The sequence below is a fragment of the Pseudomonas sp. EA_65y_Pfl2_P74 genome (genome assembly GCF_963970575.1).
In the GTDB taxonomy this organism is placed as follows: Bacteria; Pseudomonadota; Gammaproteobacteria; order Pseudomonadales; family Pseudomonadaceae; genus Aquipseudomonas; species Aquipseudomonas baetica_A.
In genome coordinates this window covers 56,793-111,764 of record NZ_CAXAOQ010000017.1, presented here as the reverse complement: position 1 = coordinate 111,764, position 54,972 = coordinate 56,793, and the positions used below count along the sequence as shown (strand labels likewise).

The 54,972-nt window shown below is 59.3% G+C and carries 59 protein-coding genes, 1 pseudogene and 1 riboswitch (2 of these 61 running past the window's edge); of the genes and pseudogenes, 33 read left to right on the top strand and 27 right to left on the bottom strand.

Annotated elements, in window-relative coordinates; genetic code table 11:
• The 4 genes from prmC to AACY18_RS15695 all read left to right on the top strand — a co-directional run.
• Positions 1-172 carry the end of a peptide chain release factor N(5)-glutamine methyltransferase gene (gene prmC / locus AACY18_RS15710; RefSeq protein ID WP_339465323.1) on the top strand. Its footprint begins 659 nt before the window's first position, so only the last 172 of its 831 coding nucleotides appear in the window; the start codon falls outside the window, past its left edge; its stop codon occupies positions 170-172.
• The gene (locus AACY18_RS15705; protein ID WP_339432202.1) at positions 166-921 is read left to right on the top strand and encodes a molybdopterin-synthase adenylyltransferase MoeB; all 756 of its coding nucleotides are present in this window, start codon (positions 166-168) and stop codon (positions 919-921) included. The genes prmC and AACY18_RS15705 overlap by 7 nt, the downstream gene beginning before the upstream one ends.
• Entirely contained in the window at positions 914-1,705 is a 792-nt protein-coding gene (gene murI, locus AACY18_RS15700) for a glutamate racemase (RefSeq protein WP_339432201.1), read from the top strand. Before AACY18_RS15705 ends, murI begins: the two co-directional genes overlap by 8 nt.
• A gap of 111 nt (positions 1,706-1,816) precedes the next feature.
• Positions 1,817-2,335 (top strand): acyloxyacyl hydrolase, encoded by a 519-nt coding sequence (locus AACY18_RS15695; protein WP_339432200.1) that lies wholly within the window; start codon positions 1,817-1,819, stop codon positions 2,333-2,335.
• A gap of 143 nt (positions 2,336-2,478) precedes the next feature.
• Here AACY18_RS15695 and AACY18_RS15690 read toward each other — a convergent pair whose 3' ends face one another.
• From AACY18_RS15690 to AACY18_RS15635, 12 genes are all read right to left on the bottom strand, one after another.
• A complete protein-coding gene (locus AACY18_RS15690; protein WP_221731562.1) occupies positions 2,479-2,784 on the bottom strand; it encodes a YkgJ family cysteine cluster protein in 306 nt (101 codons plus the stop codon).
• A 53-nt stretch (positions 2,785-2,837) separates the two neighbouring features.
• Complete coding sequence (locus tag AACY18_RS15685) at positions 2,838-3,329, bottom strand: DUF2878 domain-containing protein (protein ID WP_339465322.1); 492 nt, start codon at positions 3,327-3,329, stop codon at positions 2,838-2,840.
• Positions 3,322-4,587: a cyclopropane-fatty-acyl-phospholipid synthase family protein gene (locus tag AACY18_RS15680; RefSeq protein WP_339432198.1), complete on the bottom strand. Its 1,266-nt coding sequence runs from the start codon at positions 4,585-4,587 to the stop codon at positions 3,322-3,324. The genes AACY18_RS15685 and AACY18_RS15680 overlap by 8 nt, the downstream gene beginning before the upstream one ends.
• Positions 4,574-5,389 (bottom strand): DUF1365 domain-containing protein, encoded by an 816-nt coding sequence (locus AACY18_RS15675; protein ID WP_221731559.1) that lies wholly within the window; start codon positions 5,387-5,389, stop codon positions 4,574-4,576. The genes AACY18_RS15680 and AACY18_RS15675 overlap by 14 nt, the downstream gene beginning before the upstream one ends.
• Positions 5,386-6,633: an NAD(P)/FAD-dependent oxidoreductase gene (locus AACY18_RS15670; RefSeq protein ID WP_339465321.1), complete on the bottom strand. Its 1,248-nt coding sequence runs from the start codon at positions 6,631-6,633 to the stop codon at positions 5,386-5,388. The genes AACY18_RS15675 and AACY18_RS15670 overlap by 4 nt, the downstream gene beginning before the upstream one ends.
• A complete protein-coding gene (locus tag AACY18_RS15665; RefSeq protein WP_339465320.1) occupies positions 6,630-7,412 on the bottom strand; it encodes an SDR family NAD(P)-dependent oxidoreductase in 783 nt (260 codons plus the stop codon). Before AACY18_RS15665 ends, AACY18_RS15670 begins: the two co-directional genes overlap by 4 nt.
• Positions 7,409-7,831, bottom strand: a complete 423-nt coding sequence (locus tag AACY18_RS15660) for a nuclear transport factor 2 family protein (RefSeq protein ID WP_339465319.1) — start codon at positions 7,829-7,831, stop codon at positions 7,409-7,411. Before AACY18_RS15660 ends, AACY18_RS15665 begins: the two co-directional genes overlap by 4 nt.
• A complete protein-coding gene (phrB, locus tag AACY18_RS15655) occupies positions 7,824-9,269 on the bottom strand; it encodes a deoxyribodipyrimidine photo-lyase (RefSeq protein ID WP_339432218.1) in 1,446 nt (481 codons plus the stop codon). The genes AACY18_RS15660 and phrB overlap by 8 nt, the downstream gene beginning before the upstream one ends.
• Positions 9,270-9,289: 20 nt before the next feature.
• Complete coding sequence (locus AACY18_RS15650) at positions 9,290-10,231, bottom strand: MerR family transcriptional regulator (RefSeq protein ID WP_339465317.1); 942 nt, start codon at positions 10,229-10,231, stop codon at positions 9,290-9,292.
• Positions 10,231-11,193, bottom strand: a complete 963-nt coding sequence (locus AACY18_RS15645; protein WP_339432193.1) for a YbgA family protein — start codon at positions 11,191-11,193, stop codon at positions 10,231-10,233. The genes AACY18_RS15650 and AACY18_RS15645 overlap by 1 nt, the downstream gene beginning before the upstream one ends.
• A 113-nt stretch (positions 11,194-11,306) precedes the next feature.
• A complete protein-coding gene (locus AACY18_RS15640; protein WP_339432192.1) occupies positions 11,307-11,522 on the bottom strand; it encodes a TIGR02450 family Trp-rich protein in 216 nt (71 codons plus the stop codon).
• Complete coding sequence (locus AACY18_RS15635; RefSeq protein WP_339432191.1) at positions 11,519-12,505, bottom strand: NAD(P)/FAD-dependent oxidoreductase; 987 nt, start codon at positions 12,503-12,505, stop codon at positions 11,519-11,521. Before AACY18_RS15635 ends, AACY18_RS15640 begins: the two co-directional genes overlap by 4 nt.
• Positions 12,506-12,707: 202 nt before the next feature.
• Between AACY18_RS15635 and AACY18_RS15630 the strand changes: the two genes are divergently transcribed.
• Both AACY18_RS15630 and hemH read left to right on the top strand, forming a co-directional pair.
• Positions 12,708-13,610, top strand: a complete 903-nt coding sequence (locus tag AACY18_RS15630) for a TIGR01777 family oxidoreductase (protein WP_339432190.1) — start codon at positions 12,708-12,710, stop codon at positions 13,608-13,610.
• 13 nt (positions 13,611-13,623) lie between these two features.
• Positions 13,624-14,649, top strand: a complete 1,026-nt coding sequence (gene hemH, locus AACY18_RS15625; protein ID WP_339432189.1) for a ferrochelatase — start codon at positions 13,624-13,626, stop codon at positions 14,647-14,649.
• A gap of 121 nt (positions 14,650-14,770) precedes the next feature.
• Here hemH and AACY18_RS15620 read toward each other — a convergent pair whose 3' ends face one another.
• Positions 14,771-16,045 carry a uracil-xanthine permease family protein gene (locus tag AACY18_RS15620; protein ID WP_339432188.1) on the bottom strand — a complete coding sequence of 425 codons (1,275 nt, stop codon included), beginning with the start codon at positions 16,043-16,045 and terminating at the stop codon, positions 14,771-14,773.
• Between the two features lie 2 nt (positions 16,046-16,047).
• Positions 16,048-16,686 (bottom strand): uracil phosphoribosyltransferase, encoded by a 639-nt coding sequence (gene upp, locus AACY18_RS15615; protein ID WP_007912842.1) that lies wholly within the window; start codon positions 16,684-16,686, stop codon positions 16,048-16,050.
• A 165-nt stretch (positions 16,687-16,851) separates the two neighbouring features.
• Between upp and AACY18_RS15610 the strand changes: the two genes are divergently transcribed.
• The 3 genes from AACY18_RS15610 to AACY18_RS15600 all read left to right on the top strand — a co-directional run bounded on the left by AACY18_RS15610 (position 16,852) and on the right by AACY18_RS15600 (position 18,421).
• Entirely contained in the window at positions 16,852-17,409 is a 558-nt protein-coding gene (locus tag AACY18_RS15610; protein WP_339432187.1) for a hypoxanthine-guanine phosphoribosyltransferase, read from the top strand.
• Positions 17,410-17,590: 181 nt separating this feature from the next.
• Complete coding sequence (locus AACY18_RS15605; RefSeq protein WP_339465316.1) at positions 17,591-18,070, top strand: hypothetical protein; 480 nt, start codon at positions 17,591-17,593, stop codon at positions 18,068-18,070.
• A 63-nt stretch (positions 18,071-18,133) separates the two neighbouring features.
• A complete protein-coding gene (locus AACY18_RS15600) occupies positions 18,134-18,421 on the top strand; it encodes a PA4642 family protein (RefSeq protein WP_339432185.1) in 288 nt (95 codons plus the stop codon).
• Between the two features lie 64 nt (positions 18,422-18,485).
• Here the strand turns inward: AACY18_RS15600 and mqo are convergent, their stop codons facing one another.
• Together mqo and AACY18_RS15590 are read right to left on the bottom strand one after the other, a co-directional pair.
• Positions 18,486-19,994, bottom strand: coding sequence for a malate dehydrogenase (quinone) (gene mqo / locus AACY18_RS15595; RefSeq protein ID WP_339432184.1), 1,509 nt, complete (start codon positions 19,992-19,994; stop codon positions 18,486-18,488).
• A 705-nt stretch (positions 19,995-20,699) separates the two neighbouring features.
• Positions 20,700-20,933 (bottom strand): hypothetical protein, encoded by a 234-nt coding sequence (locus tag AACY18_RS15590; RefSeq protein WP_339465315.1) that lies wholly within the window; start codon positions 20,931-20,933, stop codon positions 20,700-20,702.
• Positions 20,934-21,137: 204 nt separating this feature from the next.
• Here AACY18_RS15590 and AACY18_RS15585 point away from each other — a divergent pair, with 204 nt between their 5' ends.
• Positions 21,138-21,722 carry a YajG family lipoprotein gene (locus tag AACY18_RS15585; protein ID WP_221731543.1) on the top strand — a complete coding sequence of 195 codons (585 nt, stop codon included), beginning with the start codon at positions 21,138-21,140 and terminating at the stop codon, positions 21,720-21,722.
• Between the two features lie 105 nt (positions 21,723-21,827).
• On the opposite strand, the gene AACY18_RS15580 is transcribed toward AACY18_RS15585, so the two are convergent.
• The gene (locus AACY18_RS15580; RefSeq protein WP_016770662.1) at positions 21,828-22,034 is read right to left on the bottom strand and encodes a hypothetical protein; all 207 of its coding nucleotides are present in this window, start codon (positions 22,032-22,034) and stop codon (positions 21,828-21,830) included.
• A 194-nt stretch (positions 22,035-22,228) separates the two neighbouring features.
• On the opposite strand from AACY18_RS15580, the gene AACY18_RS15575 reads away from it, so the two are divergent.
• A complete protein-coding gene (locus AACY18_RS15575; protein WP_221731542.1) occupies positions 22,229-22,507 on the top strand; it encodes a hypothetical protein in 279 nt (92 codons plus the stop codon).
• A 60-nt stretch (positions 22,508-22,567) separates the two neighbouring features.
• Here the strand turns inward: AACY18_RS15575 and AACY18_RS15570 are convergent, their stop codons facing one another.
• Positions 22,568-23,731 carry a 1-acyl-sn-glycerol-3-phosphate acyltransferase gene (locus AACY18_RS15570; RefSeq protein ID WP_339465314.1) on the bottom strand — a complete coding sequence of 388 codons (1,164 nt, stop codon included), beginning with the start codon at positions 23,729-23,731 and terminating at the stop codon, positions 22,568-22,570.
• 142 nt (positions 23,732-23,873) lie between these two features.
• On the opposite strand from AACY18_RS15570, the gene AACY18_RS15565 reads away from it, so the two are divergent.
• The 3 genes from AACY18_RS15565 to AACY18_RS15555 are packed head-to-tail and all read left to right on the top strand — an operon-like array spanning position 23,874 to position 24,986.
• Complete coding sequence (locus tag AACY18_RS15565) at positions 23,874-24,056, top strand: CPXCG motif-containing cysteine-rich protein (RefSeq protein ID WP_339432181.1); 183 nt, start codon at positions 23,874-23,876, stop codon at positions 24,054-24,056.
• Between the two features lie 9 nt (positions 24,057-24,065).
• Positions 24,066-24,326: a putative signal transducing protein gene (locus tag AACY18_RS15560; protein WP_215502366.1), complete on the top strand. Its 261-nt coding sequence runs from the start codon at positions 24,066-24,068 to the stop codon at positions 24,324-24,326.
• A 36-nt stretch (positions 24,327-24,362) separates the two neighbouring features.
• Positions 24,363-24,986 carry an SOS response-associated peptidase gene (locus AACY18_RS15555; RefSeq protein WP_339432179.1) on the top strand — a complete coding sequence of 208 codons (624 nt, stop codon included), beginning with the start codon at positions 24,363-24,365 and terminating at the stop codon, positions 24,984-24,986.
• Between the two features lie 98 nt (positions 24,987-25,084).
• On the opposite strand, the gene AACY18_RS28090 is transcribed toward AACY18_RS15555, so the two are convergent.
• Entirely contained in the window at positions 25,085-25,828 is a 744-nt protein-coding gene (locus AACY18_RS28090; RefSeq protein ID WP_401138739.1) for a methyl-accepting chemotaxis protein, read from the bottom strand.
• A 111-nt stretch (positions 25,829-25,939) separates the two neighbouring features.
• Positions 25,940-26,137: pseudogene (locus AACY18_RS28085) on the bottom strand (HAMP domain-containing protein); the annotation flags it as partial.
• Between the two features lie 1,350 nt (positions 26,138-27,487).
• Here AACY18_RS28085 and AACY18_RS15545 point away from each other — a divergent pair.
• Positions 27,488-28,306 (top strand): M48 family metallopeptidase, encoded by an 819-nt coding sequence (locus AACY18_RS15545; protein ID WP_339432177.1) that lies wholly within the window; start codon positions 27,488-27,490, stop codon positions 28,304-28,306.
• Positions 28,307-28,428: 122 nt separating this feature from the next.
• Here the strand turns inward: AACY18_RS15545 and AACY18_RS15540 are convergent, their stop codons facing one another.
• From AACY18_RS15540 to AACY18_RS15530, 3 genes are all read right to left on the bottom strand, one after another.
• A complete protein-coding gene (locus tag AACY18_RS15540) occupies positions 28,429-29,013 on the bottom strand; it encodes a TMEM165/GDT1 family protein (protein ID WP_221731535.1) in 585 nt (194 codons plus the stop codon).
• 87 nt (positions 29,014-29,100) lie between these two features.
• A riboswitch (yybP-ykoY riboswitch) is annotated at positions 29,101-29,225 on the bottom strand.
• Positions 29,226-29,264: 39 nt separating this feature from the next.
• Positions 29,265-30,263 carry a class I SAM-dependent methyltransferase gene (locus tag AACY18_RS15535; RefSeq protein WP_339432176.1) on the bottom strand — a complete coding sequence of 333 codons (999 nt, stop codon included), beginning with the start codon at positions 30,261-30,263 and terminating at the stop codon, positions 29,265-29,267.
• Positions 30,264-30,294: 31 nt separating this feature from the next.
• Positions 30,295-31,260 (bottom strand): 2-hydroxyacid dehydrogenase, encoded by a 966-nt coding sequence (locus tag AACY18_RS15530; RefSeq protein WP_339465310.1) that lies wholly within the window; start codon positions 31,258-31,260, stop codon positions 30,295-30,297.
• A 91-nt stretch (positions 31,261-31,351) separates the two neighbouring features.
• On the opposite strand from AACY18_RS15530, the gene AACY18_RS15525 reads away from it, so the two are divergent.
• From AACY18_RS15525 to AACY18_RS15495, 7 genes are all read left to right on the top strand, one after another.
• Complete coding sequence (locus tag AACY18_RS15525) at positions 31,352-31,981, top strand: LysE family translocator (protein WP_339432174.1); 630 nt, start codon at positions 31,352-31,354, stop codon at positions 31,979-31,981.
• 144 nt (positions 31,982-32,125) lie between these two features.
• The gene (locus AACY18_RS15520; RefSeq protein ID WP_339465309.1) at positions 32,126-33,808 is read left to right on the top strand and encodes a fatty acid--CoA ligase; all 1,683 of its coding nucleotides are present in this window, start codon (positions 32,126-32,128) and stop codon (positions 33,806-33,808) included.
• A 337-nt stretch (positions 33,809-34,145) separates the two neighbouring features.
• On the top strand, positions 34,146-36,035 hold the full coding sequence (locus AACY18_RS15515; RefSeq protein ID WP_339432172.1) for a DUF1302 domain-containing protein: 1,890 nt from the start codon (positions 34,146-34,148) through the stop codon (positions 36,033-36,035).
• A gap of 27 nt (positions 36,036-36,062) precedes the next feature.
• Positions 36,063-37,427: a DUF1329 domain-containing protein gene (locus tag AACY18_RS15510; RefSeq protein ID WP_339432171.1), complete on the top strand. Its 1,365-nt coding sequence runs from the start codon at positions 36,063-36,065 to the stop codon at positions 37,425-37,427.
• Between the two features lie 175 nt (positions 37,428-37,602).
• Entirely contained in the window at positions 37,603-40,335 is a 2,733-nt protein-coding gene (locus AACY18_RS15505; RefSeq protein ID WP_339432170.1) for a LuxR C-terminal-related transcriptional regulator, read from the top strand.
• Between the two features lie 63 nt (positions 40,336-40,398).
• The gene (locus tag AACY18_RS15500; protein WP_339465308.1) at positions 40,399-41,043 is read left to right on the top strand and encodes an MBL fold metallo-hydrolase; all 645 of its coding nucleotides are present in this window, start codon (positions 40,399-40,401) and stop codon (positions 41,041-41,043) included.
• Between the two features lie 116 nt (positions 41,044-41,159).
• Positions 41,160-41,888 carry an OmpA family protein gene (locus tag AACY18_RS15495; protein ID WP_339432168.1) on the top strand — a complete coding sequence of 243 codons (729 nt, stop codon included), beginning with the start codon at positions 41,160-41,162 and terminating at the stop codon, positions 41,886-41,888.
• A 183-nt stretch (positions 41,889-42,071) separates the two neighbouring features.
• On the opposite strand, the gene AACY18_RS15490 is transcribed toward AACY18_RS15495, so the two are convergent.
• Complete coding sequence (locus tag AACY18_RS15490; RefSeq protein ID WP_339432167.1) at positions 42,072-42,506, bottom strand: YhcB family protein; 435 nt, start codon at positions 42,504-42,506, stop codon at positions 42,072-42,074.
• 144 nt (positions 42,507-42,650) lie between these two features.
• On the opposite strand from AACY18_RS15490, the gene AACY18_RS15485 reads away from it, so the two are divergent.
• The 3 genes from AACY18_RS15485 (at position 42,651) to zapE (ending at position 45,845) form a co-directional block, all read left to right on the top strand.
• A complete protein-coding gene (locus AACY18_RS15485; protein ID WP_339432217.1) occupies positions 42,651-43,280 on the top strand; it encodes an alpha/beta hydrolase in 630 nt (209 codons plus the stop codon).
• Positions 43,281-43,304: 24 nt separating this feature from the next.
• Positions 43,305-44,660 carry a tryptophan--tRNA ligase gene (locus tag AACY18_RS15480; protein WP_339465307.1) on the top strand — a complete coding sequence of 452 codons (1,356 nt, stop codon included), beginning with the start codon at positions 43,305-43,307 and terminating at the stop codon, positions 44,658-44,660.
• A 90-nt stretch (positions 44,661-44,750) separates the two neighbouring features.
• Complete coding sequence (gene zapE / locus AACY18_RS15475; RefSeq protein ID WP_339432165.1) at positions 44,751-45,845, top strand: cell division protein ZapE; 1,095 nt, start codon at positions 44,751-44,753, stop codon at positions 45,843-45,845.
• Between the two features lie 198 nt (positions 45,846-46,043).
• Here the strand turns inward: zapE and AACY18_RS15470 are convergent, their stop codons facing one another.
• Entirely contained in the window at positions 46,044-46,940 is an 897-nt protein-coding gene (locus tag AACY18_RS15470) for a GlxA family transcriptional regulator (protein WP_221731600.1), read from the bottom strand.
• 250 nt (positions 46,941-47,190) lie between these two features.
• Between AACY18_RS15470 and AACY18_RS15465 the strand changes: the two genes are divergently transcribed.
• Positions 47,191-48,327, top strand: a complete 1,137-nt coding sequence (locus tag AACY18_RS15465) for an acyl-CoA dehydrogenase family protein (protein ID WP_339432164.1) — start codon at positions 47,191-47,193, stop codon at positions 48,325-48,327.
• Between the two features lie 98 nt (positions 48,328-48,425).
• Here the strand turns inward: AACY18_RS15465 and AACY18_RS15460 are convergent, their stop codons facing one another.
• Positions 48,426-49,466, bottom strand: coding sequence for an NADP(H)-dependent aldo-keto reductase (locus AACY18_RS15460; RefSeq protein WP_339465306.1), 1,041 nt, complete (start codon positions 49,464-49,466; stop codon positions 48,426-48,428).
• 245 nt (positions 49,467-49,711) lie between these two features.
• On the opposite strand from AACY18_RS15460, the gene rplM reads away from it, so the two are divergent.
• From rplM to AACY18_RS15425, 7 genes are all read left to right on the top strand, one after another.
• Positions 49,712-50,140: a 50S ribosomal protein L13 gene (gene rplM, locus AACY18_RS15455; RefSeq protein ID WP_007917032.1), complete on the top strand. Its 429-nt coding sequence runs from the start codon at positions 49,712-49,714 to the stop codon at positions 50,138-50,140.
• A 14-nt stretch (positions 50,141-50,154) separates the two neighbouring features.
• Complete coding sequence (gene rpsI / locus AACY18_RS15450; protein ID WP_100845125.1) at positions 50,155-50,547, top strand: 30S ribosomal protein S9; 393 nt, start codon at positions 50,155-50,157, stop codon at positions 50,545-50,547.
• Between the two features lie 269 nt (positions 50,548-50,816).
• On the top strand, positions 50,817-51,410 hold the full coding sequence (petA, locus tag AACY18_RS15445; RefSeq protein ID WP_221731519.1) for a ubiquinol-cytochrome c reductase iron-sulfur subunit: 594 nt from the start codon (positions 50,817-50,819) through the stop codon (positions 51,408-51,410).
• Positions 51,410-52,621 carry a cytochrome b gene (locus AACY18_RS15440; protein WP_339432162.1) on the top strand — a complete coding sequence of 404 codons (1,212 nt, stop codon included), beginning with the start codon at positions 51,410-51,412 and terminating at the stop codon, positions 52,619-52,621. Before petA ends, AACY18_RS15440 begins: the two co-directional genes overlap by 1 nt.
• Positions 52,621-53,400, top strand: a complete 780-nt coding sequence (locus tag AACY18_RS15435; protein WP_339432161.1) for a cytochrome c1 — start codon at positions 52,621-52,623, stop codon at positions 53,398-53,400. The genes AACY18_RS15440 and AACY18_RS15435 overlap by 1 nt, the downstream gene beginning before the upstream one ends.
• Before the next feature lie 147 nt (positions 53,401-53,547).
• A complete protein-coding gene (locus AACY18_RS15430) occupies positions 53,548-54,165 on the top strand; it encodes a glutathione S-transferase N-terminal domain-containing protein (protein WP_090286143.1) in 618 nt (205 codons plus the stop codon).
• A gap of 16 nt (positions 54,166-54,181) precedes the next feature.
• Positions 54,182-54,595 (top strand): ClpXP protease specificity-enhancing factor, encoded by a 414-nt coding sequence (locus AACY18_RS15425; RefSeq protein WP_108590189.1) that lies wholly within the window; start codon positions 54,182-54,184, stop codon positions 54,593-54,595.
• Positions 54,596-54,645: 50 nt separating this feature from the next.
• Here AACY18_RS15425 and AACY18_RS15420 read toward each other — a convergent pair whose 3' ends face one another.
• Positions 54,646-54,972 carry the 3' portion of a BON domain-containing protein gene (locus AACY18_RS15420; RefSeq protein ID WP_166221262.1) on the bottom strand. Its footprint extends 252 nt past the window's final position, so the window shows 327 of its 579 coding nt (coding positions 253-579); its start codon lies off the right edge, out of view; it ends in the stop codon at positions 54,646-54,648.

Below are 54,972 nucleotides of genomic sequence, written 5' to 3'. Positions count from 1 at the left end.
CGCCCAAGCGCCGGATCACCTGCAGGCCGGCGGCTGGCTGATGCTCGAACACGGCTATGATCAAGCCGAGGCTGTTCGCGATCTGTTGAGCACTCGCGGTTTCGAAGACGTCCACAGCCGCACCGATCTGGGCGGTCATCAACGCATCAGCCTGGGGCGCCTGCCGTGCTGAATGATCAGGAATTGCTGCGCTACAGCCGACAGATTCTGCTGCAACACATCGACATCGATGGCCAGTTGAAGCTCAAGGACAGTCGCGTACTGATCGTCGGCCTCGGCGGTCTCGGTGCGCCGGTTGCCTTGTATCTGGCGGCAGCAGGTGTGGGCGAATTGCATTTGGCGGATTTCGACACGGTCGATCTGACCAACCTGCAGCGCCAGATCATCCACGACACCGACAGCGTCGGCATGAGCAAGGTCGACTCGGCGCTCAAGCGTCTGGGCGCGATCAACCCCGAGATTCTACTGGTGCCTCATCGTCAGGCACTGGACGAGGACTCTCTTGCCGCTGCCGTTTCGGCGGTGGACCTGGTCCTCGACTGTTCCGATAATTTTTCCACGCGCGAAGCGGTCAACGCCGCGTGTGTGGCCGCTGGCAAACCCTTGGTCAGCGGCGCAGCGATTCGTCTTGAAGGGCAGTTGTCGGTGTTCGATCCGCGTCGCGCCGAAAGTCCTTGCTACCACTGTCTGTACGGCCACGGTAGCGAAGCCGAGCTGACGTGTAGCGAGGCTGGCGTAGTGGGGCCGCTGGTGGGGTTGGTCGGCAGCCTTCAGGCACTCGAAGCGTTGAAGGTGCTGGTCGGGTTCGGCGAACCGCTGGTGGGGCGCTTGCTGTTGATCGACGCCTTGGGCTCGCGCTTTCGCGAGTTGCGGGTCAAGCGTGATCCGGGTTGCAGCGTCTGTGGTTCGCGCCATGCGTGAAGCGCCGATCGGCGTGTTTGATTCCGGTGTCGGCGGCTTGTCGGTATTGGCCGAAATCCAGCGATTGTTGCCCCGAGAGTCGCTGCTGTACTTTGCCGATTGCGGGCACATTCCTTACGGCGAGAAAACCCCTGCGTTCATCCGCCAGCGCTGTAGCGTGATGGCCGGGTTTTTCCGCGAGCAGGGCGCCAAGGCGTTGGTGGTCGCCTGCAATACCGCGACGGTGGCCGCTGTGGCCGATCTGCGCCGGGATTTTCCCGACTGGCCGATTGTCGGCATGGAGCCAGCGGTCAAGCCTGCCGCTGCTGCCACCCGCAGCGGTGTGGTCGGCGTACTCGCCACCACCGGCACCTTGCAGAGTGCCAAGTTTGCAGCGCTGCTGGATCGCTTCGCCACCGATGTGCGGGTGATCACCCAGCCGTGCCCGGGGCTGGTCGAGTTGATCGAGAGCGGCGATCTGCACAGCGCCGCGTTGCGCCAGTTGCTGCAAAGCTACGTCGATCCGCTGCTGGCCAATGGTTGCGACACCATTATTCTCGGCTGCACGCACTATCCCTTTCTTAAAACGATGCTCAAGTCGATGCTCCCCGAAAACATCAGCCTGATCGACACGGGTGCAGCCGTGGCTCGGCAACTTCAGCGTCTTCTGGCCGAACGCGATTTGCTCGCCGAAGGGCCGAACCGGTCGGTCAGATTCTGGACCAGTGCCGACCCGCAGTACTTCAAAAACATCCTGCCGCTGCTGGGGCAAACCGCAAGTGAAGTGCATCACTTCGGATTGTAAAAAAAGTGTGAAATAACTAAAAAATCGGCTGAACTTCTGATCAACCGCCGCCTTCTATAGCGTGAGTTATCTAGAAAACCAAACGATCGTTCCGGAAAAGGAAGTTTCAAAGTGAAGCGACTATTCTGTTTGGCCGCGATTGCGGCCGCACTGATGGGGCACAGTTTTACCGCACAAGCAGCAGGTGTTGAGTTCGGGGTCGGGGCAACCAGCGACTCAACCATGACGTATCGCCTGGGGATGAATTTCGATTGGGACAAGAGCTGGCTGCAGAGTGACGTCGGTCGCCTGACCGGTTACTGGAGCGGTGCCTACACCTATTGGGAAGGCGACAAGACCTCCAGCAACAACAGCCTGTCCTTCTCGCCGGTGTTCGTTTACGAGTTTGCCGGGCAATCGGTCAAACCGTATGTCGAGGCCGGGATTGGCGTGGCGGTGTTCTCCAATACCCGGTACGAATCGAACAATCTGGGCGGCGCCTTCCAGTTCGAAGATCGCCTGGGTTTTGGTCTGCGTTTCAACGGTGGGCATGAAGTCGGGATTCGTGCGATGCACTATTCCAACGCCGGTCTTGCCAGTGACAACGACGGTGTAGAAAGCTACGCGCTGCATTACACGATGCCACTGTAAGCACAGATTTAACTGTTTGCAGAAAACCTTGTGGGAGCGGGCTTGCTCGCGAATATGGTGTATCAGTCGACATGCGAGTTGATTGACCCACCGCTTTCGCGATCAAGCCCGCTCCCACATTTGGTTTTGGGGTGTTTTCGGGATCAGCGGTATACCGTGGCGATACCCTGGCGCTCTTCGATGCACTCGGGTGAGCCCATCTCGAACTCGCGACAAATCAGCGGACGCTTCTCATAGATCGTGCACATCATCGTGTCGCGATCCAGTGCCGCACACCAGCCGTCGTCCAGACGCAGCATCACTTCGCCGCCCCACTCATCGGTATCGATAAAGCGATCAGGCACGCCGGTGTCGGTGATCAGCATCACTTCGAGCTGGCAGCAGCACGCTGCGCAAGTCGAACAGGTGACCGCCGGTTCGGTGATTTGCTGGTGGGGAATGTTTTTCATGGCCGGCAGTGTAAGGCAGAGCTCGTCGAGTGTGTGAAAGCTCTGACGGACGCTCAGTGGTTCAGGCGTCGCGCCATGGTGTGCAACAACGGAAACAGCAGTGCCCAAAGCAGGCCGATGCCGATCAGGGTCGGTAATTCGCCGTAGGGAAATTGCACCCCGGCCAGTCGTCCGCCGCCGCAGTACGACAATGCGCCGCCGACGGCGCCCAGTGCGCTGGCCAGCCACCATGGCCGGGCAGTCCACGCAAGGCAGTGACGCAGGGTCGTGGCGAGCAAGGCCCAGAGCAGCATCAGCCACAGCGGAATCAATGGTGACTGATCCTGGAACTCAAACACGCCTAGGCCACGCAAAACGCTGTCCACCGCCGTACCGACCAGCACCACACTGAGTACCAAACGGCCCTCAGCCGCCCAACTGCTGATCCAGCACAGATGAATCACCAGCACCGCCAGCGCCAGCAGCAGCCACAAACTGTTGCCGCCGAGCACACAGACCAGCCAGCCGATCTGGAACAACACGGCATTGGCGATCCGCTCAAGCATCGAAACGGCCAAGCAGTGGCGCGGGCATGGCAGCGGGTTTGGCCAGCAGCAATTGCGCGGTGCCGATGGTGCGCTCCAGGAATCCGCCCTCGCAGTAGCACAGATAGAATTCCCACAACCGCAGGAAGTAATCGTCGTAGCCCAATTCGCTCAAGCGGCCGTGTGCACGGCGAAAGTTTTCGTGCCACAGACGCAGGGTGCGTGCGTAGTGCAGGCCGAAATCTTCCATGTGCAGCAAGTTCATGTCGGTTTCGCGACTGACCACTTCAAGCATCTTCTGCACAGAGGGCAGGGCGCCGCCGGGGAAGATGTAGCGCTGGATGAAGTCGACGCCGCGCCTGGCTTGCTCGTAGCGCTGTTCGCGGATGGTGATGGCTTGAATCAGCATCAGACCATTGCGCTTGAGCAGGTGTGCACATTGCTTGAAGTAGGTCGGCAGGAAGCGATGACCGACGGCTTCGATCATCTCGATCGACACCAGTTTGTCGTACTCGCCGGTGAGGTCGCGGTAGTCCTTGAGCAGCAGCGTGACCTGATCCTGCAAGCCCAGTTGTTCGATGCGCTGTGCGGTAAACGCGTACTGCTCTTTGGACAGGGTTGTGGTGGTCACGCGGCAGCCATAGTTTTGTGCCGCGTAGAGCGCCATGCTGCCCCAACCGGTGCCAATTTCCAGCAGGTGATCGCTGGGCGTGAGCGCGAGTTTCTGGCAGATCCGCTCGAGCTTGTTCAGTTGCGCCTGTTCCAGACTGTCTTCGGGGGTGAGGAACTGTGCCGCCGAATACATCATGGTCGGGTCGAGAAACTGCTCGAACAGATCGTTGCCCAGGTCATAGTGCGCGGCGATGTTTTTCTGCGAGCCCTTGCGGGTGTTGCGGTTGAGCCAGTGCAGGCCTTGCACCAGCGGGCGGCCGAGACGGGCCAGACCGCCCTCCATCGCGTCGAGCACCTCAAGGTTGCTGACGAACACCCGCACCACGGCGGTCAGGTCAGGCGAATGCCAGTAACCATGGATGAACGCCTCGCCGGCACCGATCGAGCCGTTGCCGGCCACCATGCCCCAGACTGCCGGGTCCTGAATGTGGATTTCCCCGAGCAAGGCACTGCCCGGCGCGCCGAACATCAAGCGTTCGCCATCCTCGATCACCAGCAGTTGCCCGTGTTTGAGTTGAGCCAGTTGGCGTAATACACCACGGCGCAACAGCGATCCGGTCAAACCATGGGTGCTGAGCCGACTGAGCGACGGGCTAGAGGATTTCATGGCGTTGCTCCTTGGGAGGCACAGTGGCGGTTTGAAAGCTGCCGTCGGCAGCCTGATGAGCAAAGATGGGCGCGCGTTTGAACAGCAGTCGCAACGCTTGCCAGTAAATCGCCAACGCGGTTTTTGCAGTCATCCACGGGAAGCGCCGCAGGTAGCGATGCAGGCTTTGCCGGTTGAGGGTTTCGCGTTGCAGATTGAGCGTGGCGTCGAACAGCTTGTGTTCGCCCTGCCAGTCGGCCATGTGCACGCCAAGGGTTTTGGCGGCGGGGCTGAAGCTCATGCGGTATTCAAGATCGCGCGGCAGAAACGGTGAGACATGGAACGCCTTGGCCACCGCGAAATGCTGGTGAAAATCCTGCAGATTGGCCGGCGTGCGCGCAGGCAGCACGTAGTGATAACGCTCGCGCCATGGGGTGTTGGTCACTTCGCAGACAATCGCGGCCAGTTGCCCGTCGGCTTCGTGGCAGTAAAAGAAACTCACGGGGTTGAACGACAAGCCCCAACTGCGCGCCTGGGTCAGCAGGCAGATCGAGCCTTGCGGTTCATGGCCGATGGCGGCAGCGACCTGCTGGCGCACGGCATCGATCAGGCGAATGCCGCGCCCGGTGAAGGTCTTCAGATAGTCGGTTTCGCGAAAGGAGAATGGCGCGAAGCGGCTACGCCCCGCCAGTGGCGACAGCGCCAGCACAGCGTCCTGTTCGCTCAGATCGAGATAGAGCAAGCCGATCTTGTAACGGAACGCGTGCTTGCGCGGCGAAAAGCGCCGATGACCGATCCAGCCGCTGTACAGGGCGCTGTTCATAAGGTTTCCCCGAACGAAGCAGCCACGCGCAATGCGCTGACCACACCGTCTTCATGGAAACCGTTGGCCCAGTAGGCGCCGCAATAATGTGTGTGTTGTGCGCCGTCCAGTTCTGCCCAGCGATTCTGCGCCGCCACTGCCGCGAGGCTGAATTGCGGGTGGGCGTAGGTGTATTTGGCGAGCACTTTGAATGGGCTGATGCCCGCGCTCTGGTTGAGGCTGACGCAAAACGTGGTGTCGCTCTGGATGCCTTGCAGGATGTTCATGTCATAAGTGACCGCCGCCTGAGTGTGGCCGGATCCGCCAAGTCGATAGTTCCAGCTCGCCCACGCCAGTTTGCGAGCGGGCAGCAGACGCGTGTCGGTGTGCAACACCACTTCATTGTCGGCGTAGGGCAGGGCGCCGAGGATTGCACGTTCGGCATCGCTGGGGCTGGCGAGCAGTTGCAAGGCCTGATCGCTGTGACAGGCAAACACCACTTGGTCGAAATGTTCGCTGCCTACCGGGCTGTGGATAACCACGCCATGTTCGTTGCGATCAACACGGGTCACCGGGCAGTTGAGGCGGATGTTCTCTTTGAACGAAGCGGTCAGTGGCGCGACATAGGCGCTGGAGCCGCCCTCGATGACCCGCCATTGCGGACGATTACTGATCGATAACAGCCCATGGTTCTTGAAGAAACGGACAAAAAACTGCAGCGGAAAATTGAGCATCTGCGCCATCGGCATCGACCAGATCGCGGCCCCCATCGGCACGATGTAATGCAGGATGAAACGCTCGCCGTAGCCGCCAGCCTTGAGGTAGTCGTCCAGCGTGGTGTCGGCAGCGATCCGCTGTTCTGCGAGGTCGCGTTGCGCTTCTTTGTTGAAGCGCAGAATGTCGCGCAGCATGCCCCAGAATCCCGGCGACAGCAGATTGCGGCGCTGGGCGAACAGGCTGTTGAGGTTGTTGCCGTTGTATTCCAGCCCCGTGTCCGGATCGGTCACGGAGAAGCTCATTTCGGTCGCTTTGAAGCTCACGCCGAGCTCGCCCAGCAAGCGAATGAAGTGGGGGTACGTCCAGTCGTTGAATACGATGAAGCCGGTGTCCACCGCGTAGGAGCGACCGTCGACGGTCACCTCTACGGTGTGCGTGTGGCCACCGACCCAGTCGCTGGCTTCGAACACCGTGATGTCGTGTCGGCGATTGAGCAGGTAGGCGCAGGTAAGCCCGGAGATCCCGCTGCCGATGATGGCAATTTTCACGTTGGTTCCTGCAGCGGTGGATTGCGTCGCACCATGCGTTTGCCAATGGCGAGTTGCGCTCGGGCGGGCAATTTCGACAACGGCCACAGGGCGGCCATGAACAGCGCGGGAAAGGCGATTTCCAGTGGCCGGTCCTTGAGTTTGGCGTAGATGTGTCGTGCGGCTTTATCCACAGGCCAGCTCAGAGGCATCGGAAAATCATTCTTGGCGGTCAGCGGTGTCTCGACAAAACCGGGGCTGACCACCGTGACTTCAATGCCTTCATCCGCCAAGTCAATGCGCAACGATTCGAACAGGTAACGCAGCCCGGCCTTCGATGCACCATAGGCTTCGGCCCGAGGCAGCGGCAGATAGGTCACGGAGCTGGCGACCCCGACCAGATGCGGTGCCGTGCCTTTACGCAGCAAGGGCAGGGCGGCTTCGATGCAATAGCTGCTGGCGAGCAGATTGGTGCGCACCACATGCTCGACGATCGAAGCGTCGAACTGGCGGGCATCGACGTACTCGCACGTCCCGGCATTGAGAATCACGCTATCGAGCGATCCCCAGTCCTGAGTGATGTGCTCACCGATTTCGCGCACGGTCTGGCTGTTGGTCAAATCGCCCGGCACCACGAGCACTTGTCCCGGATAACGTTGCGACAAAGCCTTGAGCGGGGCGACCTGGCGTGAACTGACCGCCAGGTGCGCACCGGATTTCAGAATTTCCTCAGCCAGTGCCGCGCCGATACCACTGCTGGCACCGGTCAACCAATAGCGCCGTGGAGGTGTACGACTCATCCCATTCTCCTTTTCAACCAAGCAATTACTCGGCCCAATACGGGCAAATGTTCGTACAGCAGCGCCCCTGCATCGAAATAATCCCGGTGGCGATAAACCTTGTCGCGCCAAAGCAAATGCGAGCAGCCGCTGACGCGTATTTCCCGGCCGCTGGCCAGCCGTGGGTGGCGATAACTCATGACCCAGCGCAGGTAGCCTTCACCGTCACTGATCTGGTCGAAACCGTAGAAGTCGAAGCGCAGTTCGCTGACGTTGGCGTACATCTGGGCAAAGTAGCTGCGCAGTTGCGTCAACCCCTGCACGTCGTGCAACGGGTCGGTGAAGTGAATGTCATCGCTGTACAGCTCGCCCAAGCGTTGCAAGTTGTCTTTATCCAACTCGCAAAATTGCCGGGCGAAGCTGCGCAGCAATTCACTCATGATCGCCTCCGGCCGCTTGGCGGGCAGGCAGGTTCTTGAAGGCGGCCAACGCGCGCTCCCGTGACGCGCTGAGATTAACGATTGGCGCGCGATAGTCGGCGACACCGAACAGCCCACCGGCGCTGGCCGGGTTGTGCACTTGTTTTTTATTGAGCCCGGCCAGTTCAGGCAGCCAGTGCTTGATGAACAGCCCTTCGCTGTCGAATTTCTCCGACTGGCTCAGCGGATTGAAAATGCGGAAGTACGGCGCCGAATCGGTCCCGGTCGATGAGCTCCACTGCCAGCCACCGTTGTTGGCCGCCAGATCGCCGTCGATCAGGTGGCGCATGAAAAAGCGTTCGCCTTCACGCCAGTCGATCAGCAGGTTTTTGGTCAGGAACATTGCCACCACCATGCGCAGACGGTTGTGCATCCAGCCGGTTTCGAGCAATTGGCGCATGGCCGCATCGATGATCGGCAGCCCGGTGCGCGCTTCTTGCCACGCCGCCAGATCATCCGGTGCATGGCGCCAGGCCAAGGCCTCGGTTTCCGGGCGGAAGGCGCGGTGGCGCGATACCCGTGGATAGCCGACCAGGATGTGTTTGTAAAACTCACGCCACAGCAGTTCGTTGATCCAGGTGACCGCGCCCACCTTGCCGCTTTCGAATTCGCCCTGATTGCTCTGCAGGGCCGCGTGCAGGCATTGGCGGGGCGATATCACCCCGGCGGCAAGATAAGCAGAAAGCTGACTGGTGCCCGGTTTGGCCGGGAAGTCTCTTTCGCTTTTGTAGTAGTCGATTTGCGCATCGGCGAAGGTATCGAGGCGGCGTTGAGCTTCCTCTTCCCCTGCCGGCCACAGGGCGCGCAGGGACTCGCCGGGGGCGGCGAAACCGTCGACGCAGTCAGGCACCGGATCGCTCTCGAGCGCCAGTGCGGTTTGCTTGCCTGGGGTTTTCACCAGGGCCGGCATCGAGCGATGCAGGCGTTCATAGCAGACCTTGCGGAACTGGCTGAACACCTGAAAATAAGTGCCGGTTTTGGTCAGTACCGTGCCGGGCTTGAACAGCAGTTGATCAAGATAGCGGTGAAATTCGACGCCTTCGCCTTTCAGCGTGTCGGCCACCGCCGCATCGCGACGGCTCTCATGAACACCGTATTCTTCGTTGACGTGAACGGCGGCGATCTTCAGTTGCTGGCAGAGTTTGAGCAACTGCGCTGGGGCCTGATCCCAGTGCGCAGCGGTGCGGATCAGCAAGGGAATGTTCAGCTCGCCCAGGCTTTTGCTCAGTTCGCGCAGATTGCGTAGCCAGAAATCGACCTTGCACGGCGCGTCGTCATGTTCTTGCCATTGCCGGGGGCTCAACAGGTACACGGCGACCGTCGGGCCGCGTGCTGCAGCGGCCGCAAGGGCGGTGTTGTCATGTTGGCGCAAGTCAGTGCGCAGCCAGATCAATTGCATGTCGGTCTTCACTGGGTTCATCAAATCAGCCCGCGCTGAATGAGCACCTGGTGCGCTGAAAGCGCATCTTCAGCCAGGTACAAATCAGCTATCTCGCAAGTTCTTACGGACAACTCGGCGTGGTGGATGCATACCGTTGGTCCGACAATTATTTTTGGGCCACTGACCCCCGCCAGAAGTTTCGGCAACTGTGCGATTTGCATGGCTTTGCTGGAATACAGCAGTACGCCACGCGATTGCAGATGTTCGACCGCCAATGCCAGTTCCCCGGCTGGCAACGGCCAGTCAAAGACTTGCACCGGACAATCGTTGCTGCTGATCAGCCACGCGCATAGCCACAGATGAGGTTCCAGTGGCAGGTCGGAGTGATTGATCAGCAGCAGCGGCGCTGAATGCAACTGACGGTTGTTATGGTAGATGCGCGCGCCGAATTTGCTGCGTAACCATGAATAAAAGAACACGCGCTCCATCTGCGCACCGAACTGGCCCTGCCAGCGTTGCTCAAGATCGGCCAGCAGCGGCATCAGCAATTGTTCGCACAGGGTGCGCGGCGGATACAGCGCCATGGCTTGATTGACGCTGTCGTCGAGGTTGCGTTCATTGAGTTGCGTGACGGCCATCAACAGTGTCTGACGCAATCGTTGCCAGTCGTTTTCCACCGTTTCGCTGAACGCTTGCGGGGTCTCGAGCAACGGCTTGACCTGACTGACCGCAACGCCGCGGTTGAGCCAGGTGAGGATGGTCAGGATCCGTTGCACATGCTCGGCCGAATACAGCCGATGCCCCTTGGGTGTGCGCTGCGGCACGATCAGCCCATAACGGCGTTCCCATGCGCGCAGAGTGATCGCGTTGACGCCGGTTTGCCGCGCCACTTCGCGGATCGGCAGCCAGCCTTCGTCGAGGGCTTTTTTAAAGTCCGCGCCCAAGTCTTCCTGGGCGCTGCTATCGGTTTTTTCAGTCATTAGATGGCGTTTCGCAAGCTGAGATTTTCCGGATGCGGTTGCAGATAAACCTGCTGCGCAATGTACGGGTCCGGATGGAGGCGAAAGTGATGCTTGAGCAGGGTCAACGGCACGACCAGCGGCACGATGCCGAGGCGGTACTGGCCGATGACATGTTGCATCTCTTGTTTGTCTTCGGCGCTGATCGCCTGTTTCAGATACCCGCTGATGTGTAACAGGACGTTGCTGTGCGTGCCACGGGTGGCGCATTTTTTAAGCGCCGCCATCAGTTCGCTGAAGTAGCGTGGGCCCAGTTGCGCAGGGTCGCTCTGCGCCATGTTGCCTAACAACTGCCCCAGTGCCTTGTATTGCAGAGGGTTGTGGGCCATCAGCTGATATTTGTAGCGCGAATGGAATTCCGTGAGGGCACGGCGGCTCAGGCCTTGGGCAAGCAACTGCTGCCAGTCGCGGTAGGCGAGCACGCGGGTAATGAAGTTCTCGCGCAGCACCGGATCGTTCAGGCGGCCGGCTTCTTCCACCGGCAAGTCCGGGTGCCGTGCACAGAAGGCTTGAGCATAGATGCCGCGTCCGCCGCCGTTCACCGGGGCGCCGTTGGCGTGATAGACCTTGACCCGTTCCAGTCCGCAGGACGGTGACTGCTGCATGAAGATGTAGCCGCAGATGTCATTCAGTTCGGCGGCCATCTTCTGGCCGTACTCGGCCAGTGGCTGGGTGACGTTGATTGCGGGGTTGACGGTGCCGATGGCTTCGGGATGCTCCGGGTCGCCGACCAGGCGAATCGGCTCGCGAGGAATGCCCAGGCCAATCGCGACTTCCGGGCACAGCGGGACGAACTCGAAATATTCCGAGAGCGTGCGGCTGCACAGTCGCGACTCCTTGTGACCACCGTTGTAGCGCACCTCGGCACCCAGCAGGCAGGCGCTGATGGCGATTTTGGGTTTAAGCGCAGAAGGTTCGGACATGAGCACCTCGAATCTATACCTGTACAGAGGTTTGCCTCTGTACAACTTTTCCTCAGCATAGATTGTGGGGTGTACAAGTCAAATGATTTGTATAGGTTTTTGCGGGAGGGAGCTCACTTCCAGCCCAAATGCCATTCAGCCGGGTCTTTCAGGATTTGCCAATCGAGTCGCTCGGCGCGCTGGGTCAGCACGGCCTGCAACTCAATCTCAAGCACCGTGCCTTCCTCATCGCAGAACAGTTCGGTCACCAGAAAATGCTTCTCGCGGTTTTTCGGCTGGGCTGCTGTCCATTTCGACAGCAGCAATTTGCGCGGATTGATGCGGTTCATTGCAGGTGCTCGTGCAAGCGTCGCGCGGCCTCCTGACCGCTGAGCCATGCACCTTCGACACGTCCCGACAGGCACCAGTCGCCGCAGGCATACAAGCCCAGATCGGCATCGGCCAGCGTGCCCCATTCGTGGCCGGTCGCCGGGCGGGCATAGAGCCAGCGATGGGCGAGGCTGAAGGTCGGGGCGGGCATCGCGCCGTGCAGCAATTCGGCGAAAGCACCGTGCAGTTGCTCAATGACCGCCTCTTTGGACAGGTCGATGTGCTGCCGGCTCCACGCACTTGTGGCATGTAACACCCAAGTGTCGAGGGTGTTGTCGCGCCCCGGCTTGCTGCGGTTGCGCGCCAGCCAATCGAGTGGGCTGTCCTGCACGAAGCAGCCTTCGATGGGGGTCTCCAGCGGCGTATCGAAGGCGAGGGCAACGGCCCAGGTGGGGTCCATTTTCACCCCGGCGGCGGCCCCGGCGAGTTTCGGCGCGGCGGCCAGCAGTGCGGTGGCCTGCGGCGCGGGCGTGGCAATCACCACATGACTGAAAGGCCCGTGGGTGAAACCTTCGGCGTCTTGCAGATGCCAGTGTTCTTCGCCACGGAAGACCTCGGTGATCCGGCAAGCGAAATGCACTTCCATGCCATCGAGCAAGCCGCGTGTGATTGCGCTCATGCGTGGCGCGCCAACCCAACGGGTCTGTTCGTCCGGGGAGAGGTTGAGTTGCCCGCCCTGATAGGTGTAGAGCTGCGGCGTCCACTCGGCGACCCAGCCCTGGCTTTGCCAGCGCTGCACCTCGGTGACGAAGCGCCGGTCGCGGGCGGTGAAGTATTGCGCGCCCATGTCCAGCGAACCGGCGTCGCTGCGTTTGCTCGACATGCGTCCGCCGCTGCCGCGACTTTTATCGAACAACTGGACGGTGTACCCGGTCTCTGTCAGAGCCTGGGCCGCCGAGAGCCCGGCGATGCCGGTGCCGATGATTGCGATAGGTACAGTCATAGGGGCCTCGTTTACCTTTCTGTACAGAACAGACTACGCTGCTGATGAAACCTGTACAATTTTGTTTTTTGGTATAACTTCTAGCATTCTCGTTCGGACAGCTTGGCCTATGGTTAAACAATAGAGCCTGCCCGATAGAAAAGATCCCTGCTTCTAAAAATAGACTAGTGATCCGGGTAAAACGCCACGCGAGGAAGATGTCATGCATATATTGCTGACCGGCGGTACTGGTTTGATAGGGCGTCAGCTCTGCCGACATTGGTCTGGGCAGGGCCATCGTCTGACGGTGTGGAGTCGACGTCCGGAAACGGTCGCGAAAACCTGTGGTGCCCAAGTGCGTGGAGTTGCGCGCCTGGAGGACCTCGGCGAAGAAACTGTCGACGCCATCATCAATCTTGCTGGCGCACCGATTGCCGACCGACTCTGGACGCATCGACGCAAAGCGTTGCTGTGGAGCAGCCGTATCACGCTGACGGAAACGTTGTTGGCATGGCTCGAAACGCGGGCGCAGAAACCGTCGCTGCTGATCTCCGGGTCCGCCATCGGTTGGTATGGCGACGGTGGTGAACGTGAGCTGACGGAAGAGTCGCCGCCGGTCATCGACGATTTCGCCAGTCAGTTGTGCATCGCCTGGGAAGAAACGGCCCTGCGTGCCGAGTCTCAGGGCATTCGCGTGGTGCTGGTGCGAACCGGTCTGGTGCTGTCGGCTGAGGGCGGTTTTTTGTCGCGGCTGTTACTGCCGTTCAAGCTCGGGCTGGGCGGGCCGCTGGGCAATGGCCGGCAGTGGATGCCGTGGATTCATATCGACGATCAAATCGCCTTGATTGATTTTCTTCTGCTCCGCGATCAGGCGAGTGGTCCTTATAATGCGTGCGCGCCGAACCCTGTGCGCAATCGCGAATTTGCCAAGACGTTGGGCAGCGTACTGCACCGCCCGGCGTTCATGCCGATGCCGACGCTGGCGCTCAAAGTCGGCCTCGGCGAGATGTCTTTGTTGTTGCTGGGCGGCCAACGGGCCACGCCGGCACGCTTGCTGGAAGCGGGCTTCACTTTCCAGTTCACGGATTTACGCGCGGCCCTGGATGATCTCTCCAGCCGCCTCTGAAATAGGACGTTGCATGACCGATCACGCCTTGCTTCTGGTCAACCTGGGCTCCCCGGCCTCCACCTCGGTGGCCGATGTGCGCAGCTACCTCAATCAGTTTTTGATGGACCCGTACGTGATTGACCTGCCGTGGCCGGTAAGGCGTTTGCTGGTGTCGTTGATCCTGATCAAACGCCCCGAGCAATCGGCCCACGCCTATGCTTCGATCTGGTGGGAGGAGGGTTCGCCGTTGGTGGTGCTCAGTCGTCGTTTGCAGCAGCAGATGACCCAACAGTGGAACCGTGGCCCGGTTGATTTGGCGATGCGTTACGGCGAGCCGTCGATTGAAACCTGCCTGTTGCGATTGGTCGCGGCGGGGCACAAACGCATCACACTGGCGCCGCTTTATCCCCAGTTCGCTGACAGCACCACTACCACGGTGATCGAAGAGGCGAAGCGTGTCATTGGCAGCAAAAATCTCAATGTGCAGCTCTCGTTGCTGCAACCGTTCTACGATCAGCCGGAATACATTGAAGCGCTGGTCGAAAGCGCCAGGCCGCACTTGCAGCAGGACTACGATCACCTGCTGCTGAGCTTCCATGGCTTGCCCGAGCGGCACCTGACCAAACTCGATCCGACCGGCAACCATTGCTTCAAGAATGAAGATTGCTGCAAGAACGCATCGCCTGAGGTCTTGGCCACCTGTTATCGCGCGCAATGCCTGCGCACGGCGGCGTTGTTCGCTGAGCGCATGGGGCTGACGGATGGCAAATGGTCGGTGTCGTTTCAGTCGCGTCTGGGCCGAGCGAAGTGGATCGAGCCCTACACCGAGGCGCGGCTCGATGAGCTGGCGAAAAGCGGCGTGAAGAAGATTCTGGTGATGTGCCCGGCGTTTGTCGCTGACTGCATCGAGACGCTGGAAGAGATTGGTGATCGCGGCAAGGAGCAGTTCTGCGAAGCCGGGGGAGAGGATCTGGTGCTGGTGCCGTGCCTCAATGACGACCCGCAATGGGCGAAGGCGCTGGCCACTCTGTGTGAACGAGCGCCGTTGGCGCTTTAAAAGCTTCGCGAGCAAGCTCGCTCCCACAGGGTCTGTGTTGCCACAAATGTTGTGTGCTCAGCAGATTCACTGTGGGAGCGCTCGCGAAAGCGGTCCTTCAGGCAATAAAGATTTTCAGCCGTCAGACCAGCGGCTCATCCGCCTTCTTGTGCTTCCAGCTGTCATTGCCCGGCAGGATCAGGTTCAGCGCAATCGCCACCACCGCGCACAGCGCAATGCCTTTGAGGCCGAAGTCGTCAGGCCCGGTGCCCGTGCCGACCAGCACGCCGCCAATCCCGAACACCAGCGTCACCGAAACGATCACCAGATTGCGCGCCTCGGCCAAGTCGATCTTGTGACGGATCAGGGTGTTCATCCCCACCGCCGCGATCGAACCGAACAACAGGCACAGAATCCCGCCCATCACCGGTACAGGAATGCTCTGCAGCAGCGCGCCGAACTTGCCGACAAACGCCAGGCTGATGGCGAAAATCGCCGCCCAGGTCATGATTTTCGGGTTGTAGTTCTTGGTCAGCATCACCGCGCCAGTCACTTCGGCGTAGGTGGTATTCGGCGGGCCGCCGAACAGTCCCGCAGCGGTAGTGGCGATGCCATCACCGAGCAGGGTGCGGTGCAGGCCCGGCTTCTTCAGATAGTCGCGACCGGTCACGCTGCCGACCGCAATCACGCCGCCGATGTGTTCAATCGCAGGCGCCAACGCGACCGGAACGATGAACAGAATTGCCTGCCAGTTGAACTCCGGCGCCGTGAAGTGCGGGATGGCAAACCAAGGGGCAGCGGCAATCTTCGCGGTATCGACCACGCCGAAATAGAACGCCATGGCAAAACCGACCAGTACGCCGGAAATGATCGGCACCAGGCGGAAGATGCCTTTGCCGAACACCGCCACGATCAACGTGGTCAGCAGCGCTGGCATCGAGATCATCATCGCGGTCTGGTAGTGGATCAGTTCGGAACCGTCGCCGGCCTTGCCCATTGCCATGTTCGCGGCAATCGGCGCCATGGCCAGGCCGATCGAAATGATCACCGGGCCAATCACCACCGGCGGCAGCAGACGGTCGATGAACCCGGTGCCTTTGATCTTCACGGCCAGGCCCAGGAAGGTGTAGACGAAACCGGCCGCCATCACGCCGCCCATGGTCGCGGCGAGGCCGAACTGGCCCTTGGCGAGAATGATCGGCGTGATGAACGCAAAGCTCGACGCCAGGAACACCGGCACCTGACGCCCGGTGACGATCTGGAACAGAATCGTCCCAAGACCTGCGGTGAACAGTGCCACGTTCGGGTCAAGGCCCGTGATCAGCGGCATCAGCACCAGGGCGCCGAAAGCCACGAACAGCATCTGCGCGCCGGACAACACCGTGCGCCAGAGCGGATCGTTGAACTCTTGCTGCATGGTCACGCGTCCTTCTGCTTGGTGCCGAAGATCTTGTCACCGGCATCGCCCAGCCCTGGGATGATGTAACCGTGTTCGTTCAAGCGTTCATCGATGGACGCGGTGTAAATGGTCACGTCCGGGTGAGCCTTTTCTACGGCGGCGATGCCTTCCGGCGCGGCCACCAGCACCATGGCGCGGATGTCCTTGCAACCGGCCTTCTTCAGCAGGTCGATGGTCGCGACCATGGAACTGCCGGTGGCGAGCATCGGGTCGATGATCATGGCCAAACGTTCGTCGATTTCCGGAACCAGTTTTTCCAGATAGGTGTGTGCTTGCAGGGTTTCTTCGTTGCGGGCAACGCCCACAGCGCTGACCTTGGCGCCCGGGATCAGGCTCAGCACGCCTTCAAGCATGCCGATGCCGGCGCGCAGGATCGGCACCACGGTGATCTTCTTGCCAGCGATTTTCTCCACCGACACCGTGCCGCACCAACCGGCAATGTCGTAGGATTCCAGCGGCAAATCTTTTGTAGCTTCGTAGGTCAACAGTGCGCCGACTTCCTGAGCAAGCTCGCGGAAATTCTTGGTGCTGATGTCGGCGCGGCGCATAAGACCGAGTTTATGACGGATCAGCGGATGGCGGATCTCAAGGATGGGCATGGGAAAGGCTCCGGCGGCGGGCAAAAAAACCGGCCTAGATTAATCTATCCGAGGGTGATGTCCTATAGGACATCGAGTACGTTAGTCCATAAAGGCTTGATCTGGCCTCGCTTGATGCGTACCTTTGCCCGCTTTTCCTGATTCCGCCACCCCTTGGAGAGCACCATGTCCGCTGATCTCGAGCATATCCGTCAAATCATGCGAGAGGCTGACTGCCTGTACACCGAGTCTGAAGTCGAGGCGGCCATCGCCCGCGTCGGTGCACAAATCAACGAACAACTGGCTGATAGCAATCCAGTGGTGTTCTGCGTGATGAACGGTGGCCTGATCTTCTCCGGCAAACTGCTGACTCATCTGAGTTTCCCGCTGGAAGCGTCCTACCTGCACGCCACCCGCTATCGCAACGAAACCAGCGGCGGCGACCTGTTCTGGAAAGCCAAGCCGGAAGTCTCGTTCATCGACCGCGACGTGCTGATCATCGACGACATCCTCGACGAGGGTCACACCCTGGGCGCGATCATCGACTTCTGCAAACACGCTGGGGCGCGCAAAGTGCACACCGCCGTGCTGATCGACAAGGATCACGACCGCAAAGCGCGTCCTGACCTGAAAGCCGATTTCGTCGGCCTGCCGTGCATCGACCGTTACATCTTCGGTTACGGCATGGACTACAAAGGCTACTGGCGCAACGCCAACGGGATCTTTGCCGTCAAAGGCATGTAACCCACGCCTTGATCTAACGGCGGGAACGGGCTTGCTCGCGAAGGCGTCGTGTCAGTCAATATCATTGACAAGGGACACACCGCTTTCGCGAGCAAGCCCGCTCCCACAGTTGTTTGGTGTGCGCTGATCGATTTTCATACACCCCATGCTAGAGTGCTCGGCCCCGCCCCCGGAGCCTGTCATGAGCCTCTTGATCCGCAGCTTTGCCGCCCTGTTGCTGACCCTAAGCCTGCCTCTGGCCGCCGCGCCGATGCACAGTCAATTCCTGCCGCCGGACGACCTGACCCTGCGCGCTGCCGCGCCCGAACAGCAGCAACTGCTGCAAGTGACCGACTATTCGGTGGTCGTGGGGGCGCAACGCCCATCCAATCAGCAGCCGATTCCGGTCACCTCGTCCCTGATGATTCGCCTCAAGGGCAAACCCCTGAACAAGGGCGCGACGATCGCTCAGGTGCTGGTGAGTTTTGATGGCGAAAGCAAAAGCCTGAAAAAACCGGTTTACGACGATAAGGGCAAGACGCTCACCCTGTTTTACCCGTTGTCGCAATACCGCGTGGTGATCGACTTGCTGCGCAACGATACCGTGTATGTGCAGTTCCTCAGCTACGCCAACGGCCATGTCTGGGCCGATTTGCACACCGGGGCCGTTCGATCGCGTTGAGCCCGGCGGCGGGGCAGGGGTAAACTGCCGACCCCGTGTCATGTCTGCGAGCTGGAGTCGGCAATGCGTAAAGATAAGAAACAAGTGATTGGTGACGAGATTGGCGATGAGCAGATCAAGCTGTTCCTCGATTTTGAACCGATCGATGCCACTTCGCCGTCGCTGCACAAATTGATCAAGGCGTACCGAGGCCTGCGCATCGATGACTTCGAGCGCTTTCTGACGTTCTTTGTCGCGGCGGGTTACGACGTGGATGGCAAGGATGAGCAGGGCCAGACATTCGTTGACCACATCAAGGATCAGCGCAACGCTGCTGACTACATCGAATTGATCGAAAAAGCCCGGGGCTAAAAACCTGAGGCACAAAAAAACGCCCCGCACTCACTGAGTGCGGGGCGTTTTTTATGCGGCAAGATCAAGCGTAGCTTGGGGTCTCGCTGCTTTCTTCAACCAGTTCCAGGGCGATGTTGTTCTGCGTGTTGATCTTGCGATACAGCGCCGCATCGGTTTCCAGGACTTTTTCACGGGCCGGGAAGATTTCGGCCAGTTTGGCCGCCCACTCACCCTTGGCCTTGCCCGGGAAGCACTTCTCGATCAGCTCGAGCATGATCGAAACGGTCACTGATGCACCCGGCGAAGCACCGAGCAGGGCGGCGAGGGAGCCGTCCTTGGCCGAAACCAGCTCGGTACCGAATTGCAGGATGCCGCCCTTTTTCGGGTCTTTCTTGATGATCTGTACCCGCTGACCGGCCACTTCCAGGCGCCAGTCTTCGGCTTTCGCCTCAGGGTAGAAGCGGCGCAGGGATTCCAGGCGCTGCTCCATCGACTGCATCACTTCGCTGACCAGGTATTTGGTCAGGTCCATGTTGTTCTTCGCCACCGCCAGCATCGGCCCGATGTTGCCGGCGCGAACCGACATCGGCAGGTCCATGAAGGAGCCGTGCTTGAGGAACTTGGTGGTGAAACCGGCGTATGGCCCGAACAGCAGGGATTTCTTGCCATCGACCACGCGGGTGTCCAGGTGCGGCACCGACATCGGTGGCGAACCCACCGCTGCCTGGCTGTAGACCTTGGCCTGGTGGTGTTTGACCACTTGCGGATTATCGCAACGCAGCCACTGGCCGCTGATCGGGAAACCGCCGAAACCTTTGCTTTCTTCGATACCCGAAGCCTGCAGCAACGGCAGTGCCGCGCCACCCGCGCCGAGGAAAACGAATTTGGCGTCGACTTCACGGCTGCTGCCGCTGTTGACGTCCTTGATGCTGACGGTCCAGCCGGCGCCGTTACGCTTGAGGCCGGTGACGCGTTTGCAGTATTTGACTTGAGCGTCGGGGGCGCTGGTCAGGTGCTTGAGCAACTGATTGGTCAGAGCGCCGAAATTGACGTCGGTACCGTTCATCACCCGGGTCGCGGCGAGCACTTCGTCCGGCGCGCGCCCCGGCATCATCAACGGCATCCACTCGGCCATTGTGGCCTTGTCTTCGGTGTATTCCATGTCGGAAAACGCGTGGTGCTTGTGCAGCACATCAAAGCGTTCCTTGAGGAAGGAAACGCCTTTGTCGCCCTGCACGAAGCTCAGATGCGGGACCGGGCTGATGAAGGATTTGCACGAGCCGAACGTGCCTTTCTTGGTCAGGTACGACCAGAACTGCTTCGACACCTCGAACTGGGTGTTGATGTGCACGGCTTTCTTGATGTCGACGGTGCCATCAGCCGCCTGCGGCGTGTAGTTCAGCTCACACAGGCCAGCGTGGCCGGTACCGGCGTTGTTCCATGGGTTGGAACTCTCGGCAGCACCGGAATCCATCAGCTCGACAACTTCCAGCTTGATCGCCGGATCGAGCTCTTTGAGCAGTACGGCAAGGGTGGCACTCATGATGCCGGCCCCAACCAGAACTACGTCGACTGCTTCGTTATGCGCCATTTAACGCGTCTCCAAAATCTGCAGCACCAAATTGTCGGCATGGCTGCCAGGCATTCAAGGGCAGGTCAGTAAACCCAGGATGCCCATGGTCAGGTTCGCCATGTCCGAATCTTCGCAATTTTTCGCAACTTCGACGGACGCATGCGGCCTGGCTTTACGAGCTCCATGAACTCATTTCAGCGCGCGGCTGGCAATTCGACTTATGGTCGAGACATCCGTTTTGTGCAACCAAATCCGTAGCGGACAGGCTTCAGGCTCTGGTATTCGAGGTATACCCGGTCCTGTGTCGTTGGGCTGTTTCAGACGCTAATGGTGCATGTTCAGACGCAAAACTATTCATTTGCTCGCCACACTCTTGTGAAGTTGTGAAAACCCGTTTTTTTCACGCTCTTTTGAAGACGTGAACCTCAAAAAAGGGCTGTCCAAGCCTGGCAACCTGCCCGAAGGGGCAAAACATCTCGGTGGCCGAGCGTAATGACAGCTCTGCAGATTCGCGAAAAGCGGGTTTTTGCCGCAGGAACAGGCAAGCACGCCAACTTCACTCGATCTGTGTGGGCGGCTCTCTGTGGGCGATTTGGATGTCGATGCATGCGCATTGACGCTGTTGCGGGGCCCGATCAGGAGACGTCCTTATAATCGGGGGGAGATTGTATCGAAGAAATGCGCGGAGTTGGTTGTGTTTAATGACTTTTATTAGGCATCCGGTCAGATGCTCAACTGGACCTGAGCGTTTGCGCGCGGTTGACGCGGGGCGATCCGGGCGCTGGCAGGCAGCGGTTTACGCAACCAATTGAGGCGGATTTCTTCGATTTCCACCCATCCGTCGCCCATTGGCTGCAGGCTGCACTGCTTGAACGCCTGGCAGTGGCCGTTGCGGTCGAGCAGGGCAAAGCAGCGGTGCAGCGGGCGTGGGGCGAACAACGAGATCAAATAGCGCATGGCCGAGTACCTTGTTGGAGGACTGGTTCGAGCTTGCCCGCAGGCCGTGACGTCAAGGTGTATGGGCGGTGAACAATCTGTGACAGGAACCGCTTTCATCAGGGTTTGTCAGACATTTCAGTATTCATTGTGCGGTGCTGGTTCCGCGCAGTGGCCCACCGCTATACTGCGGGCCTGTTTGTGCCTGATTCTGGAGAAAAGAGCATGTTGCAACGCCTGTTGTTCGGTTTGATCACTGTGGCCGGTTTGACTCTGGCCGGCTGCGCCCACAGCCCGCAACAACTGAGTCCGGAACCGAAGCTGACCACGCAACTGGCGGCGGTCGGCCGTGGCCAGCCTGTGGTGGTGCGTGTGGTCGACGGTCGTCCGTCGCCAACCCTGGGCACCCGTGGCGGTCTGTACCCGGAAACCAGCGTCATCAGCGTGCAGCGCGAGCAGATCCTGCCCAAGTTGCAGGCTCAGGCTGAAGCCGCCGTGCGTCTGCTCGGGTTCACCCCGACCAACAACGCACCGAACGCACCGCAGTTGACCGTGACCCTGGCGGAGCTGAAATACCAGTCGCCGAAAGAAGGCATGTACGTGACCGAGGCGACTATCGGCGCGACCTTCCGCTCCGACGTGCAGAACGCCAACCGTCGCTACAGCGGCCGTTACGGTGCTTCGCTGGATCAGCGCTTCGGCATGGCGCCCAACCAGGAAACCAACACCAAACTGGTCAGCGACGTGTTGAGCGATGCGTTGACGCGTCTGTTCAAGGACCCGACCGTGGGTCAGGTCCTCGCCGAGTAAGCTTTCGGCGCAGATAAAAAAGCCCGGTGCCAGTGATGGCTCCGGGCTTTTTTGTGGGCGCTGTCTTTGAACCTTGCACAAATCCCCTGTGGGAGCGGCGGCGGGTCAGGCGGCTTGAGAATAGAAATCGAGAACGCTCACGCCTGTCAGCAGATCCGTCTCCGGCAAATCCGCATGCTGATGCCCGCCGAGGGCGCAATACACCAGCCAGTGGCGATCCTGAACATTGAAGGCAAGGCTGCCGACGAGACTTTGCTGATCGTCGTAGGGGGTGATGAGGTACAGGCGATCCTGGTTTTCAGCGTGAAGCATGACGTGTTCCGTGTCGGTTTCGAGGCGCGCATGGTGGTGCATCCACATGACGAAGCCGTGACACAGGACAGCCATCGGTCGATTGATGCGTTATTTGTCGTAAAGGGGAGGCGTCGAAGGTATGTTTCGGTAAAATCCGCGCCGCGGTCGTCGCGCCTGGCGCCTGCCACACCGATTAAGTTTGAGGGTCTGTGATGTCGCTGCACTTGATGACGCTGTTTACCGCCCATCCCGCCAAATTGATCAATCTGCTGGCACTGTTGCTCGCGTTTCCGGGCAGTTGGTTGCTGCACGCGACCCGCCGCCGTGAACAGCGCGCCATGGCCAGTATCGCGGCCCAGCGTCAGGCTCAGCCCAATGCCGAACCGATTCTGGATTGGGCAACGCTGCGCATGAATCGGTTTTTCTATCGCTTTGGCTTTGCCTGCCTGGGCCTGGCACTGCTCATTTCGTGGATCAGCACGCGCTACTGATGATTTCAGGCATAAAAAACGGCGCACGAGGGCGCCGTTTCTGTATCTGGCCGACGCCGCTTACAGCGCTAACCCAGCCTTGACCCGGTACTGATTGCGCACCGGCGTTGCATATTGCAGCACCAGATACGGGCGATGCTCTTCAGGGCAAGCATCCAGTCGGCTCTGCCACTCTTCTTGCGCCTTGGCCAATTCATCGGCCGGGAATACCTCCGCAGCCTTCGGCACGTTCAATTGTGGATCAGCGTCCGCCCACTGCGCATAGGCCAGGTAATGCACCGGGAACAGGCGGTAGCCGCCCAGAATCTGCTTGTCCATCTCGATCGCCAATTGCTTGGTGTCTTCGAAGCACTCGGTGATCGGCGCGGCAAAGTTCACATGCACCCGGCCCTTGTAGCCGGTGATGCCCTTGGCGATGCTCACGTCATCTTCGCCCGGCACTTTGGCGTAGGTGCCGGTGGTGGCGCGGATGTACAGCTCGCGGGCCTTGGCCTGGTCGCAGGGGTCGTATTCGTAGCTGATCGACACCGGGGTGACGTTCAGTGACTGAATCACTTCGCCGAACGGTTCGTCCTTGCGGCTCATGTGGAACATTTTGAGGATCGCCGACTCGGTGCGGTCGTCGCCATCCTTCGCCCGGCCTTCGGCCTGCGCGATCCAGATCGAGGCGCAGTCGTTGCGGATCGAGTGGTTGATGTAGGCCGACAGCAACTGGTACGCGGCCATTTTCTCGCGGCGCCCGGTGATCGAACGGTGAACGATAAAACTCTTGTTCAGGCGCATCAGATCGCTGACGAACGGCTTTTGCAAAAGGTTGTCGCCGATGGCGATACGCGGGGTCGGCAGGCCGGCGTGGTACACGGCATAGTTGACGAAGGCCGGGTCCATCACGATGTCGCGGTGGTTGGCGATGAACAGATAGGCACTGCCTGACTTGAATTGCTCGACACCGGTGTAGGTCACGCCATCGGTGGCGCGCTCGATGGTGTGGTCGACGTAGAACTCGACTTTATCTTGTAAGGTAGCTACCGAGTTGACGCCGGCGAACTCACGACGCAGCCGATGGGCTATAAGGGGTTTGAGCATCCAGCCGAAAGGACCGGCAAAACGCGGGAAGCGGAAGTGGGTGAGGATATCTAGAAACGCCTTGTCGCCGAGCAGTCTTGCCAGTACCGCAGGTACTTCGCTGTCGTCGTAAGGTCGGATGGCATCGAATTCGCCCATCATGCTCTCTTGTTGGAAACGGCTAGGGTAAGTAAAGGTTTTGATCGAAAACCCGCGGGGCACGGTCTGAAAAGGTAGCCAGACAAAAATAGCCCTGCAAATAGACCGGCGATTATACGCACAAGTCACTTGGGAGACCGCGATGCTGGAAACCGCTGAGTATGAATGTCCGTATTGTGGTGAAGATGTCGAGACGACGCTGGATCTGTCTGGCGGCGACCAGACCTACATCGAGGACTGTCAGGTGTGTTGTCGGCCGATCACATTCGTATTGCAGGTTCACGAAGAAGAATGGCACCTGGAAGTCTTCAGCGAAAACGAGTGAGGGGCGCCCATGCAGCGAATCTACGAACCGGAGAGCCTGATGGAAGGCGAAATGCTCAAAGGCATGCTCGCCAGCGAAGGTATTGAAGCGCACCTGGTGGGCCGGGATCTGCTCGGCGGCACGGGTGAATTGCCGATTTTTGGACTGCTGGGGCTTTCGGTGGATAACGATCAGGCCGAGTACGCCCGCGAACTGATCACCGCGTACAATGCCGCGCTGCCGCTGCCCGGCGATGAACCGGAGAGCTTCCCCGGGACGCTGGTCTGTTAGGCTGACGTTCGTTTTACTTCTGAGTCGTGTTGCCCCATGTGTGGACGTTATGCCCTGTTTCGCTGGAACCGCGACTTCGCGGCGCTGCCTGGTTTTCCCGCCGATCAACAGGCGCAGTGGAACATTTCCCCCAATGATTCGGTGTTGATGCTGCGCGCCGAGGCCGACGGCCAGCGCACGCTGGCCCGGGCCCGATGGGGGCTGACGCCGCCGTGGTTGACCGATTTGTCGAAAACACCGGCGCATGCCCGGGCAGAAACAGTGGCCGAACAGCCGATGTTTCGCGAGGCACTGCGTCTGCGTCGCTGCCTGCTGCCGGCCAACGGCTTTTACGAGTGGCGGGGTACCCAACGCAAACGCCCGTACTGGCTGACGCCGGGGGAGGGTTCTTCGCTGTTTTTTGCGGCGATCTGGGAGGCATATCCGGTGCAGGAACAGGTGTGGCTGAGTACCGCCGTCATCACTCAGCCGGCGGCCAGTCAGCGCCGGCCGTTGATTCTCGATGAGGCGGGGCAGGCCGCTTGGCTCAATCCCGAAACACCGTTGCATGTGTTGCAGGGTTTGCTGGCCAGTGAGCCTGCCGCGCTGCGCGAGCGGGTGCTGGCGAATCTGATCAATGATCCGAAGCTCAATGGGCCGGAGTGTCTGACCCCGGGGTAGTGCGTTGACTGCATTGACGCCTTGGCGCGCAAGCCCGCGCCCACCATTGGAATTCACTCAAGGGTGGTAGCGGGCTTGCTCGACAAGGCGCCTTTGGATCAGACCTTGAACTGATTGATCAACCGCCGCTGCTGCTCCGCCAGTTTGGTCAGGTCGGCACTGGCCGAACTCGACTCATCCGCGCCGCCCGCCACTTCATTGGCCACCTGGCCAATATTGATCACGTTGCGGTTGATGTCATCGGCCACCGCGCTCTGCTCCTCGGCCGCACTGGCAATCTGCGTATTCATGTCGTTGATCACCGACACCGCCTGGGTAATCGTCTCCAGCGCCTCGGCCGCTTTCGAGGCGTGCTGCACGCTTTCGTCGGTGCGGTTCTGGCTGTCTTCCATGACCCGCACCACATCGCGGGTGCCCTGTTGCAGTTGCTGGATCATGGTCTGGATTTCTTCGGTGGCTTTCTGGGTTTTCTGCGCCAGATTGCGCACCTCGTCCGCCACCACCGCAAAGCCGCGACCTTGTTCGCCGGCACGCGCCGCTTCGATCGCCGCGTTCAGCGCCAACAGGTTGGTCTGTTCGGCGATCCCGCGAATCGCGGTGAGGATCGCGTTGATGTTCTCGCTGTCCTTGGCCAGGGTTTGCACCACACCCACAGCCTTGCCGATTTCCACCGCCAGCACGCCAATCGAATGGGAGGTATCGCGGACAATCTGCATGCCCTGGCTGGCGGCTTGATCGGCATGGCTCGCTGCTTGCGCCGCTTGGGTCGCGTTGCGCGCCACATCTTGCGCGGTGGCGGTCATTTCCTGCACGGCGGTGGCGACCTGATCGATCTCGGCCATTTGTTTCTGGATGCCGATGTTGGTGCGAATCGCGATGTCGGCGGTGTGTTCCGACGAGTCGCTGACGCTCTGCACCGACGTCACCACTTGGGTAATCATCGCCTGCAACTTGCTCAGGAAGGTGTTGAAACCCTTGGCAATCGAACCCAATTCGTCGCTGCGATCACTGCTCAAGCGACGGGTCAGATCACCTTCACCCTGGGCAATGTCATCCAGCATCGCGACCATCTGCTTGAGTGGCCGGGCAATGCCGTGGCCCACCAGCCAGATCACCAGCAGGCCGACGCCAGCGATGATCAGACCGACCATGGCCATGCCGAAGGTGTCGGACTTGCGCTGGGCATCGAGGTCGCCCTGCAGTTTTTGCAGATCAGCCATCACCGCGTTGATCGGCAGTTGCAGCATCAACGTCCAGCGTGCGTCAGTCTGGCCAATGCCGAACGGCAAGTACAATTCGATGCGCCCCTTGTCCTTATTGACGGAGTAGGTGACTTCGCCGCGCTTGAGGTTGGCCATGCTGGCAATCTGTTCGGCGTCGAGAATGTCGCTGACCTTTTCGCCGAATTTGCTCGGATCCTTGGTGTAGGCGACGATCCGGCCATTGCTGCCGATCAGGGCCATTTCTCCGGCGCCGCTGTAGAGTTTCTGATTGGCGCCCAGGAGCATTTCCTGGATGAAGTTCACCGACAGGTCGGCGCCGACGATGCCCTGGAATGCGCCGTTGAGCATGATCGGTTCGATAAAGGAGGCGAGCATGACGATCTTGTCGCCGACCTTGTAGGGCGCAGGATCGATCACGCAGGATTTTTTGCGCTCTTTCGAACACAGGTAGTACTCGCTGGCGCGCACGCCGGTGGAGAGGACTTTCTGGTCGTCGACGTCCACCAGTTTGTCCAGGCCCAGGGTGCCGTCGTCGTTGCGGAACCACCATGGCAGGAAGCGCCCGTTGGCCGCGTCGATACCGACGACGCGGGTACCGACGTAGGCTGCGTCATTGTGGTCCAGTGCGTTTTTTTCCCACGCGATGTAGGTGCCGAGAATCTTCGGGTTCTTTTCGACGTTCTCTTTGATCAGGCTGATCAACTGTTCACGGCTGACGCTCAGGCGTGGCTGGCCATCGGCGCCGGGCGTGCCGAGCAAGGCGTTGACCCGCACCAGCCCGCCGGCAATCAGCAACGGCGCTTCGAGTTCGCGCTGAATCTGGCTGACCTGGGTTTGTGCCAGTGAGGTCAGTCGCTGTTCGATGACTTGTTCAAACTGGGCCTGAGTGCGTTGCTGCACCATTTCCTGAGTGCGGGCGCCAGAGAACAGCGCGTACAGCACCAGCGCGGCAACCACGCTGAGTACGATAGCGCCGGCCAGGGCGGCGACGGAAAACTGGATCGACTTGAACTTCATGGGAGCTCCGCACGCAAGAGGATGTCTGCGGTGATGTATCGGCAGCGGGCAATGAGCCATGAATGGTGCAAGGCGCAATTGGGTGGGGATGTCGCAAATGGATGCGTGCGCGACGCAGTTGTCGGGGGCTTGCGGTCGCTGTGAATTTTTTACGACAGTGCGGGCGGGAAATATCTGAAAGCCGCTGCAATACGTCTGTTGTCTCTGGCGCCAATACCATTACCCGCCTACGATACGCGCACGTTTTCAGGGAGCTTTTGAATGAACAAGACATTGGTTGTAAGTGCACTGAGCGCAGCGCTGTTGCTGGCCGGTTGTCAGTCGGTCAACACCACCAGCGGCGGAGCCGTAGGGGTGGAGCGCAAGCAGTACATGTTCAGCATGCTGTCCTCGCAAGAGGTCGACCAGATGTATGCCCAGTCGTATCAGAAAACCGTCGGCGAGGCGTCGAGCAAAGGCGTGCTGGACAAAACCAGTCCTGAGGCCAAGCGCGTTCAGGCGATTGCCAACCGCTTGATCGCTCAGGCGCCGAACTTCCGCCCGGATGCCGCGCAGTGGCAATGGGAAGTCAATCTGATCAAGAGCGATGAGCTCAACGCCAACTGCGGCCCCGGCGGCAAGATCATCTTCTACACCGGGCTGATCGACAGCCTGAAACTCACCGACGATGAGATCGCGGCGGTCATGGGCCATGAAATTGCCCACGCCCTGCGCGAGCACGGTCGTGAAGCGATGTCCAAGGCCTATGGCGTTGAAATGGCCAAACAGGGCGCGGGCGCACTGTTTGGTCTGGGGCAGGACAGCCTGGCGCTGGCCGACACCGTGGCCAACTACGGCATGACCTTGCCCAACAGCCGAGCCAACGAAAACGAAGCCGACCTGATTGGTCTGGAACTGGCCGCTCGCGCCGGTTACAACCCGAACGCGGCGATCACCTTGTGGAACAAGATGAGCAAGGCTTCGGAAGGTTCTCCACCGGAGTTCATGAGCACTCACCCGGCGTCGAGCAGCCGTATTGCCTCGTTGCAGGCGGCGATTCCGAAGGTCATGCCGCTGTACGAGAAAGCGCCGAAGTCCTGATGGTTTTGCAGCGAGGCTGATTGCCCCTTCGCGAGCAAGCCCGCTCTCACTTTGGAATGCACTCCATAGTGGGGGCTGGTTTGCTCGCGAAGAACGCTGACAGGGTCTATCGACTTACGCCGTCAAACCCAGCCACTGCTTTGCATCGCCTTGTACACCGCAACGACTGCCAAAATCAGGAATGCCGAAGCCGCCAATCGACGGATCAATGTCAGTGGCAGTTTTTCCGCCGCAAAATTACCGGCCAATACCACCGGCACGTTGGCAATCAACATGCCCAGGGTGGTGCCGATAATCACCAGCCACAATTCCGGATATTGCGCAGCCAGCATGACGGTGGCGATCTGGGTCTTGTCTCCGATTTCCGCGAGGAAGAACGCAATCAGCGTCGTGAGGAACGGCCCGAATTTGCGTGCCGTGCTCGCTTCATCGTCGTCCATTTTGTCCGGGACCAGCGTCCACAACGCCGTGGCCGTAAAGCTGGCGGCGAGAATCCAGTGCAGTACCGAATCGGAGAAGAAGCTGCCGAACCAGGCACCGACCGCACCGGCTGCTGCGTGGTTGGCCAGCGTTGCGGCGACGATACCGGCAATGATCGGCCAGGGTTTGCGGAAGCGAGCGGCGAGAATCAGCGCGAGCAGTTGCGTCTTGTCGCCGATTTCGGCCAAGGCAACGATTGCGGTGGGAACGAGTAACGAGTCCAGCATCAGGATTTCCTAAGGGGCGGGTCGACACGGCTATGACACGTACAGCCTTCCCGCCCCGGGTAAGGTGTTCGTGTCATAGGTCTTGTCAAACCCTGCTATCCGTCTGGTGCGGACGCTTGGGTCGCATACGCCATGATCTGAGGATCAAGTATGTTGACGTATGCCGGACGAGCTTGGCGCTCGTGGGAGACTACTCCCCTAGGACGGAGCGGATTCTGCCTAGGCAGAATCCATTCGGCAAGTGCTAATTTTCAGCCGCGCTTGGCCCGGTAAATCCGGAATCCGTTGCCCTCGGCCTTGATCGCACACACGCCCAGATGCTCTTCGATCAGTGGCTGATACTTCAGGAAACTGTTCGCCACCAAGCGCAGTTCGCCACCGTTTTTCAGATGTTTGACCGCTTTTCGCAGCAAGTTCTCGGTGGCGAAATAATCGGTGTGCACGCCGACATGGAACGGCGGGTTGCTCAGAATCGCGCTCAAACCCATTGGTGCCGCATCGATTCCGTCACCGGTCAGCACCTCGCCTTCCAGGCCGTTGGCTGCCAAGGTCAGACGACTGCTGGCCGCAGCAAACGCATCGACGTCCAGCAACGTGACCTGGTTGTGCGGGTAACGACGTTTGACCGCTGCCCCCAACACGCCCGCGCCACAACCGAAGTCGAGCAGATGACCGCTCGGCAGTTTGTCCAGATGTTCCAGCAGCAGGGCACTGCCGCGATCCAGTCGGCCGTGGCTGAACACGCCGGGCAGGCTGATGACTTTCAACGGGCCTTCAGCCAGCGGCAATTCGTAAGTCTGCGCCAGGCTTTCCAGCGATTTTGCTTCTGGCGCATTGGCCACGGTCACTTGCCACAGTTGGCAATGCCGGGCGCTGTCGAGTTTGCGCGGCTTGCCGAACGGGTTGAGTTGCTTGGACGCACCTTCGATGCCGCTGCGTTTTTCCCCGACCAGAAACACCTCACGCCCCGGCAGACGTGCGGCCACAGCGTTGAGGATGTAATCGGTCAGGTCTTTGGATTTGGGCAGAAACACCACGGCGCTGTCGAATTCGCGCTCCGGGATATTCACGCCAAAGTGGCTGCGGCCTTCGAAGCGAGCGTCGAGCGCGGCTTGATCGCCGGCGTGCCAGCACCAGCCAAAGGCGTTGGGCAGACGTGCGAGCAAATCGTCGGCAGGCAATCCGGCCAGCAATAGCGAACCCTGGAATAACTCGGCCTGACGAAGCAGTACTTCACTGCGCGGATCCATAACTGCTCCTCAAAAAAAGTGCCGCAGTTTATCAACTGACGACCCGCAGCGCCTTAGCGCTGAAAAACGCCTGAGCGTTTTCAGTCAATTGACCCACGATACGTTGCCGGGCCTCGCGACTGCCCCAAGCGTTGTGCGGCGTGACGATCAGGCGCGGGATGTCGGCGGCCAGCAGTGGATTGCCCTGGGTGGGCGGCTCGACGCTGAGCACATCGGTAGCGGCGCCGCCGAGATGGCCATTGCGCAAGGCGTCGGCCAAGGCCTGTTCGTCGATCAGTCCGCCACGGGCGGTATTGACCACGAACGCGCCGGGCTTCATCGACGCCAGTTCGCGAGCACCGATGAAGTGGCGAGTGTGTTCGTTGAGCGGGCAGTGCAGGGTCAGGGCGTCGATCTGCGGCAGCAATTGATCCAGTGGCAGACGATCCGGCCGGGCCGGCCGGCCGGGGATTTGCCCCAGCAGCACGCGCATGCCGAAGGCTTCAGCCAACCGGGCAACGGCACCGCCGAGTTCGCCATGCCCAAGCAGGCCGAGGGTTTTGCCTTCCAGTTCGACAATCGGGTAGTCCAGCAGACAGAACTGTTTTGCTTGCTGCCAGCGACCTTCGCCCACCGCTTGCTGGTAATCGGCCAAGCGCGTGGCGAGATTGAGCAGCAGCATGATCGTGTGCTGCGCCACCGATGGCGTGCCGTAACCCTGGCAGTTGCACACGGTGATGCCGTGAGCACGGGCGGCGGCCAGATCAACATTATTGGTGCCGGTGGCGGTGATCAGGATCAGTTTCAGTTCCGGGCTGGCGGCCATCGCTGCGTCGTCGATCAGGATCTTGTTGGTTATGGCCACGGTGGCACCTTGCAGGCGTTCGGCGACGTGTTCAGGCAGGGTCTGGGTGAACAGTTGCAAGTCAGTGAAGCAGGCGCGCAAAGGGCTGAGGTCAAGATCGCCGAGATCCAGCGAAGGGTGATCGAGGAATACGGCGCGGCGCGAGTTAGTCATCAACTGTACCTTTTGTGCAGTGAACGGAAGGCGTAATCTGCCGAGCCTATCAGATGAAACAAAACGTTACGCCTGGCCTAAAGGAGCCCCCATGTACTGGACCGAGTTCTTGACCGTTGCACTGATCCACTTGCTGGCCGTCGCCAGCCCCGGCCCGGACTTTGCCGTGGTGGTGCGCGAGAGCGTGACCCACGGTCGCCGCGCCGGCACATGGACGGCGCTGGGTGTGGGCACGGCGATTTTTCTGCACGTTGGCTATTCGTTGCTCGGCATCGGCCTGATCGTGTCGCAGTCGATCGTGTTGTTCAACGCGTTGAAATGGGCGGCGGCGGCTTATTTGCTGTACATCGGCTTCAAGGCCCTGCGCGCGCAACCGGCGAAAACCGTCAGCGATGATCTGCACAAAGAAGCCGGTGAGCGCACCGCACGCGGCGCGTTCACTTCAGGCTTTGTGACTAACGGCCTGAACCCGAAAGCCACGCTGTTTTTCCTGTCACTGTTCACTGTGGTGATCAACCCGCATACGCCGCTGTCGGTGCAGGCCGGTTACGGGGTTTACCTGGCCGTCGCGACCGCCACCTGGTTCTGCCTTGTCGCGATGCTGTTCAGCCAACAGCGCGTGCGCGCCGGTTTCGCCCGCATGGGCCACTGGTTCGACCGCACCATGGGCGCGGTGCTGATCGCTATCGGCGTGAAGCTGGCGTTCACCGAGATGCACTAGGCGATGGATAACCGGCAAATGCTGGCGCAAAGCTAGCATTTGTACGGCTGTGCAAATCATTCCTTTGGCTGATTTGGCTGGCGTATAAGGGTTTTAGAGTACAAATCTCTACGCCAACACCGTGCAGTCAGAAAAGGGATTCTTATGTTGCAGACTCGCGTCATTCCCCCGGCCGATGGGGCCTACCAGTATCCATTGCTGATCAAGCGGCTGCTGATGTCCGGCGCCCGTTACGAGAAAACCCGCGAGATCGTCTACCGAGACCAGTTGCGCTACAGCTATCCGACCCTGATCGAGCGTGTGGCGCGGCTGGCCAATGTGCTGACGGCGGCGGGCGTCAAGGCCGGTGACACCGTGGCGGTGATGGACTGGGACAGCCATCGTTATCTGGAATGCATGTTTGCCGTGCCGATGATCGGCGCGGTGATCCACACGATCAACGTGCGTCTGTCGCCTGAACAGATCCTCTACACCATGAACCACGCCGAGGACCGCTTTGTGCTGGTCAACAGCGAGTTTGCAGGTCTCTATCAGGCCATCGCGCCGCAACTGACCACCGTCGAGAAAACCCTGCTGCTCACCGACCTGCCGGAAAAAACCGCCGAGTTGCCGAATCTGGTTGGCGAGTACGAACAACTGCTGGCCGCCGCGAGCCCGCAGTACGACTTCCAGGATTTCGACGAAAATTCGGTTGCCACCACGTTCTACACGACCGGCACCACCGGCAACCCGAAAGGCGTGTATTTCACCCATCGGCAACTGGTGCTGCACACCATGGGCGTGTCGACGATCATGGGCTGCATCGACAGCGTGCGCCTGCTCGGCACCAGCGACGTGTACATGCCGATCACCCCGATGTTCCACGTACACGCCTGGGGCCTGCCGTATGTGGCGACCATGCTCGGGCTCAAACAGGTTTACCCGGGGCGTTACGATCCGGAGTTTCTGGTGGAGTTGTGGCGCAAGGAGAAGGTCACGTTCTCCCACTGCGTGCCGACGATCCTGCAAATGTTGCTCAATGCCAAGGGCGCGCAAGGCACCGATTTCGGTGGCTGGAAAATCGTCATTGGCGGCAGCGCACTCAATCGCACCTTGTATGAAAACGCCAAGGAGCGCGGCATTCAGCTCACGGCGGCGTACGGCATGTCGGAAACCGGGCCGCTGGTTTCCTGCGCACATCTCAATGATGAGCTGATGGCCGGCACCGAGGATGAGCGCACCACGTATCGGATCAAGGCCGGTGTCCCTGGACCGCTGGTGGAAGCCGCGATCATCGACGCCGAGGGCAATTTCCTCCCGGCCGACGGTGAGACTCAAGGCGAACTGGTATTGCGCGCGCCATGGCTGACCGAAGGCTATTTCAACGAGCCGCAGAAGGGCGCTGAGCTCTGGGCCGGCGGCTGGCTGCACACCGGTGACGTGGCGACGCTCGACAGCATGGGCGTGATCGACATCCGTGACCGCATCAAGGACGTGATCAAGACCGGTGGCGAATGGATTTCCTCGCTGGACCTCGAAGACCTGATCAGCCGCCATGTCGCGGTACGCGAAGTAGCAGTGGTGGGCATCGCTGATCCGCAGTGGGGGGAGCGTCCGTTTGCCCTGCTGGTGATCCGTGAAGGGCACGAGATCGGGGCGCGTGAGCTCAAGGAACACCTCAAGCCGTTTGTGGAATTGGGGCACCTGAGCAAGTGGGCGATTCCGAGCCAGATTGCCCTTGTTACCGAAATTCCCAAGACCAGCGTTGGCAAGCTCGACAAGAAGCGCATCCGCCTCGACATCACCCAATGGCAGGCCAACAACAGTACCTTCCTTTCGACACTTTGAGTGTCCGCCGGCGCGCCGAAAACGGCGCGCCAGGCCCCCCAAGCAAGCGCTTGGCTTGTGAAATCGAAAAAATCAGCCATCCTTGCCGTGCCGACATGTGTCGGACTGGCAAAAGGACTGTTCCAGAGTGGCCGGCAGCTGCAAATCACACTTTAGAGGGATCAAGCTCTACAACCTGCTGGCTATAGTCCACTCAAGGATTTTTAAGAACGGGGCACACGCACAAAACGGGGCGATGCATCTTTGGAGTGATTTCGGTCAGCCTTTGGCAGCCGGTCCTTCAGGCGTTTTTAAAAGTACTCACTGCCATAACAATAATGCACATGGAGTAGCGTCGATGACCTCAGTAAACCAGTTCTGGCGCCGGGCGAAACTGCCTCTGGCGGTCAGTCTTGCCTCTTCGCTCGCCGGGCCCGCATTCGGCGTCAGTTTCAACGTCGGTGAAATCGAAGGCCAGTTCGATTCGTCCCTGTCGATCGGTGCCAGTTGGTCTACTCAGCAGCCGAACAAGAACCTCATCGGCGTCAACAACGGCGGTCACGGCCTGTCCCAGACATCTGACGACGGTCACGCCAACTTCAAGAGCGGTGAGACGTTCTCGAAGATCTTCAAGGGTATCCATGACCTCGAACTGAAATACGGCGACACCGGTGTGTTCGTTCGTGGCAAATACTGGTACGACTTCGAACTCAAGGATGAAAGCCGCCAGTTCAAGGACATCAGCGACAACAACCGCAAGGAGGGCGCCAAATCCTCGGGCGGGCAGATTCTCGATGCCTTCGTCTACCACAACTACTCCATCGCCGATGAGCCAGGCTCCGTGCGTCTGGGCAAGCAGGTCGTAAGCTGGGGTGAAAGTACCTTCATCGGCGGCGGTATCAACTCGATCAACCCGATCGACGTGTCTGCATTCCGTCGTCCGGGCGCCGAGATCAAGGAAGGCCTGATCCCGGTCAACATGTTCTACGTGTCCCAGAGCCTGACCGAAAACCTGTCGGCCGAAGCCTTCTATCAGTTGGAATGGGACCAGACCGTCGTCGACAACTGCGGCACCTTCTTCGCTCAGCCGGACATCATTGCCGACGGTTGCACCGACAACCTGCGGGTTTTGAACAAGCGCTCGCAGATACCGGGCATTGCCTTGGGGCCTTTGGCGGCCAACGGGGTCAATGTCAACGAAGAGGGGGTTCTGGTGCGCCGTGGCGCCGACCGCGATGCCCGTGACAGCGGTCAGTGGGGCGCGTCGTTCCGCTACATGTACGAGCCGCTGGACACCGAATTCGGTGCCTATTTCATGAACTACCACAGCCGTGCACCGATCTTCAGCGCCACGGGCGCGCCACAATCGGTCTATAACGGCGTGGCGGCACTACCCGCGGCATTTCGTGCACTGGGGCCGCTGCTGGTCGCGGGTAACTCGAAGTACTTTGTCGAATACCCTGAAGACATCCGTCTCTACGGCTTGAGTTTCTCCACCACCCTGCCTACCGGTACGGCGTGGAGCGGTGAAATCAGCTACCGGCCGAACGCGCCGGTACAACTGAACTCCACCGATATCCTGTTCGCCGGTGTCCGTCCGCTGGGCGGCCCGTACAGCAATGCGTCGCTGCTAAACGGTGTACCGGGCCAGGATCTGCATGGTTACGAGCGCAAGGAAATCACCCAACTGCAAACCACGTTCACGCACTTCTTCGATCAGGTGATGGGCGCCAGCCGTCTGACCCTGGTGGGTGAGGTGGGCATGACTTACGTGGGCGGTCTGGAAAGCAAGTCCGACAAGCGTTATGGCCGTGACCCGGTCTACGGCCCGGGCGAACTGCCAGCCACCGGTGGCGTCGACACCTGCGCCAACATTCTCAACAACGGCACCATCAACGGTGCGGGGCCAGGTTCGCCGCAGAACAACCGCAGCCGTAATTGCACCAACGAAGGTTTCACCACTGCCGCGTCCTGGGGCTACCGCGGTCGCGCCATCTGGGAATACAACGATGTATTCGCTGGCGTGAACCTCAAGCCGAACGTGGCTTGGTCTCATGACGTCAGCGGCTACTCGCCAGGCCCTGGCGGTAACTTCGAGGAAGGTCGCAAAGCCGTCAGCCTGGGCGTCGATGCCGAGTACCAGAACACCTACACCGCGAGCCTGGCGTACACCAACTTCTTCGACGGCAAGTACACCACGGTGGATGACCGCGATTTCGTAGCGCTCAGCTTCGGCGTGAACTTCTAAGCACTGCATTTCAGGACGAACGAATTTATGAAAATAACAAAGAGTCTGTTCCATGCCAGCGTTCTGGGCCTGTCGCTGCTGGCGACCGGTGTCATGGCCGCGGTGCCTGCTGCCGAAGCCGACAAACTGGGCAAGAGCCTGACCCCGATGGGCGCCGAAATGGCCGGTAATGCCGACGGTTCGATTCCTGCCTGGAAACCGATGCCCAAGAATGCGGGCACCGTCGACAGCAAGGGGTTCCTGTCTGACCCGTATGCAAGTGAGAAACCGCTGTTCACCATCACTGCGCAGAACGTGGATCAATACAAGGACAAGCTCGCCCCGGGCCAGTACGCGATGTTCAAGCGCTACCCGGATAGCTTCAAGATGCCGGTTTACCCGTCCCATCGCGGTGCTACCGTGCCGGATGACGTGTTTGCCGCGATCAAGAAAAACGCCACCAATACCAATCTGGTGTCCGGCGGCAACGGGCTGGAGAACTTCGAAACGGCCGTACCGTTCCCGATCCCGAAAAGCGGTGTGGAAGTCATCTGGAACCACATCACCCGCTATCGCGGCGGCAGCGTGACCCGTCTGGTGACCCAGGCGACGCCGCAACCGAACGGCTCGTTCAGCCTGGTGTACTTCCAGGACCAGTTCGTGTTTCGCGACAAGATGAAGGACTACGATCCGAAGAACCCGGGCAACATCCTCTTCTACTTCAAGCAGAAAGTGACCGCGCCGGCGCGTCTGGCCGGTGGTGTGCTGCTGGTGCACGAAACCCTCGACCAAGTGAAAGAGCCACGTTCGGCGTGGGTCTACAACGCCGGTCAGCGTCGTGTGCGTCGCGCGCCACAAGTGTCCTATGACGGTCCGGGTACTGCGGCGGATGGTCTGCGTACCTCCGACAACCTCGATATGTACAACGGTGCGCCGGATCGCTACGACTGGAAACTCGAAGGCAAGAAAGAGATGTACATCGCCTCCGACAGCTACAAGCTCGACGATCCGAAACTGAAATACACCGACATCATCAAGGCTGGCCACATCAACCAGGATCTGGCGCGTTACGAGTTGCGTCGCGTCTGGCACGTAGTGGCGACCCTCAAGGAAGGTCAGCGCCACATCTACGCCAAGCGTGACTTCTACATCGATGAAGACACCTGGCAAGCAGCCGTCATCGACCACTACGACGGTCGTGGACAACTGTGGCGCGTAGCCGAGGCGCATGCCGAGAACTACTACGACAAGCAAGTGCCGTGGTACGCGCTGGAAACGCTCTACGACCTGCAATCCGGCCGCTATCTGGCGCTGGGCATGAAGAACGAAGAGAAGCAGGCCTATGACTTCGGCTTCACCGCCACCACCAGCGACTTCACCCCTGCCGCTTTGCGCCAGGAGGGTGTTCGCTAAACCGTTGTAAAGCGAGGCCGCATCCTCGTGAAAACGCCCCGACCGGTTCGGGGCGTTTTTTTGTCTGTAGCTTTTTTGTAGCCATTTGTAGCAGCAACCTTCATAACCGGTTCGTTTAAGGCTAGTCTGCGGACATCTGCAACGCCGCCAACTGCAATTCGAACAAGAGCCGGCCATGACTGATCTGTCCCCACTTCCGGGTCCCGCAAGCGTTGCTGTCGCGGCACTGGCCGGGCGTTTTTTTCGCCCGCCGCTGCCTGATGGCTATGTGTTGCGACCACGCCTTTGCGAGCGCCTGCAAGCGGGGCTCGGTGGACGGCTGTTGCTGGTCAGCGCTCCCGCCGGGTTCGGCAAAAGCTCGTTGGCGGTGGAGTTCTGCCAGAGCCTGCCTGCGCACTGGCAAAGCCTGTGGCTGGGTTTGAGCCCTCGCGACAGTGACCCTGGGCGGTTTCTCGAGCGCCTGCTCGAAGGCTTGCAGGATTATTTTCCGCAATTGGGCAGTCGCGCACTCGGCCTGCTGAAAATGCGTCAACGCCATCAGCCCTTCGCCTTCGAAGAGTGGCTCGACGGTCTGCTCGATGAGCTGGCATTGCACCTCGATCCGCTGAGCCCATTGCTGTTGGTGCTCGACGATTACCATCTCGCCCAAGGTCCGGTCCTGGACCGTTGCCTGCAGTTTTTCCTCAATCACTTGCCCGACGGCTTGCTGGTGATGGTCACCAGTCGGCAGCGCCCGGACTGGCATCTGGCGCGCTTGCGCCTGTCCCGGCAATTGCTTGAACTGCATGAGCAGGATCTGCGCCTGACCCACGACGAAGCCCTGACGTTACTTGATCGCCACAGCACTTCACTGCGCGGCGAAGCCTTGGAGAATCTGATCCTGCGCAGTGAAGGCTGGGTGGCGGGATTGCGTTTCTGGCTACTGGCGGTGTCCGAAGCCGGTGGCGATGCCGCTTTGCCTCAGGCACTGAACGGCGGGGAAGGGCTGATCCGCGACTATCTGCTTGAAGAAGTCATCGATTGTCTGCCCACCGAAGTGCAGGCGTTTCTCTACGACACTGCCCCGCAGGAACGCTTTTGCAGCGAACTCTGCGATGCGGTGCGTGAAGCCCATGACAGTGCCGAGATCCTGCGTTTCCTGCTGGCGCATCAGGTGTTTCTGGTACCGCTGGACGAACACGGGCACTGGTATCGCTATCATCATCTGTTTTCCGATTTGTTGCGCAGCCGGCCGATTGCCCAGGCGATGGTGCCGACCGCCACGCTGCACCTGCGTGCCTGTCGCTGGTTCAATGCCCAGGGCCTGCTCGACGAAGCGGTGGAACAGGCCTTGCGCGCCGGTCACCTCGATGTGGCGGCGAATCTGGTACAGAACCTTTCAGAAGAACAACTGCTGGCCGAGCAAAACGTCGGCATGCTGCTGCGCTGGAAAATGGACTTGCCTGATAGCCTGCTGATCAGCACGCCGCGCTTGATCGTCCTTTATAGCTGGGCGCTTGGGCTGGCCTGTCAGCTCGACGCGGCCGAAGAGTTGTCCAGCCACTTGAGTCGTTTCCTGCCGGCCCCGTCCGCCACGGCGCAAAAGTCGATGCTGGCGCAATGGCTGGCGCTGAGCGGAATCATTGCCCGTGGCCGCGGCCATCGAGAGTTAACCCTCAGGTATTGCACCGAAGCGCTGGAGAGCCTGCCGGCCAAGCGTTATGGCCAACGGCTGATGTGTTTGTCGACCTTGTCCAATCTGGCAATCGCTGACGGCGACCTGTGGCGTGCCCGTGGCCTGAACCGCGAATCCCTTGAGCTGGCGCAACGCGTCGGCAATCCCCTCTTCGAAGCCTTGGCGCATTACGACCGCGCCCGCGTGTTGCAGGCGCGCGGCGAAATCCTGCGGGCACTGGATGAAGTGCATCAGGGCCTGGAACGCCTGCGTGGCCTGTCACCGCAACGCTTGTACGCGGTGCGCGCACGGCTGACGCTGTACGAAGGTTTTCTGCTGGCGATGCGCTTGCAGCCACAGGCCGCGCGCGCGCGGTTACTGGCTGGTATTGGCGAGGCGCGCGCCTGTCGTGATATCAGCGTGTTGATCGGTCACTGCGTGATCGCACGCCTGGACGGCGCGAGCGGCGAATTCGCCAAAGCCTTCGCCGAACTCGCCGAAGCCGAACGCCTGATGCACATCTGGGACGTGCCGCCCATCTACTATCTGGCGATGATCACGCTGGTCAAATGTGAACTCTGGCTGGCGCAGGGGCGTACTGATCTGGCTGAAGCCTGGCTGGCGCGACTGGGCCAGACGTACACGGGCGAACGCGCCGCGGCTCCGCCGGAATTTCATCCACAGTTGCCGTTGCATGTTGAGTTGCAACAGGCGCTGCTCGATGTGATTCAAGGCCAGCCGATGCTCGCCGAAGGGCGCTTGAACGTGCTGCATGAAAATGGTCAGCAAACCGGTCGTCAGTTGCTCAGCGTGATGGTGTTGACCCAAAAGGTTGCGTTGCTGCTGGCGGGTGGGCGAGAGCCGGAAGCGCGCAAGGCATTGAATCAGGCGCTGGAAGCGGCGGCGGGGGGCGTGCTGCAGCCGTTCGATAGCTTGGTGAAGGAACACGCGGACTGGCTACGAGGGCATTTGCAGGCCTCTGCGACCTTGCCTGGGCAGCAATTGCTGGAGCATTTTCCGCCTGTAGCGGCTCGTCCAGTCGCCGAGTCCGGCGTTGCGGAACAACTCAGTAGCAGGGAGCTCGCCGTTTTACGCCTGATTGCCCAAGGCTGTTCGAACCAGCAAATCAGCGAGCAATTGTTCATCTCGCTACATACAGTGAAAACCCACGCCAGCCATATCAACAGCAAGCTGGGCGTTGAGCGGCGTACGCAGGCGGTGGCGCGGGCGAAGGAGTTGGGGTTAATGATTTAACGACGGTAAAATCCCGGAACAAACGGTTTCGACCGCTGATGAAAATTTTCCAGGATATCCCCCATGACGGTTTCAACCGCAGTGCTCATCCGCGAAACCTTCCCCGTCGGTCCGCTCCAGTGCAATTGCACCATCATCGGCGACCCAATCACCAAAAAAGCCATCGTCGTCGACCCCGGCGGCAATCCTGACCTGATCATGGCGCGCCTCGATGCCCACGGTCTGAAGGTGGTCAGCATCATCCACACCCACGCCCATCTCGATCACTTCCTCGCCTCTGGCCAGATGAAGGAGAAAACCGGCGCAACCCTGCACCTGCACAAGGAAGACCAGTTCCTGTGGGACAACCTGGAGATGCAATGCCAGATCTTCGGCGTGCCTTACACCCCGGTACCCTCACCGGATCGCTGGCTGAGTGACGATGAAGAACTCGCCTGCGGCTGCGGCGTGGCGTTGCACACGCCGGGTCATACACCCGGCTCCATGAGCTTTTGGTTTTCCGAGGCTAAGCTGTTAATTGCCGGTGACACGTTGTTTCGTCGCGGCGTAGGGCGCACGGATTTGTGGGGCGGCGATCAGGCGACCATCGTGCGATCGATCAAGCAGCGGCTTTACACACTGGATGAAGACGCGACGGTCGTTACCGGGCATGGTCCGGATACGCGTCTGGGTGATGAAATGCGTGAAAATCCTTTCGTGCGGGCGTAAATAATTTGTAATGGGTGTGCGGCGGAATTTTTACGCATAGTCATGATCAAACGCCCGCAGAGGTTTATTGCCAAACGGCCGCTGCACCATAGAATGCAGAAACGTAGGAGCTCTTCATGTTCACCAAGCGTCGTTTGATTATTGTCGCCACGGCCGTGGCCTTGCTGTCCGGCTGTGCTTCGCCTAACCCCTATGACAATCAGGGCCAGGCCGACGGTGGCTCCCAAGGCATGAGCAAAACCGCCAAGTATGGTGGTCTCGGGGCACTTGCCGGTGCATTGGCCGGTGCGGCCATCGACCACAACAACCGTGGCAAGGGCGCCTTGATCGGTGCAGCGGTAGTGGGGGCTTCGGCGGCCGGTTACGGTTACTACGCTGACAAGCAGGAAGCGAAACTACGCGCCAGCATGGCCAACACTGGCGTTGAGGTGCAGCGTCAGGGCGATCAGATCAAGCTGATCATGCCGGGCAACATCACGTTCGCCACCGATTCGGCGAACATCGCGTCCAGCTTCTACCAACCGCTGAACAATCTGGCCAACTCGCTGAAAGAGTTCAACCAGAACCAGATCGAAATCGTCGGCTACACCGACAGCACCGGCAGCCGCCAGCACAACATGGACCTGTCCCAGCGTCGTGCGCAGAGCGTGGCGACCTATCTGACCTCGCAAGGTGTCAGCGGTGCCAACCTGTCGGCCCGTGGCGCCGGTCCGGATAACCCGATTGCCAGCAACGGTGACGTCAATGGCCGGGCGCAGAACCGTCGGGTTGAAGTCAACCTGAAAGCGATTCCGGGGCAGCAGTATGGTGGTCAGCAGCAGGGCACGGTTCAGCAATATCCGTAACTCATCGCTTGAGTGAAAAAATGCCCGGTCCTGGTGATCGGGCATTTTTTGTGTGGTCTGTGCCGGCCTCTTCGCGGGCAAGCCCGCAAAGAGGCCGGTGTTGTCACCGCAAAATCAGCAGATACAAAAAAGCCCTCGGACAACAGCATTGTCCGGGGGCTTTTTGTTGGGCGCGAAACCCAATTACTTCTTCAGGCCATATTGCTCATCGAGCATGCCCGGCGAGTTTGGGGTCTTCGGTGCGTAGTCGCGTGGAGGCTCCTGATCGCGCGGTGGCGTCAGGCGTTCGCGCGGTGCCTGCGTCGCATCGGCGTGCAGGGCGGCGATCAGGCGTTGGCGGGTCTGCTCGTCCAGGGCCAGACGGTTGGCACCCTCGGCGAGATGATCCTGCACTTCCTGATAGCTCTGGGTCAGCTTCTTGACCAGCATCGCAGTGCTGTTGAAGTGGGTGACCACTTCGTTTTGATAACTGTCGAAACGCTCCTGGATATCATCCAGTTGACGCTGCGTACGGCTCGGCGCGGCGTTCGGCGCAACGCGCGCGATCAGGAATCCAATGGCGACACCCACAACCAGGGCAAGAGTCGGTAACAACCAAACTAAGAGCGAGTGTTCCACGAGTCCTTCCTCTATAAACGGCTTTGCTTTACGTTAACGGCTCGAACCTGCGCTGTATACCGCGATTCACTCGCAATAGATTGGCACAGACAATTTGCTAGACGAGTCGACCCGACTCGAGGTCACGGAGTTCCTTCCTTGCTGATGCGTGAAACCCCCGTAGTGATTGATGGCCCAATCGGCCAACTTGAGTCTCTGTATCTGGATAACGAGCAGCCGCGCGGTATCGCGCTGATCTGCCATCCTAACCCGGTGCAGGGCGGCACCATGCTCAACAAGGTCGTCTCGACCCTGCAGCGCACCGCGCGCGACGCCGGGCTGATCACCTTGCGTTTCAACTATCGCGGCGTCGGCGCCAGCGAAGGTTCCCACGACATGGGCACTGGCGAAGTCGATGATGCCCAGGCTGCGGCGGCATGGCTACGGGAAAAACACCCGGATCTGCCGTTGACCCTGTTCGGTTTCTCCTTTGGTGGATTTGTTGCAGCAAGTCTCGGCGGGCGTCTTGAAGCGCAGGGCGTGCCGCTCAAGCACCTGTTCATGGTCGCGCCGGCGGTGATGCGTCTGGGTGATCAGGATCAACTGCCACAGCACGGCGAGCTGACGGTGATCCAGCCGGAAACCGACGAAGTGATCGATCCGCAACTGGTCTACGACTGGTCCGACAAACTCCAGCGCCCCCATGAGCTGCTGAAAGTGGCAGAATGCGGACACTTTTTTCATGGCAAGTTGACCGATCTCAAGGATCTGATCCTGCCGCGTCTCTCGAATTGATTGCAGTCTGACAAGCGATTACCCATGACGAACCGTACCCGTATCCTCACCGGCATCACCACCACCGGCACGCCGCACCTGGGCAACTACGCCGGCGCCATCCGCCCGGCGATCCTTGCCAGTCGCGACAGCAATGCCGATTCGTTCTACTTTCTGGCCGACTACCACGCCCTGATCAAATGCGATGACCCGCTGCGCATCCAGCGCTCGCGTCTGGAAATCGCCGCGACCTGGCTGGCCGGTGGCCTCGATGTCGACCGCGTGACCTTCTACCGCCAGTCCGACATCCCGGAAATCCCCGAGCTGACCTGGCTGCTGACCTGCGTTGCCGCCAAGGGCCTGCTTAACCGCGCCCATGCCTACAAGGCTTCGGTGGACAAGAACGTTGAAACCGGTGAAGACCCGGATGCCGGTATCACCATGGGCCTCTACAGCTATCCGGTGCTGATGGCGGCGGACATCCTGATGTTCAACGCGCACAAGGTGCCGGTCGGTCGCGACCAGATCCAGCATGTGGAAATGGCGCGCGACATCGGCCAGCGCTTCAACCATTTGTTTGGTCAGGGCAAAGAGTTTTTCACCATGCCCGAAGCGCTGATTGAGGAAAGCGTGGCGACGTTGCCGGGCCTCGACGGGCGCAAGATGTCGAAGAGCTACGACAACACCATCCCGTTGTTCTCCAGCGCCAAAGAGATGAAGGACGCGATCTCGCGGATCGTCACCGACTCCCGCGCGCCGGGCGAAGCCAAAGATCCGGACAACTCGCACCTGTTCACCCTGTTCCAGGCCTTCGCCACGCCGGCGCAATCCGACGAATTCCGCAGCGAACTGTTGGGCGGCCTGGGTTGGGGCGAGGCGAAGAACCGTCTGTTCCAGTTGCTCGACAACGAACTGGGCGAGGCTCGCGACAAGTATCACCAGTTGATCGAGCGTCCAGCAGATCTGGAAGACATCCTGCAGATCGGCGCGAAAAAGGCCCGTGCCGTGGCCACGCCGTTCCTCAACGAACTGCGTGAGGCCGTCGGCCTGCGTTCTTTCGTCAATCAGGTTCAAGTCGCAGCGACCACCAAGAAGAAAGTGGCGAAAGCCGCACGATTCGTCAGCTTCCGTGAAGACGACGGCAGCTTCCGTTTCCGTCTGCTGGCCGCCGATGGTGAGCAACTGCTGCTGTCGCGCAACTTCGCCGACGGCAAAACCGCAGGCCAGGTGACCAAGCAACTGCAATCCGGCCAGCCTTTGGACGTGCGCAGCGAAGACCAGAGCTTCAGCGTGTGGCTGGAAGGCGAGTGCGTTGGCGACAGTCCGGCATTCGCTGACAGTGCAGCGCGGGATGCGGCCATCGAGGCCCTGCGCATCGCTCTGACACCGGTTCAGGAATAATCAGCGGCGCGGCCCGACCAAGGGCTGATTGCCATTCTCAAGGGCCGTCGCTACAGTGACGGCCCGTTTTTGTTGCCTTGCTAACGAATTATGACGCCCCTAGAACGATACCAAGCTGATCTGAAACGCCCGGACTTCTTCCATGACGCCGCGCAGGAAACTGCTGTGCGTCATTTGCAACGCCTGTACGAGGACCTGATCGCCGCCGATCAGAACAAACCGGGGCTGCTGAGCAAACTGTTTGGCAAAAAGGATCAGGCGCCGGTCAAGGGTCTCTACTTCTGGGGCGGCGTGGGCCGCGGCAAGACTTACCTGGTCGACACCTTCTTCGAAGCGCTGCCGTTCAAGGAAAAGACCCGCACTCACTTCCACCGTTTCATGAAGCGTGTGCATGAAGAGATGAAGACCCTCGGCGGTGAGAAAAACCCGCTGACCCTCATCGCCAAGCGTTTTTCGACTGAATCGCGGGTCATCTGCTTCGATGAGTTCTTTGTCTCCGATATCACTGACGCCATGATCCTCGGCACGCTGATGGAAGAGCTGTTCAAGAATGGTGTGACCCTGGTCGCGACTTCAAACATCGTCCCGGACGGTCTGTATAAAGACGGTCTGCAACGTGCGCGCTTCTTGCCAGCCATCGCGCTGATCAAGCAGAACACCGAGATCGTCAACGTCGACAGCGGCGTCGACTACCGTCTGCGTCACCTCGAACAAGCGGAGCTGTTCCACTATCCGCTCGACGAAGCCGCTCACGAAAGCCTGCGCAAAAGCTTCAAGGCACTGACGCCGGAATGCACCGCTGCGGTCGAGAACGATGTGTTGATCATCGAAAATCGTGAAATTCGCGCGTTGCGTACCTGTGACGACGTGGCCTGGTTCGACTTCCGTGAACTGTGCGACGGCCCGCGCAGTCAGAACGATTACATCGAACTGGGCAAGATCTTCCATGCCGTGCTGCTCAGCGGTGTCGAGCAGATGAGCGTCACCACCGATGACATCGCTCGACGTTTCATCAACATGGTCGACGAGTTCTACGACCGCAACGTGAAGCTGATCATTTCTGCCGAAGTCGAGTTGAAAGATCTGTACACCGGCGGACGTCTGAACTTCGAGTTCCAGCGCACGCTGAGCCGTTTGCTGGAGATGCAATCCCACGAATTCCTGGCTCGGGCGCACAAGCCTTGAACCGATTCGGCAAATAAAAAAGGGCCTGCGAATGCAGGCCCTTTTTTATGTCTTGAAGATTCCTCGGATTCACCGCAATCCCCCTGTGGGAGCTGGCTTGCTCGCGAAAGCGGTATGTCATTCAACATCGATGTCGGCAGATGCGCCGCCTTCGCGAACAAGCCCGCTACCACAGGGGATCTCTGTATGCTTCGGGGGTTAGGCAGCCTGCTGAAATTGCTGCCGATACTGGTTTGGCGACAGTTCGGTGTGCTGGCGGAACAGTCGCGCAAAGAAGCTCGCATCGTCATAGCCGACTTCATAACTGATGGTCTTGATGCTCTTGCGGCTGCCCGACAGCAACCCCTTGGCCGTTTCGATGCGCAGCCGTTGCAGGTAATGCAGCGGTTTGTCACCGGTGGCGGTCTGGAAGCGGCGCATGAAGTTGCGGATGCTCATGCCGTGTTCGCGGGCCACGTCTTCGAAGCGGAATTTGTCGGCGAAGTGTTCTTCGAGCCAGTGCTGAATCTGCAGAATGATCACGTCCTGATGCAGCTTCTGCCCGCCGAAACCGATGCGCCCTGGCGAATAGTTACGCTGCACCTCGTAAAGAATATCGCGGGCCACAGCCTGCGCCACGTTGGCGCCGCAGAAGCGCTCGATCAGATAGATGTAGAGATCGCAGGCCGACGTGGTGCCGCCGGCGCAATAGAGATTGTCGGCATCAGTCAGGTGCTTGTCCTGATTGAGGTGAACCTGCGGGAAGCGTTCGGCGAAGGCGTTGAAGAAGCGCCAGTAAGTGGTTGCTTCCTTGCCATTGAGCAGCCCCGCCTCGGCCAGCCAGAACACGCCTGTGGCCTCGGCGCATAGCACGGCGCCGCGAGCGTGTTGTTCGCGCAACCAAGGCAGGATTTGCGGGTAACGGCTGCACAGCGTATCGAAATCGTCCCAGAACGCCGGGAGGATGATGATATCGGTGTTTTCGAGACCGCCATCCACCGGCATGACTACATTGCTAAAGCTTTTCACCGGTTGGCCATCAGGGCTGACCAGGCGTGTTTCAAACGCCGGTGTCAGGCCGTGGCCCAATTGTTTGCCGTAGCGCAGGCTGGCCACATGGAAAAAATCCTTGGCTTGCATGAGGGTGAAGGCGAAAACCTGGTCGATCGCCAGGATGCTGACGCGCCGTAAGGGCGTGGAGACTTGCTTAGACATAATTCAACTTTTGTTTTGTTTTTATAAGGGAAAGTGGTCACCAGACGGCTGGATCGTCTTATTTTTTGTCGGATGTGTCCAGTGTCCTGTGTCGGAGGGGAGGCTTAGTCTCTGAAGGGTGTATCCCTCCAATAACAAAGAAAGGTGCCGCATGATTCCCAGAACCTTGTTCAGTTCCGAGCACGAATTGTTCCGCGACAGCGTACGAACATTCCTCGAAAAAGAGGCGGTGCCGTTTCATGCGCAGTGGGAGAAACAGGGCTATATCGACCGCAAACTATGGAACAAGGCAGGGGAGGCGGGGATGCTCTGCTCGCACCTGCCGGAAGAATACGGCGGCCTGGGAGCGGACTTTCTTTACAGCACCGTGGTGATCGAAGAGGTCGGTAGGCTGGGCCTGACCGGGATCGGTTTCTCGCTGCATTCGGACATCGTCGCGCCGTACATCCTGCATTACGGCAGCGAAGCGCTGAAGCACAAGTACCTGCCGAAACTGGTGTCGGGTGAGATGGTTACGGCTATCGCCATGACCGAGCCTGGCGCCGGTTCCGACCTGCAAGGGGTCAAGACTACGGCCGTGCTCGACGGTGACGAGTATGTGATCAACGGCTCCAAGACCTTCATCACCAATGGTTTTCTCGCCGATCTGGTCATCGTCGTCGCCAAGACCGATCCGAAAGCCGGCGCCAAAGGCACCAGCCTGTTTCTGGTCGAGGCGAACACGCCAGGTTTCGATAAAGGCAAGCGCCTGGAGAAAGTCGGGATGAAGGCGCAGGACACGTCGGAATTGTTCTTCCAGGACGTACGCGTGCCCAGGGAAAACCTGCTGGGTCAGGCCGGGGCGGGATTTGCCTATCTGATGCAGGAGTTGCCTCAGGAACGTCTGACGGTAGCCATCGGTGGCCTGGCCTCGGCCGAAGCAGCGCTGCAATGGACGCTCGATTACACCCGTGATCGCAAGGCGTTCGGCAAGGCGATTGCCGACTTCCAGAACACTCGATTCAAACTGGCGGAAATGGCCACGCAGATTCAGATCGGACGGGTGTTCGTCGATAAGTGTCTGGAGCTGCATCTGCAAGGCAAACTCGACGTGCCGACGGCAGCGATGGCGAAATACTGGGGCACCGACCTTCAATGCAAGGTGCTCGACGAGTGCGTGCAACTGCATGGCGGCTACGGCTTCATGTGGGAATACCCGGTGGCCCGGGCCTGGGCGGATGCGCGGGTGCAGCGGATTTATGCCGGCACCAACGAAATCATGAAAGAGATCATTGCGCGGTCGCTTTGAGTCTTGCGTTGACTTGACTGGCGTCTTCGGCAAGCCCGCTCCCACAGGTTCGGTGATCGTGGGGGCGGGGTTGCTCGCTAAGACGGTTTATCTCGCGATCACGGCGCAGGGTTGGGGTGATCCTTATGAATCGCCTCAATCCCCTCCAGCACTTCATCTGAAAGCTTCAGATCAAAACTGGCGATGTTGCTGTCCAGTTGCTCAAGTGTCGTCGCACCAATGATGTTGCTGGTGACGAACGGCTGCTGGGTCACGAACGCCAAAGCCATTTGCGCCGGGTCCAGGCCGTGTTCGCGGGCCAGCGCCACGTAACGGGTGCACGCGGCCTCCGATTGCGCGTTGAAATAGCGGCTGAAGCGGCTGTAAAGGCTCAGACGGCCTTTCGGCGGACGTGCACCACCTTCGTACTTGCCCGACAAAAAGCCGAACGCCAGCGGCGAATAGGCGAGCAAGCCGCACTGTTCGCGGATGGCAATTTCCGCCAGGCCAACTTCAAAGCTGCGGTTGAGCAGGTTGTACGGATTCTGGATCGACACCGCGCGCGGCCAGCCACGGGCTTCGGCCAGCGCCAGAAAACGCATCGTGCCCCAAGGGGTTTCGTTGGACAGGCCGATGTGGCGGATTTTGCCAGCCTTTACCTGTTCGTCGAGTGCTTCGAGGGTGTCCTCCAGAGGTGTCAGGTTGGCTTCGATCTTGTGTTTGTAGCCCAGTTGTCCGAAAAAGTTGGTGCTGCGCTCTGGCCAGTGCAGTTGATACAAATCGATGTAATCGGTCTGCAGGCGCTTGAGGCTGGCGTCGACCGCTGCGGTGATGTGCTGACGGTTGTGGCGCAGGTTTTTGTCGCGGATGTAGTCGATGGTGTTGCCTGGGCCGGCGATTTTGCTGGCGAGGATCCAGTCGGCACGATCGCCGCGACTTTTGAAGTAATTGCCGATGTAACGCTCGGTGGTGGCGTAGGTGTCGGCTTTCGGCGGCACCGGATACATCTCGGCGGTGTCGATGAAGTTGATCCCGGCTTCCTTGGCCCGTTCGATCTGGGCGAAGGCTTCAGCTTCGGTGTTTTGCTCGCCCCAGGTCATGGTGCCGAGGCAAATTGCACTCACGTTCAGGTCGGTACGGCCTAGCTGGCGATAGTCCATCGGGTGCTCCTTGGGCAAAACAATCATAAAAGCAGGTTGAAATATTTTTCGCAATCTGCATAATTGCCGACCTCTTTCTGCAGTGGAAGTGATGCGCCGCCGCCGAAGAATCTTGCCGTTGAACGGACGCGCCGACCCGAGCCCCCGAAAGCGTCTGTATCCGGCTGCCTTTGACTTGTCAAAGTACGCACTATTCAGTAAGATCCGCCGTCTAATTTACAGGGCGGCCCCTGAGGCTATAAAGAATGAAAACTTTTACTGCTAAACCGGAAACAGTAAAGCGCGACTGGTTTGTCGTCGACGCTGCTGGTCAGACCCTGGGTCGTCTGGCCACCGAAATCGCGAGCCGTCTGCGTGGCAAGCACAAGCCTGAGTACACTCCTCACGTTGACACCGGCGACTACATCGTCGTAATCAACGCTGAGCAGATCCGTGTTACCGGTGCTAAAACCACTGACAAAATGTACTACTCCCACTCCGGTTTCCCGGGCGGCATCAAGTCGATCAACTTTGAAAAGCTGATCGCTAAAGCCCCTGAGCGCGTGATCGAGACCGCGGTTAAAGGCATGCTGCCTAAAAACCCACTGGGTCGCGACATGTACCGTAAGCTGAAAGTCTATGCGGGCGCTGCACACCCACATACTGCTCAGCAGCCCCAAGAACTGAAGTTTTAACGGAATAGTACATTATGTCGGCGACTCAAAATTACGGCACTGGCCGTCGCAAGACCGCAACCGCACGCGTTTTCCTGCGTCCGGGTACTGGTAAAATCTCCATCAACAACCGTTCGCTGGATAACTTCTTCGGCCGCGAAACTGCCCGCATGGTAGTTCGTCAGCCGCTGGAGCTGACCGAGACTGTCGAGAAGTTCGACATCTACGTCACCGTGATCGGTGGTGGTGTAAGTGGTCAGGCTGGCGCAATCCGCCACGGTATCACTCGCGCTCTGATGGACTACGACGAAACCCTGCGTGGCGCTCTGCGCAAAGCTGGCTTCGTTACTCGCGACGCCCGTGAAGTTGAACGTAAGAAAGTTGGTCTGCGTAAAGCGCGTAAGCGTCCGCAGTACTCGAAGCGTTAATTTCGCTTCCACGTTCAAAAAGAACGCCCGATTCCTCACGGAACCGGGCGTTTTTTTATGCCTGTGATTTATCAAAGAATTGCGCTGTGACAACTTGCCACATTCGTAGACCCCCTATACTACAAGGCTTGAGGGTGAGAGCTCCGGGTAATTCCCTTGTCAGAATTGGGGCTTTTCATTACCATCTCGGCAAAATTTTTATAAGTAACATTGATTTATTTAGTAGATGCCTGATTTAACAGGCCACAAAGCTGATGGGAGAGGACTGAATGAGCAATGACGGCGTGAATGCAGGCCGGCGTCGCTTCTTGGTAGCAGCCACATCCGTGGTGGGTGCTGCAGGAGCGGTGGGGGCTGCGGTCCCGTTCGTGGGGTCATGGTTTCCCAGTGCCAAGGCGAAAGCCGCTGGTGCACCGGTGAAAGTGAATGTCAGCAAAATCGAGCCAGGACAGCAGATGATTGCTGAATGGCGCGGTCAGCCGGTGTTCATTGTCCGCCGTACCGAGGAAATCCTGGGGAATCTTAAAAAGATCGAGGGGCAGCTCTCCGATCCGACCTCCAAAAACTCCACGCAACCCACCTATGTCGACCCGGAAGTACGTTCCATCAAGCCGCAAATCCTGCTGGTGATCGGGATCTGTACGCACCTGGGTTGCTCGCCGACCTTCCGTCCCGAAGTGGCGCCCGCGGATCTGGGCAAAGATTGGGTAGGCGGTTATTTCTGCCCTTGCCATGGTTCCCGTTACGATCTGGCTGGCCGCGTCTACAAGTCGCAACCTGCGCCTTTGAATCTGCCAGTTCCCCCGCATTCCTATGAGACTGATGACCTGATTGTCATTGGCATCGATACGGAGAAAGCGTGATGAGCAAGTTCATGGATTGGGTTGATGCGCGCTTCCCCGCCACCAAGATGTGGGAAGACCATCTCAGCAAGTATTACGCGCCAAAAAACTTCAACTTCTTCTATTTTTTCGGCTCCCTGGCGCTGCTGGTTCTGGTTAACCAGATCGTCACCGGTGTCTGGCTGACGATGAGCTACACCCCGTCGGCAGAAGAAGCGTTCGCTTCCGTCGAATACATCATGCGTGACGTCGAGTACGGCTCGATCCTGCGTTTGCTGCACTCCACAGGTGCTTCGGCGTTCTTCATCGTGGTCTATCTGCACATGTTCCGAGGCTTGCTCTACGGCTCGTATCAGAAACCGCGTGAGCTGGTCTGGGTGTTCGGCATGCTGATCTACCTGGCGCTGATGGCTGAAGCCTTCATGGGGTATCTGCTGCCATGGGGCCAGATGTCCTACTGGGGTGCCCAGGTGATCATTTCGTTGTTCGGCGCGATTCCAGTCATCGGTAACGACCTGACGCAATGGATTCGTGGTGACTACCTGATCTCCGGGATCACCCTGAACCGTTTCTTTGCCTTGCACGTTGTGGCCCTGCCGATCGTGATTCTCGGTCTGGTGGTGCTGCATATTCTGGCACTGCACGAAGTTGGTTCGAACAACCCTGACGGCGTTGATATCAAGAAGCATAAAGACGAAAACGGTATCCCGCTGGACGGCATTGCGTTCCATCCGTACTACACCGTGAAAGACATTGTCGGCGTGGTCGTGTTCCTGTTCATCTTCTGCACGATCGTGTTCTTTTTCCCGGAAATGGGTGGTTATTTCCTCGAGAAGCCGAACTTTGAAGTGGCTAACGCCTTCAAGACGCCTGAACACATTGCTCCGGTCTGGTACTTCACGCCGTTCTACGCAATTTTGCGGGCGATTCCGGACAAGCTTATGGGCGTGATCGCGATGGGGGCTTCGATTGCTTTGCTGTTTGTACTGCCTTGGCTTGACCGAAGTCCGGTCAAGTCGATGCGCTATAAGGGCTGGCTGAGCAAAATCTGGCTTGTGGTTTTCTGTGTGTGTTTTGTGCTGCTTGGCTGGACTGGCGTGAAAGCCCCGACACCGACTCTGACGTTGTTGTCGCAGGTCTGCACCTTCCTGTACTTCGCCTACTTCATTCTGATGCCGTTCTACACCCGGCTCGAGAAGACCAAACCGGTTCCGGAAAGGGTGACTGGCTGATGAAAAAATTATTCGCTGCACTGATTCTTGTTGCTTTGCCTGTGTTGTCGTTCGCCGCCGAGCACGGTCCTGAGCTGGAAAGCGTCGACATCGACGTTTCCGATAAAGCAGCCCTGCAAGATGGCGCGCGTACGTTCGCCAACTATTGCATGGGTTGCCACAGTGCCAAGTTCCAGCGCTACGAGCGGGTCGCCGATGATCTCGGCATCCCGCACGATGTGATGCTGGAGAAGCTGGTCTTCACCGGTGCCAAGATTGGCGATCACATGAGCATCGGCATGCAGCCCGCTGATGCCAAGACCTGGTTCGGCGCTGCGCCACCGGATCTGACGCTGGTCGCTCGCGTTCGGGGTACTGACTGGCTCTACGGTTATCTGAAGTCGTTCTATGAAGATCCTGCGCGTCCATGGGGTGTGAACAACAAGGTCTTCCCGAACGTCGGCATGCCTAACGTGCTGGTCGGCCTGCAAGGTCGTCAGGTCGTGGGCTGCAAACAGGTGCAGATCGTCGAAGACGGCAAGAAGCAATATGATCCGTTGACCGGTACGCCTTTGACTCATGAAGCGTGCGATCAACTGACCATCGTGCCGAAGTCGGGTGCTCTGAATGAAGAGCAGTTCGATGAGAAGGTCAAGAATCTGGTAACCTTCCTGGCTTACTCGGCTAACCCGGTTAAGCTGCAACATCAGCGCATCGGTACTTACGTTTTGCTCTACCTGGCGTTCTTCTTTGTGTTCGCCTACCTGCTCAAGCGTGAATACTGGAAAGACGTGCACTGATAACGCTTCAAGCATTGCTGTTAATCGCGCGCGCCCAAGGGTGTCTCCGATAGCGCAACGTCTGGCCAGCCAGGTGTTGCGGGAGGCACCCTCTGGGCGCGCGCGTTTTTCCGGTTCCGACAAATTCAACAAGCGAGGAGGATCGCCATGGGCGTGACCAATCGGTTGGCCTGTTACTCCGACCCCGCCGACCACTATTCCCACCGAGTGCGTATCGTACTTGCAGAGAAGGGTGTCAGCGCCGAGATCATTTATGTGGAAGCTGGTCGCCAGCCGCCTAAACTGATTGAGGTGAACCCTTACGGCAGTCTGCCGACGCTGGTCGATCGTGACCTGGCGTTGTGGGAGTCGACCGTGGTGATGGAATATCTGGATGAGCGTTACCCGCACCCGCCGTTGATGCCGGTTTATCCGGTGGCGCGTGCCAATAGCCGTCTGCTGATTCATCGTATTCAGCGTGACTGGTGTGGTCTGGTGGATCTGATCCTGGATCCGAAAGCCAAGGAAGCCGCGCGAGTTGTGGCGCGTAAGGAATTGCGCGAAAGCCTGACAGGCGTGTCGCCGCTGTTTGCCGACAAACCGTTTTTCCTCAGTGAGGAACAAAGTCTGGTGGATTGCTGCCTATTGCCAATACTCTGGCGTTTGCCGATTCTGGGTATTGAACTGCCGCGGCCAGCCAAGCCGCTGCTTGATTATATGGAGCGCCAGTTTGCGCGTGAGGCTTTCCAGGCGAGTCTGTCTGGCGTCGAACGCGATATGCGCTAAGGCTTAAGGAGCCGCTATGAACTCCAGTCGACCTTATCTGGTCCGCGCGCTCTATGAGTGGATTGTTGATAACGATTGCACCCCGCACATGCTGGTCAATTCCGAATACCCAGCGGTGCAGGTACCGCAGGGTTTTGCCAGTGACGGGCAGATTGTCCTGAACATCTCGCCGAGTGCTGTGCGTCATCTGCACATGGATAACGACGTGGTGACCTTCGAGGGGCGCTTCGGTGGTGTCCCGCACAGTCTTTACGTGCCAATCAGTGCAATCCTGGGCATCTACGCCCGGGAGAACGGGCAGGGCATGGTGTTCGACCTCGAGTCGCCGATGGATGATGAAGGCGATATCGAGCCGGATGACGACCTGCCACCTCCTGACAGCGAGCCACCGCGCCCAAGCGGCCGACCAAGTCTGAAAGTGGTGAAATAAAAAAAGGCGATCCGCAAGGATCGCCTTTTTTGTTACTGCAAGGGCGGGTGTCAGTCGATGTACTCGAACAGTTTCACGATTTTCTGCACGCCGGAGACGCCTTGCACCAGGTTGGTGGCCTGAGTGGCTTCCTGTTTGGTCAGCAGGCCCAGCAGGTAGACGATGCCGTTCTCGGTCACGACTTTGATGCGCGAGCCAGGAATGCTGGCGTCGGTGAGCATCTGGGTCTTGATCTTGGTGGTTAGCCAGGCATCGTTCTGACGGGCCAGCAGGGAGGAGGGTTGCAGCACTTGCAGTTCGTTGTGCACCTTCTTCACGCGCTGCACGTTGGCGGCGGCCTGCTCGGCCTTGGCCTTGAGGTCTTCGCGTGGTGTCTG

Bases quoted from the DNA above. Each gene is read 5' to 3' on its own strand.
- murI (WP_339432201.1), top strand. From the start codon at position 914: ATGCGTGAAGCGCCGATCGGCGTGTTTGATTCCGGTGTCGGCGGCTTG.
- AACY18_RS15690 (WP_221731562.1), bottom strand. From the start codon at position 2,784: ATGAAAAACATTCCCCACCAGCAAATCACCGAACCGGCGGTCACCTGT.
- AACY18_RS15685 (WP_339465322.1), bottom strand. From the start codon at position 3,329: ATGCTTGAGCGGATCGCCAATGCCGTGTTGTTCCAGATCGGCTGGCTG.
- AACY18_RS15680 (WP_339432198.1), bottom strand. From the start codon at position 4,587: ATGAAATCCTCTAGCCCGTCGCTCAGTCGGCTCAGCACCCATGGTTTG.
- AACY18_RS15675 (WP_221731559.1), bottom strand. From the start codon at position 5,389: ATGAACAGCGCCCTGTACAGCGGCTGGATCGGTCATCGGCGCTTTTCG.
- AACY18_RS15665 (WP_339465320.1), bottom strand. From the start codon at position 7,412: ATGAGTCGTACACCTCCACGGCGCTATTGGTTGACCGGTGCCAGCAGT.
- AACY18_RS15660 (WP_339465319.1), bottom strand. From the start codon at position 7,831: ATGAGTGAATTGCTGCGCAGCTTCGCCCGGCAATTTTGCGAGTTGGAT.
- phrB (WP_339432218.1), bottom strand. From the start codon at position 9,269: ATGCAATTGATCTGGCTGCGCACTGACTTGCGCCAACATGACAACACC.
- AACY18_RS15650 (WP_339465317.1), bottom strand. From the start codon at position 10,231: ATGACTGAAAAAACCGATAGCAGCGCCCAGGAAGACTTGGGCGCGGAC.
- AACY18_RS15645 (WP_339432193.1), bottom strand. From the start codon at position 11,193: ATGTCCGAACCTTCTGCGCTTAAACCCAAAATCGCCATCAGCGCCTGC.
- AACY18_RS15640 (WP_339432192.1), bottom strand. From the start codon at position 11,522: ATGAACCGCATCAATCCGCGCAAATTGCTGCTGTCGAAATGGACAGCA.
- AACY18_RS15635 (WP_339432191.1), bottom strand. From the start codon at position 12,505: ATGACTGTACCTATCGCAATCATCGGCACCGGCATCGCCGGGCTCTCG.
- AACY18_RS15630 (WP_339432190.1), top strand. From the start codon at position 12,708: ATGCATATATTGCTGACCGGCGGTACTGGTTTGATAGGGCGTCAGCTC.
- hemH (WP_339432189.1), top strand. From the start codon at position 13,624: ATGACCGATCACGCCTTGCTTCTGGTCAACCTGGGCTCCCCGGCCTCC.
- AACY18_RS15620 (WP_339432188.1), bottom strand. From the start codon at position 16,045: ATGCAGCAAGAGTTCAACGATCCGCTCTGGCGCACGGTGTTGTCCGGC.
- upp (WP_007912842.1), bottom strand. From the start codon at position 16,686: ATGCCCATCCTTGAGATCCGCCATCCGCTGATCCGTCATAAACTCGGT.
- AACY18_RS15610 (WP_339432187.1), top strand. From the start codon at position 16,852: ATGTCCGCTGATCTCGAGCATATCCGTCAAATCATGCGAGAGGCTGAC.
- AACY18_RS15605 (WP_339465316.1), top strand. From the start codon at position 17,591: ATGAGCCTCTTGATCCGCAGCTTTGCCGCCCTGTTGCTGACCCTAAGC.
- AACY18_RS15600 (WP_339432185.1), top strand. From the start codon at position 18,134: ATGCGTAAAGATAAGAAACAAGTGATTGGTGACGAGATTGGCGATGAG.
- mqo (WP_339432184.1), bottom strand. From the start codon at position 19,994: ATGGCGCATAACGAAGCAGTCGACGTAGTTCTGGTTGGGGCCGGCATC.
- AACY18_RS15590 (WP_339465315.1), bottom strand. From the start codon at position 20,933: ATGCGCTATTTGATCTCGTTGTTCGCCCCACGCCCGCTGCACCGCTGC.
- AACY18_RS15585 (WP_221731543.1), top strand. From the start codon at position 21,138: ATGTTGCAACGCCTGTTGTTCGGTTTGATCACTGTGGCCGGTTTGACT.
- AACY18_RS15580 (WP_016770662.1), bottom strand. From the start codon at position 22,034: ATGCTTCACGCTGAAAACCAGGATCGCCTGTACCTCATCACCCCCTAC.
- AACY18_RS15575 (WP_221731542.1), top strand. From the start codon at position 22,229: ATGTCGCTGCACTTGATGACGCTGTTTACCGCCCATCCCGCCAAATTG.
- AACY18_RS15570 (WP_339465314.1), bottom strand. From the start codon at position 23,731: ATGGGCGAATTCGATGCCATCCGACCTTACGACGACAGCGAAGTACCT.
- AACY18_RS15565 (WP_339432181.1), top strand. From the start codon at position 23,874: ATGCTGGAAACCGCTGAGTATGAATGTCCGTATTGTGGTGAAGATGTC.
- AACY18_RS15560 (WP_215502366.1), top strand. From the start codon at position 24,066: ATGCAGCGAATCTACGAACCGGAGAGCCTGATGGAAGGCGAAATGCTC.
- AACY18_RS15555 (WP_339432179.1), top strand. From the start codon at position 24,363: ATGTGTGGACGTTATGCCCTGTTTCGCTGGAACCGCGACTTCGCGGCG.
- AACY18_RS28090 (WP_401138739.1), bottom strand. From the start codon at position 25,828: ATGGCCGAGATCGATCAGGTCGCCACCGCCGTGCAGGAAATGACCGCC.
- AACY18_RS15545 (WP_339432177.1), top strand. From the start codon at position 27,488: ATGAACAAGACATTGGTTGTAAGTGCACTGAGCGCAGCGCTGTTGCTG.
- AACY18_RS15540 (WP_221731535.1), bottom strand. From the start codon at position 29,013: ATGCTGGACTCGTTACTCGTTCCCACCGCAATCGTTGCCTTGGCCGAA.
- AACY18_RS15535 (WP_339432176.1), bottom strand. From the start codon at position 30,263: ATGGATCCGCGCAGTGAAGTACTGCTTCGTCAGGCCGAGTTATTCCAG.
- AACY18_RS15530 (WP_339465310.1), bottom strand. From the start codon at position 31,260: ATGACTAACTCGCGCCGCGCCGTATTCCTCGATCACCCTTCGCTGGAT.
- AACY18_RS15525 (WP_339432174.1), top strand. From the start codon at position 31,352: ATGTACTGGACCGAGTTCTTGACCGTTGCACTGATCCACTTGCTGGCC.
- AACY18_RS15520 (WP_339465309.1), top strand. From the start codon at position 32,126: ATGTTGCAGACTCGCGTCATTCCCCCGGCCGATGGGGCCTACCAGTAT.
- AACY18_RS15515 (WP_339432172.1), top strand. From the start codon at position 34,146: ATGACCTCAGTAAACCAGTTCTGGCGCCGGGCGAAACTGCCTCTGGCG.
- AACY18_RS15510 (WP_339432171.1), top strand. From the start codon at position 36,063: ATGAAAATAACAAAGAGTCTGTTCCATGCCAGCGTTCTGGGCCTGTCG.
- AACY18_RS15505 (WP_339432170.1), top strand. From the start codon at position 37,603: ATGACTGATCTGTCCCCACTTCCGGGTCCCGCAAGCGTTGCTGTCGCG.
- AACY18_RS15500 (WP_339465308.1), top strand. From the start codon at position 40,399: ATGACGGTTTCAACCGCAGTGCTCATCCGCGAAACCTTCCCCGTCGGT.
- AACY18_RS15495 (WP_339432168.1), top strand. From the start codon at position 41,160: ATGTTCACCAAGCGTCGTTTGATTATTGTCGCCACGGCCGTGGCCTTG.
- AACY18_RS15485 (WP_339432217.1), top strand. From the start codon at position 42,651: ATGCGTGAAACCCCCGTAGTGATTGATGGCCCAATCGGCCAACTTGAG.
- AACY18_RS15480 (WP_339465307.1), top strand. From the start codon at position 43,305: ATGACGAACCGTACCCGTATCCTCACCGGCATCACCACCACCGGCACG.
- zapE (WP_339432165.1), top strand. From the start codon at position 44,751: ATGACGCCCCTAGAACGATACCAAGCTGATCTGAAACGCCCGGACTTC.
- AACY18_RS15465 (WP_339432164.1), top strand. From the start codon at position 47,191: ATGATTCCCAGAACCTTGTTCAGTTCCGAGCACGAATTGTTCCGCGAC.
- AACY18_RS15460 (WP_339465306.1), bottom strand. From the start codon at position 49,466: ATGGACTATCGCCAGCTAGGCCGTACCGACCTGAACGTGAGTGCAATT.
- rplM (WP_007917032.1), top strand. From the start codon at position 49,712: ATGAAAACTTTTACTGCTAAACCGGAAACAGTAAAGCGCGACTGGTTT.
- rpsI (WP_100845125.1), top strand. From the start codon at position 50,155: ATGTCGGCGACTCAAAATTACGGCACTGGCCGTCGCAAGACCGCAACC.
- petA (WP_221731519.1), top strand. From the start codon at position 50,817: ATGAGCAATGACGGCGTGAATGCAGGCCGGCGTCGCTTCTTGGTAGCA.
- AACY18_RS15440 (WP_339432162.1), top strand. From the start codon at position 51,410: ATGAGCAAGTTCATGGATTGGGTTGATGCGCGCTTCCCCGCCACCAAG.
- AACY18_RS15435 (WP_339432161.1), top strand. From the start codon at position 52,621: ATGAAAAAATTATTCGCTGCACTGATTCTTGTTGCTTTGCCTGTGTTG.
- AACY18_RS15430 (WP_090286143.1), top strand. From the start codon at position 53,548: ATGGGCGTGACCAATCGGTTGGCCTGTTACTCCGACCCCGCCGACCAC.
- AACY18_RS15425 (WP_108590189.1), top strand. From the start codon at position 54,182: ATGAACTCCAGTCGACCTTATCTGGTCCGCGCGCTCTATGAGTGGATT.